Origin of the sequence: Brevibacillus sp. AY1 (assembly GCF_029870785.1) — a bacterium.
Lineage (GTDB): Bacteria > Bacillota > Bacilli > Brevibacillales > Brevibacillaceae > Brevibacillus > Brevibacillus invocatus.
The window spans coordinates 115,343-158,544 of record NZ_JAFLPN010000007.1; the positions used below are offsets into that span (position 1 = coordinate 115,343).

Genomic DNA, 43,202 nt, shown 5'->3' on the forward strand with positions numbered 1-43,202 from the left:
TTGACATTGCTTTTGCGGCAGTGTATCCCGAGGATTTCATCACGGATTGTCTGATGCCGTTATCCTGCCGCCAGGTGGTGGTCGGCTTTGATTATACGTTTGGACACCGCGGGATGGGTACCGCACAAACCCTGCAGGAAATGAGCCATGGTCGATACGGTGTAGATATTATCGGGCCAGTCAATCGTCTGGGGGAAAAGGTGAGTAGCACCATCATCCGCGAGTATTTGCATCATGGAGATGTGGAACAGACACGTCATCTGCTGGGGCGTCCGTATAAGGTCCGGGGTACTGTGGTTCATGGCGACAAGCGGGGGCGCACGATTGGCTTTCCGACTGCCAATGTCTCTGTGTCAGCACCGTATCTGATCGGGAAGAACGGCGTATACGGTGTCCGCTTTACCGTCGATCAGCAATCCTACTTTGGCGTGATGAATGTGGGTATCAAACCGACGTTTGAGCTGGAGAAGAAAGAAAAATCGCTAGAAGTTCACCTGTTTGATTTCTCAGGCGAAATCTACGGCAAAGATGTGGAAGTAGAGCTACTCTTCTATATTCGTGAAGAACAAAAATTCGCAGGAGTAGATGCGCTGATCGCACAGATTCAAAAGGATGTCGCTACAGCCAAACAACGATTTGCAGATTCATTCTAGTTATTGATTTCACTTTGCTTTTCGCAAATCGGTATGATATAATTCATAACGTTGTACAGATAACCGTGGCTTGGCTGACCGATTCTCACCGACGGCAGACTCGGCTAACGGTATAAATACAAGGAGGTGAGTCTAGATGGCATTGACTCAAGAGCGTAAAACTCAATTGATTCAAGAATTCCGTACTCATGAGAACGATACTGGTTCTCCAGAAGTGCAAATCGCTATCTTGACCGAAAACATTAACAACCTGAACGGACATCTGCGTACGCACAAGAAAGATCACCACAGCCGTCGCGGTCTGTTGAAAATGGTAGGTCAACGTCGTAACCTGTTGACATACTTGAGAGAATCAGATGTTCAACGTTACCGTTCCGTAGTAGACCGTTTGGGTCTGCGTCGCTAAGGTACGTCTTGAAAAAGCGGGTTTACCCGCTTTTTCTTACTGTATTGGATGGGGCTTGCTGCCTCTTGGATGGCAAGCTCGTCCGTACGTATGAAAAGGATTCGAAAATAGCTTCAATAGAAGCTTTTTTTATTATCCGGGAAGACTGCCAATGGTATCCATTTAATTTTTATCATGGCAGGAAATAATACATACAGGTAGAAAACAAAGTGTAGATATGCACATTGTCGTGAAGGAGGACTGCTAGCAACATGGAGCAACAATACCGTACATATGACTTCGAACTGGCAGGCCGCAAACTGACGCTCGAATTTGGCAAAATGGCCAAACAAGCGCAGGGATCGGTTCTGGTTCGGTACGGCGATACGGCAATCCTGTCTGCAGTGACGGTCTCGAAGGAACCAAAAGCGCTTGATTTCTTCCCGCTCACTGTAAACTACGAGGAACGTCTCTACGCGGTTGGGAAAATTCCTGGCGGCTTTATTAAGAGAGAAGGACGTCCGAGCGAAAAGGCAATTCTGGCCAGCCGCTTGATTGACCGTCCGGTTCGTCCTCTGTTTGCAGAAGGATTTCGTAACGATGTACAAATTGTAAATACCGTTCTTTCCGTGGATCAGGATTGTTCACCTGAAATCGCCGCGATGATCGGAACTTCTGCAGCATTAAGCGTGTCTGAAATTCCCTTTGAAGGCCCGATCGCTGGAGTGATTGTTGGCCGCGTAGACGGTCAATTTATCGTGAATCCTACCGTTGAACAAGCGGAAAAAAGTGATATTCACCTCGTAGTAGCTGGTACTGAAACAGCTATCAACATGGTAGAAGCTTCTGCCAATCAGGTTCCAGAAGCCATTATGCTGGAAGCGATCATGACAGGACATGAAGAGATCAAGAAGCTGATCGCGTTCCAAAAGCAGATCGTTTCTGAGATCGGGAAAGAAAAAATGCAGGTAATCCTGCATGAAGTCAATCCTGAGATTGATCAGGCTGTTCGTGACGTTGCGGAAGCACGCATGAAGGAAGCGGTCCGTATCGAGGAAAAACAAGCTCGCTACGATGCTATCGACCAAATCAAGGCAGAAACGCTGGAACATTTCGCAGCGCAAGATCCCGAAAGCTTTGCGCTGAACGAAAAAATGATTTCGGAGGTTCTCGGCAACATCGTCAAGGACGAGGTTCGTCGTTTGATCACCGATGAAAAAGTACGACCAGATGGACGAGCACTTGATGAAATCCGCCCACTTTCCAGTGAAACAAGTATCCTGTCTCGTACGCACGGGTCCGGTATGTTTACACGCGGACAAACACAAGCTCTGAGCATTTGTACGCTGGGTGCGCTGGGAGACGTCCAAATTCTGGATGGTTTGGGTTTGGAAGAGTCCAAACGCTTCATGCATCACTACAACTTCCCGCCTTACAGTGTGGGAGAGGCACGTCCATTGCGCCCGCCAGGTCGTCGCGAGATTGGACATGGTGCGTTGGGTGAGCGTGCGATTGAGCCGATCATTCCAAGTGAAACCGAATTCCCGTACACCATTCGATTGGTATCGGAAGTCATTGAATCCAACGGCTCTACCTCTCAGGCTTCGATTTGCGCAAGCGTACTCGCGCTGATGGATGCGGGTGTACCGATCAAGGCTCCGGTAGCAGGTATCGCGATGGGCTTGATTATGGGCAAGGATGGGCAAACATTCTCCATTCTGACCGATATTCAAGGTATGGAAGATCACCTGGGTGACATGGACTTTAAAGTAGCAGGTACCGAAGCAGGCGTAACAGCGATCCAGATGGATATCAAAATTTCGGGTATCAACCGTGAAATTTTGCAATTGGCGCTGGAGCAAGCTCGCATTGGACGTTTGCACATCCTGGAGCACATGATGAGCACGATTTCCAAGCCGCGTACAGAGCTCTCGCCTTACGCTCCAAAAATCATGACGATGTCCATCAATCCGGAGAAAATCCGCGATGTCATTGGTCCTCAGGGTCGTGTGATCAACAAGATCATCGAGGAAACAGGCGTCAAGATCGATATCGAGCAAGATGGACGTGTCTTCATCGCTTCCATCAACCATGAAGCAAACCTGCGCGCGAAACAGATCATTGAAGACTTGGTTCGCGAGGTTGCGGTTGGACAAATCTACATGGGTACAGTAAAACGTGTAGAGAAGTACGGCGCATTCGTAGAGCTGTTCGCAGGCAAAGAAGGATTGTGCCACATTTCCCAGCTGGCTGAAGAACGCGTGGCCAAGACTGAAGATGTCGTAGCAGTCGGCGATAAAATAGAAGTGAAGGTTACGGAAATTGACGACCAAGGTCGTGTCAATCTGTCCCGTAAAGCTGTTTTGAAAGAACAAGCTGCAGCCAAGCAGGCTGAATCTGCACCGGCTCAAGCTGAATAATTTACCCACAAAAGGCTTCGTCACCCGAAGAAAACTTCGTGTACGGAAGCTTTTTCTTTTTTCTTCTAACCTTTCGCTCCCGCACATAGATTGGACAAGAGAAACTTGTACGTTCTGGAGGGGGCAATGGTTCCATGAAGCGCGAAAAGAGGAGGCTTTGGCTTACCATCGTAGGGGCGACATTACTGACCGTCATCATCAATTTCCAACCAATAGACCATTACGTTCATACAATAAAAGAGAAAGAAGCGGTTTCTGTTTCCGTGAATGTTGACGAGAAGGAACGTTTGCGGGAAATGATTGAAAAATGGAAAGAGGGACGGGAGGAAGCGCCGATTGACGCGAAGGTCGATCAGACCTGGAAGGCCATACCTGGTTACAACGGTTTGATAGTGGATGTGGAAGCATCTCTCGAGAAGATGTTGACCGCTAAAAACCCTGGACCCGAATTACTCGTGTACAAAGAAGTAGAGCCAGCCGTTTCCTTGAAACAACTGGGAGCTCACCCTGTTTATCGCGGCAATCCTATGAAGCCGGCCATTTCGTTCATGGTTAACGTCGCCTGGGGGAATGAGTATCTGGATTCGATGCTCAACACATTGGATAAACATCAGGTAAAAACGACTTTTTTCCTGGACGGCTCTTGGGCTAAAAAGTACCCGGATGAAGTCAAAAAAATTGCTCAGCGCGGACACGAAATCGGAAATCATGCCTATTCTCATCCGGACATGAAAAACTTGGGTGTGGATCGGATCCATCAGGAAATCCATCGTACACAGGAAGTCGTTTTTCAAACGCTCGGAAGTAGACCCACGTTATTTGCTCCTCCATCTGGCTCTTTTAATCAACGAGTCGTCGACATCGCCCACTCCTCCTATCAGATGCAGACTATATTATGGACGGCGGACACCATAGATTGGCAAAAACCTTCACCGCAAACGGTCATTCAACGGATCACGAAAAAGATGGAAAATGGCGTCCTCGTCCTGATGCATCCGACTGCCGCCTCAGAAGCCAGCCTGGATCATTTGCTGACACTTGCCAAACAAAAAGGGCTGGTGCCGACGACCGTATCCGAACTGCTTTCCAGCAAACGCTTCCCAAAAAACAGCTGACTGTGCTCATTTGTTGTGGAGAGGCAGGAAGTTTGCTATAGTTAGACGTGTTTACAGGATTGCTCCTGATAAATCAGAGAGAGACGAAAAGATTCACCAAGGAGGATTTGTGTGATACAACGTCATACGTGTGAAAACGGTCTGAGGATCGTAACGGAAAAAATCCCGTCTGTGCGCTCTGTTGCTATCGGCATCTGGGTAGGTACGGGTTCGAAATATGAAAATGAACAAAACAATGGGATCTCGCATTTTTTAGAGCATATGTTCTTCAAGGGAACGACAACTCGCTCTGCGAAGGAAATTGCCGAAACCTTCGATGAGATTGGCGGTAATGTGAATGCGTTTACTTCTAAAGAATACACTTGCTACTATGCTCGCGTTCTCGATCAGCATGCTCCGATTGCACTGGATGTCTTGGCGGATATGTTTTTTCACTCCGTGTTTGATAGCGAAGAATTAGAAAAAGAAAAGAATGTTGTCATCGAAGAGATCAGTATGTACGAGGACACGCCGGATGACCTCGTTCACGATTTGATCAGCCGCGCCAGCTATAGTAATCACCCACTAGGCTACTCCATTCTGGGGACAGAGGATGTGCTGCGCAGTCTGAAAAGAGAGGACCTCCTGCGTTATACCGAGCAGCGATACCTGCCGATCAATACCATGATTACGGTTGCAGGAAACTACGATGATTCCCTGATTGAAGAAATCAAGAAGCGTTTTTCTGCTTTTCAACGTCAAGGTGCACCAGTCAGCCTGACCGTACCACCATTTGCGGGGGAGATCATCGCCCATCAAAAATCAACAGAGCAGGCGCACTTGTGCATCTCTCTTCCCGGCTTTCAGGTTGGACATGAAAATTCGTATTCCTTGGTGCTGTTGAACAATGTACTCGGTGGCAGCATGAGTTCCAGACTGTTTCAGGAAATACGGGAGGAGCGAGGACTGGCTTATTCGGTTTATTCGTACCATTCTTCTTACAAGGAAGCAGGTACATTTACGATCTATTCCGGCACTGCTGCTGAACACGTGGGTCAGGTTTTTGATATCGTCACCCATATTTTGAGAGATGTAGCGGAGAATGGCATCACGGAAAAAGAACTGAATAAAGGCAAGGAACAGCTCAAAGGCAGTCTCATGCTCAGCCTGGAGAGCACCAGCAGCCGTATGAGCCGTTTGGGCAAAAACGAGCTGCTGCTGGAACGTCATCTCACCCTCGATGAGATACTTGCAAAGATTGACCGTGTATCCCATGAATCTGTTCTGGCGGTGGCGCAGGAGTTGTTCCGCAATAAAATGGCGCTGGCCATGGTTAGCCCACTGGACAGCTATCCTTCCAATGTGAAAAATGATGTCCTCCTTCCATAAATAGCAGCTGACTGAACAAAACGGTCATGACCGTTTTCCCCTCTCTTCGGGGGACAAAAGTGTTTGACCGCAAGCGGTCACATCCCCTGTTATGAAAAACGTCGAGACGTTTTTCACAGAAAAAAATCCGGCATAGGCCGGGTTTTTTTGCGTATATCAACAGTAAATCACTTGGACAAAGGGAGATGCGATATGCGTTTGAGCGAGCTGGGGGGCAAGGAAATCATTGGACTCGATACCGGGGAAAGAATGGGTGTTATCAGCGACTCCGATCTGGTCATCAATCCCGAAAGCGGGAGTATCGAATCGATCATATTGCCAGGTGGCAGCTTTCTTGGACTTGGAAAGAAAAAAGAGGATATCGTCATACCGTGGAACTCGATTGTCAAAATTGGGCCGGATATGATCATTATCCAGCTAAAACAACAGGAGAATCAAGCTTTTCCAAAGTAGACACCAGTGTCACCGAACCAAGGGCATGCGAATAGGATGGGGGTAGACCGCAACGTTTTTTTCGTCTGTGCAATCCTGAGGAAAAACCTTTGCGTTTCAATCAAGATGCAGTAAAATGTGTGGAAAGGGGAACGCAGCATGCTAACGGGCATACATGTTGCCTTCATCGGCGGAGACGCGCGCCAGTTGGAAGTAATAAAACGCTGCATACAACTGGATGCGATTGTTAAGTTGATCGGCTTCGACAACCTGGAAAGCAATTTCACAGGGGCAACGAAGAGACCATTATCATGCGATGTGTTGAAAGACGCGGATGCCCTCATCCTACCTATTGTCGGAACCGATGACAATGGATATGTAGAAAGCATCTTTTGTTCCAAACAACTCAAGCTGCAAGAAGAGCACATTGCCTGCCTGCAGGATCACTGCGTGGTATACACAGGGATAGCAAAGCCTTATCTGCGAGCACTTTTAGATCCAAAGAATATACCTTTGGTGGAACTGCTGGATCGTGATGACGTAGCCATTTACAACTCCATTCCCACGGTGGAAGGAGCTTTAATGATGGCGATTCAAAATACTGATATTACGATTCACGGATCGGAGTGTATCGTATTAGGGTTAGGCCGTACTGGATTATCGATGGCTCGGGCATTACATGCACTTGGAGCTCATGTTCATGTAGGAGCAAGGCGTCAAGAACACTTGGCACGCATTTATGAGATGGGATTAACTCCCTTCCATATAAGCGAATTAAGGCAAAAGGTAACGAATGTTGATTTTATTTTTAATACCATCCCGCAATTAATTCTGACAGCAGAGGTTATTGCTCAGATGCCGCAGTCGGCGTTCATTCTTGATCTCGCATCCAAGCCGGGTGGCACAGATTTTCGCTACGCGGAAAGACGAGGGATCAAAGCACTTCTCGCACCCGGACTGCCCGGAATCGTTGCACCAAAAACCGCAGGACAAATCTTAGCTCAAACATTGTCTCGTCTCATTGCGGAGCAAACGATATCCAGGGGGAATCAACATGACTAAACTACAGGGGAAAACCATTGGATTTGGACTTTCCGGTTCGCATTGCACATTCGAGGAGACGATGCCGCAAATCCAACGATTTGTTGATGAAGGCGCACGGGTCATTCCGATTGTCTCCCATACGCTGATGACTACCGATACGCGCTTTGGTACATCGCAAAGCTGGCAACAGAAGATCAAGGATATTACGGGTGAGGAACTGATCTCTACGATTCCTCAGGCTGAGCCTTTGGGGCCGTCCAAACTCCTTGATGTCATGCTGATAGCTCCTTGTACAGGTAGCACCACCAGCCGTTTGGCAAATGCGATTACAGACAGTGCCGTGCTGATGGCTGCAAAAGCGACGATGCGTAATCTGAGGCCGCTGGTAGTGGCCATATCCACCAATGATGGGTTGGGATTAAATGCGGCCAATATTGCCAAGCTGTTGGCTGCCAAAAATATCTACTTCGTTCCGTTCGGGCAGGATGCCCCGGACAAAAAGCCTAATTCACTCGTAGCACGCATGGACCTGTTAGTGGAAACCTGTGTGGCTGCGATGGAAGGACGACAATTGCAACCCCTGCTTATCGAGAGATTCAACTACTAAAAAAACTAGAGAAAAACCAATTGATTTGTTTTTTCGCGATTAGGAGGAGAGTAAGAGATGGCGAACCAACTGACTTTTAACGTCGCGGTAGTAGGTGCGACCGGTGCAGTAGGAAAGCAAATGATTCGAATTCTGGAAGAGCGTAATTTTCCAATTAAACAGTTGAAGCTGCTCGCATCCGGACGTTCGGCCGGTAAGACAGTCACGTTTAAGGGGCAAGAAATTGTTCTGGAAGAAGCAACACCAGAAAGCTTCGCTGGTATCGATTTCGCCTTGTTCAGCGCTGGCGGTGGAGTCAGTAAGGAATTGGCTCATCACGCAGTAAATCATGGTGCGGTCGTTATTGATAATACCAGTGCATTCCGGATGGACCCGAATGTGCCTTTAGTCGTACCAGAGGTAAACATGGATGCTGCTCTGGCTCATAATGGAATTATTGCGAATCCCAACTGCTCCACGATTCAGATGGTTGCCGCTCTGAAACCCTTGTATGATCGCTATGGCATAGATCGTATTATTGTATCCACCTATCAGGCAGTTTCTGGTGCAGGTCAATCTGCCATCAATGAACTGCAGGCGCAAAGCCGCGAAGTATTGGACGGAAAAGAACCTACATGTGAAGTGTTGCCTGTCGGTAAGCTTCCCGTCCATCATCAGATTGCTTTTAATGCCATTCCGCAAATCGATGTATTTACGGATAATGGATTTACGTATGAAGAAATGAAGATGATCAACGAAACGAAAAAAATCTTTGGTGATGAGCAGGTCTTGGTTTCTGCAACCTGCGTACGTATCCCGGTCGTTTACGGGCACAGTGAATCTGTATACGTAGAATTAAAAGAGGACTACGATCTGGCTGAAGTGAAATCCCTCTTGGAGAATGCACCAGGGATCGTACTTGTAGACGTACCGGAAGAGCAAAAGTATCCACTTGCAACAGATGCTACTGGAAAACTGGATGTGTTTGTCGGTCGGGTAAGACGTGACCTGCATCATCCTCGTGGACTGCATATGTGGATTGTATCTGACAACCTGTTAAAGGGTGCTGCTTGGAATTCGGTGCAAATCGCTGAGGAACTCATCAAAGCAAGAGCATAGGGGAGAGGTTTGTGAAGATTCTCGTCCAGAAGTTCGGTGGTTCTTCCTTGACGACAGAGGATTGCCGAATGAGGGCAATCTACCATATAGAAAAGGCGATAGACGAGGGGTTCTCCCTCGTCGTAGTCGTCTCCGCCATGGGGCGCAAGGGAGATCCGTATGCAACAGATACACTCTTGCAACTCATTCGCAATAATGGGAATCAATTGCCGAGTCGAGAGATGGATATGCTGATGCATACAGGAGAAATCATCTCCGCAACCGTAATGTGCAGCATGTTGAATGCTCACGGGGTCCAGGCAAAGATACTGACGGGTGGGCAGGCGAATATCATTACTAGTGATGATTTCACCAATGCTCAGATCACAACGATTGACCCTGTCCGTATTTTACAAGAACTGGAAGAAAATCAAGTGGTGATTGTACCGGGCTTTCAAGGACGGACAGCTGACTGGGAGATTACGACACTTGGCCGAGGCGGCAGCGATACGACCGCTACTGCACTTGGCGTAGCCTTGCAGGCAGAAATGGTTGATATATTTACGGATGTTGAAGGAATTATGACTGCAGATCCACGGATTGTGGAAGAAGCTCAGCCCTTATCCACAGTTACTTATACAGAGATTTGCAATATGGCTCATCTGGGCGCAAAGGTCATTCATCCACGCGCAGTGGAGATTGCCATGCAAGCGAATGTACCGATTCGCGTCCGTTCCACGTTTTCGGACGACCCCGGAACGCTGGTTACCACCATGCTGGAAATAGGCAGACTTGGTTACACTGTACACGATCGGGTCGTGATGGGGATCGCTCATGTCCCCAACATTACGCAGATAAAAGTGGCGAACAAAGAAGGGCAGTACGACACGCAGCTGCAAGTATTCAAAACGATGGCAACCAATTCGATCAGCGTTGATTTCATCAACGTAAATCCGTTGGGAGTGGCGTACACCGTTCATGATGAGTTGGGGGAAAAAGCGGCGAGATTGTTGACACAGATGGGCTATGAGCCTCAGCTCTTGCCACATTGTGCCAAAGTATCGGTGATTGGTGCTGGTATGACCGGCGTTCCAGGCGTCATGGCACAAATCGTAGAAGCTTTGACCAATGAGGATATTCAAATTCTCCAGTCTGCTGACTCCCACACGACGATCTGGGTACTGGTTCATGAGTCTGATATGGTAAGAGCCGTCCGTGCCTTGCATCAACAATTCCATCTTCATCAACATCACGTGTAAATCTGGAACATCCATTTGATTATGAATAGAGGAGTTGGATAGGCAGTGGCACGTTTTGGCCGACTGGTTACCGCGATGGTAACGCCGTTTAATGATCAAAACCAGATTGATTACGATAAAACAGAGCGCCTGATTGATCATCTTGTGGCGTCAGGCAGTGAAGGTGTCGTCGTAAGCGGGACAACAGGGGAATCCCCTACCTTGTCTCATACGGAGAAATTAGAGCTGTTTAAGCATGTAGTGAGCTATGCAAAAGGCAAGTGCCAGGTACTTGCAGGTACTGGCAGCAATGATACTGCTGCAAGCATTGAATTCACCCAAGCTGTGAAAAGCATTGGCGTGGATGGAGTCATGCTGGTAGCCCCTTACTACAGCCGCCCTTCCCAAGAAGGACTGTATGCGCATTTCAAGGCAGTGGCATCGGCTACTGAATTACCCGTTATGCTGTACAACGTTCCTGCTCGTTCTGCCGTAAACATGACGGCTGAGACCACACTGCGATTGGCTCAGCTGCCCAATGTCGTTTGCATGAAAGAAGCGTCCGGCAATTTGAGTCAGATTGCTCAGATCATTGAGCATGCCCCGGATGGCTTTGAAGTATACAGCGGTGATGACAGCCTTACCTTGCCCATTCTCTCTATTGGCGGCGTAGGGATCGTCAGCGTTGCGAGCCACATCGTGGGACGCCAAATGACTGAGATGCTCGATGCCTTTTTTGCGGGCAACACCAAGGAAGCAGCCAGTCTGCACCGTAGGCTCATGCCTGTATTCGAAGGCTTGTTCGCATATCCGAGTCCTGGGCCTACCAAGGAAGCATTGAATAAGCTCGGAGTTGATGTAGGAGGCGTTCGACTTCCACTCGTGGAACTGACGGAGCAAGAAAAAGCATTTGTTCATTCCCTGCTTGTTTAATGTGATCAAAATATGTTACTTTTTGGAGCCATTCTTTGCGAATGGCTCTTTTTTCTTGTGTTCACGTTTTCACTTCGGGTATAATGAAAATAAGTGATTTGGGGCGGTTTTTTGAGTGTACAATGACAACTAAATATAGGAGGTTACATGTTTTGGTAAAGTCGAATCACTCTGTTCTCATTTTCGCCCTGGGCGGAGTCGGCGAAATTGGGAAGAATATGTACGTAGTACAGTGCGATGATGACATCGTAGTGATTGATGCCGGTTTGAAATTCCCGGAAGAGGAAATGCTGGGAATAGACATGGTCATTCCGGACATCACTTACTTGGAGGAAAATCGCGACAAGGTTCGGGGTATCATTATTACGCATGGTCATGAGGACCACATCGGTGGGCTGAGTTATGTCCTGAAACACCTGAATGTACCGGTCTATGCTACCAAGCTAACCCTCGGATTGATTGAAGCAAAATTGAAAGAAGCGGGCATTCTAAATGATACGAAGCGCGTATTGATCAATAGTGATTCGGAAATCGTCCTTGGTAAGATGAAAGCAACCTTTTTCCGTGTAAACCATAGTATTCCCGACTGTGTCGGTGTATGCTTGGATACACCTGAAGGGTATATTGTCCATACAGGCGATTTCAAATTTGATCAAACACCGATCAACAACCAGACGGCAGATTTGGCCAAGATGGCGATGATTGGTGATCGCGGCGTATTATGCTTGATGTCGGATAGTACCAATGCGGAACGACCTGGTTTTACAGGATCGGAGCGTTCGGTTGGAGTTGCGATTAAGGATGTATTCAGCAAATCCACAGGTCGTATTGTCGTTTCCACATTCGCATCAAACGTGCATCGGATTCAACAAGTTGTAGATGCAGCCGTACAATTTAATCGAAAGCTGACAGTTGTCGGCAGAAGTATGCAAAATGTGATCAACATCAGTCGTGATCTGGGCTATCTTTTCGTTCCGGATGGTCTGATCGTTGATACGGATGAAATCAACAAGCTGTCCGCTGAGCAAGTGGTCATCTTGTCTACTGGAAGTCAGGGAGAGCCGATGTCGGCACTCACTCGTATGGCCCGATCCGCCCATCGGAAAATCGATATCCTTCCAGGAGATACTGTTATCATCGCCGCTACACCTATTCCAGGGAACGAAAAGTACGTAGCGCGCACGATTGACCAATTATCTCGCATCGGCGCCGACGTGATTTATGGCGGCCACGGACCAAACGGAACCGTCCACGTCTCCGGCCACGGCAGTCAAGAAGACCTGCGCCTGATGCTCAACCTGATGAAACCGAAATTCTTCATCCCGATTCATGGCGAATACCGCATGCTGAAAAGCCACTCGATTCTTGGTGAACAAGTGGGGATTCCGGAGGAAAACATTTTCTTGCTGGACAACGGTGATACGGTAGAGATTTCCGGCGGCAACGCGCGCTATGGTGGAAAAGTTCACTCAGGCAATGTCCTGATCGATGGGCTGGGTGTGGGAGATGTAGGAAACATTGTACTAAGAGACCGCAAATTGCTATCTCAAGATGGAATTCTGGTAGTTGTCGTTACTCTCAGCAAACAAAATGGTACGATCCTTTCAGGTCCAGACATCATTTCTCGCGGTTTCGTCTATGTACGTGAATCTGAGGAATTGCTGGACGAGGCTAATCGCATTGTGACCCAAACACTTGTGAAATGCATGGAAGAAAATGTGAATGAATGGTCTTCACTAAAAAATAACGTCAAAGAATCGCTGGGACGCTATCTGTATGAGCAGACACGCCGTCGTCCAATGATCCTGCCGATTATTATGGAAGTGTAAGTCCTGCACAAAAGAGTCTGAAGCCTAATGAAATGGGTTTTAGGCTCTTTTTTGTTGTTCATTTCCAAAGGTGCATCTTTTTCCCTCGCCCTAACCATACTAACGAGGAAAGTGAGGGAGGGATTATGTCAAATCGCGGATTAACCGATTATTTGAATCGGCCACTTTTTGCTGGAACAAGCAACCAGCAAATCTCAAACTTCTTGGCCTCTTCTGCTGAAGATCAAGAGCCTGCACAAGAGCCGGCAGTTGAACCAGCACCACAGGCACCAGAGGAATCCAAGAAAAAGTTGATTGATTCCATCACCCAGCTTGGACAAACGAATATCCCTCAGCTGGAGAGCAATATTTACTGCATGAGCATTATCGGTCAGGTAGAAGGACATATCCAGCTCCCACCCCAAAACAAGACGACCAAGTACGAACACCTCATTCCTCAGCTGGTGGCTGCAGAGCAGAACAGTAAAATCGAAGGGGTTCTTGTTATCCTGAACACAGTTGGTGGAGATGTGGAGGCTGGATTGGCGATCGCCGAGATGGTCGCCTCCTTATCGAAACCGGTGGTCACGCTAGTTCTGGGTGGCGGTCACAGTATTGGAGTGCCGATTGCAGTAGCAGGAGATTATGCGTTTATCGCCGAAACAGCCACGATGACGATTCACCCCATTCGTCTGACTGGATTGGTCATCAGCGTGCCGCAAACCTTTGAATACCTGGACAAAATGCAAGAGCGTGTTGTCAGTTTTATCGCCCGGCATTCGAAAATCAGTGAACAGCAATTTCGTGATTTGATGCTACGTACAGGAGAGCTGACCCGAGATATTGGTACGAATGTGATCGGTGCGGACGCTGTAAAGTACGGGTTGATTGACGAGGTAGGAGGCTTGGGCAAGGCGCTGAAGAAATTAAATGAGCTGATCGAGAAAAATCGGACCGAGGAGAAGATGCTGCAATGATCATCCACTCCGTGATTCCGATGGAGACGATCTTCGCCAACATGGACCAGGTAGAAAAACAGGAGATCAAGGAAGTCGCGATCGGCCATGCAACAATGCTGATCGAGCAAACAGGTCCTTTCGAAGGACGGATCGTCAGAATGATTAGCCCTGACCCGCAGGATTACCTCAATCCCAGGTTTGCTCCAGGTCAAATGATCCCTATACAGCCGGAAGGGTTCTCCTAAGAAGTCCTGTATTTCTATGAATTTCCTGTGTTATACTAAATGTGTACGAACAGCAGCCGAACAGCACACGGCTGCCTTTTTACAATTTGATGCTGAATAAAGGAGGCGTGCCAGTGAGTAGGAGAGGAAAAAAACAGTCAGGCGCGGCATTGGCCTCGGTTGTTAAAATAGAGCTGCTGGGACTTGTCATTATCGTATTGGCGCTCATTGGCCTTCTGGAGAGCGGCTGGTTGGGGAAAAATATACTAGCATTCCTTTTCCGCTTTTTTGCAGGATCTTGGGATTTTACGATTCCGGTATTCTTAATTGGAATGGCCCTTTACATGATGTTTACTCGCCAACGGCCCAAGCTGACGTATCGTGTTTTGGGGATCATGCTGATCGGGCTTGCCATTTTCACCTGGGATCACATGATGCTATACAAGCAGATTACGGCTGATGGCAAATTTGCAGAGCAAAGCATCATCCGCGTCACATGGGACAGGCTGTGGCTGGATCACAGTCAGCGTGTCTCCACAACTGGCGTAGGAGGCGGAATGCTTGGCGCTCTCGTCTTTGCGTTCAGCAACAGCCTCGTCGGCACGATCGGTACAGGCATTATCATTGTCTTTTTGTTCCTGGTTGGTCTCATGTTCATGTTTAATCTCTCGTATGTGGATATCTTGATTTTTCTGCGAGACAAAGCTGCGCGAATTTATGGAAAAGCCAAAGACACCGTAAAAGAGTCCGTTCAACTGATGCAAGAAGAGAGTGAAAAGCGCAAAGAGGAAGCAAAAAAGGCGAAGGAATCACAAAAAGCGTCTAAGGAGGAAAGGATGGCAGGTACAACTGTTGATCCTCTCCAGGATGCGGGATGGCCACCGCAGGATACATACACGCAGGTCCAGCCAGAAGCTCCTGTCCAACCGGTAATCCACGATTTCACGGATAAAATCTCGTTGGATGAAGGACCACAAGGCAGTGCTGCACAATCCAAAAGACAAGAGCCGTCGTCACAAAGCGCTCAGGAAATCACCTTTACGCTGGAAGGTGACGAGGAGATCTTCGGTACGCTGGAAAATGCCGAGAATCAGGCCAATGCTTTACCTTATGAATTGCCAAGCTTACAAATGCTCTCTCGACCGCGTTCGGTTTCATCTGGAAAAGACGTGGACCACACGTCGAATGCAGCCAAGCTCGTGCAGACGCTCAAAAGCTTTGGAGTCAATGCGACGGTCTCCGAGGTTCATCGAGGGCCAGCCGTTACCCGTTATGAGGTTCAGCCCGCGACAGGTGTTAAAGTAAGCAGAATTGTCAGCCTGACCGACGACTTGGCGCTGGCCCTCGCAGCCAAGGACATCCGCATTGAAGCGCCTATTCCAGGAAAATCGGCCATCGGGATTGAGGTCCCCAATTCGGAGGTTGCTGTGGTGTCCCTTCGTGAGGTATTGGAAGCACCGCAATATCAGGATGCACCCGGCAAGCTGACAGTGGCTCTTGGACGTGACATTTCTGGTGAACCGATCGTGGCGGACTTGACTAAAATGCCCCACTTGCTCGTTGCAGGAGCTACGGGTAGCGGGAAGTCGGTTTGTATCAATGGCTTGATCATGAGCATCTTGTTCAAGGCAAAGCCAGATGAGGTCAAGCTGATGATGGTCGACCCGAAAATGGTAGAATTGAATGTCTACAACGGAATCCCGCATCTCCTCGCACCTGTTGTGACAGACCCGAAACGGGCATCTGTCGCACTGAAAAAAGTGGTGGCGGAGATGGAGCGCAGATACAACCTGTTCGCCAAAACAGGCAGTCGCAACATCGAAATGTACAACGCCAATGTGGAGGGCGCTCCGCTGCCCTATATCGTGGTAATCGTGGACGAGTTGGCGGATCTGATGATGGTTGCCCCTGGAGAGGTTGAGGACGCCATCTGCCGTCTGGCACAAATGGCGCGCGCATCGGGTATTCACCTGATTATCGCGACACAGCGTCCATCTGTAGATGTCATTACAGGTGTGATTAAAGCGAATATTCCTTCCCGTATTGCTTTTGGCGTCTCTTCGATGGCCGATTCGCGCACAATTCTGGACATGGGGGGAGCAGAGAAGCTATTGGGCAGGGGAGACATGCTTTCTCTTCCGATGGGGGCTTCCAAGCCGATCCGTGTACAGGGCGCGTTCGTCTCAGATAAGGAAGTCGAGGAAGTCGTTCAGTTCGTCAAGCAACAGCAGGAAGCACGATACAACGAAGAGATGATACCTGGCGAGGTGCAGGAAGAAGCGCAGCCAGTTGTGGACGACGAGCTGTACGATCAGGCAGTCCAGATCGTCTCAGAGGCTCAAACAGCTTCAGCATCCTTGTTGCAGCGTAGATTGCGTGTCGGGTATACGAGGGCAGCACGTCTGATTGATATGATGGAAGCGAACGGAGTCGTCGGCCCCTACGAAGGTAGTAAGCCCAGAGAAGTCCGTTTGCCCCGGCCATCCGTAGAAAGTAATATATCCTAAATTGCGGCGTAACCATGCAATAGGAAAGACGATGTAAAAATCAAGCCATATTTTCGTAAAACACCATGTTGTTTACGAAAATATGGCTTGCATGATATTCGCCCCTAAGGTAAAATTCTTACGAGATTAAAGGAAATTGTTGTTATGCCGTCTTCTACGAATCAGAGGTCTGACGTCCTACCTGTTGGGATGGCAACTGGACAGCAGGAGTGAATGACATTGAACATCAAGGGGAATGCTCGATCATTGTGTCTCTTGGTTATGGATAAAATCAAGAGCGATATCGAATCAGGGCAGAGGCGTCCTGGTGAACGCTTGCCATCAGAAGCAGAGCTGTCCAAACAATTGGGCGTTAGCAGAGCGACGCTTCGCGAGGCACTTCGTCTTCTGGAAGAAGAGAAAATTGTAATTCGCCGACATGGAGTAGGCACCTTTATTAACTCCAAGCCTGTTTTTTCTGGAGGAATTGGGGAACTATTTAGTGTGACTGATGCAATTGAGCGTCAAGGCTACACGGCGGGTACGATAATCTTGAAGACTTCCTTTGGAGAGTCTGCAGAAGAAGAGCGGAAACGTCTGTCCCTTAATCCGGGGGAAGGCGTACTCATGGTAGAGCGTATACGCACCGCGGATGGATTGCCCGTGGTTTATTGCATTGACCGTATTCCCGCACACCTGGTGCCCGAGGGTTACACCGCAGGGGGAGAATCTATCTTTACATGGCTGGAGAGCACGACGGGAATTCGCATCTCCTATGCAGTCGCTGAGATTGAACCAATGGGCTACAATGAAAAGGTTTCCAATCTGCTGCAGTGTGATAAGTCGACGCCGTTGTTGTTGCTCAAACAAATCCATTACGATGAGAGCGAACGTCCAATCTTGTTTTCCCACAATTACTTTCGGGCTGACAAGATTCACTTCCATGTCGTGCGCAGACGGTTGTAACGGTGGGGCAACCCACATGAAACAATTTCATTTACATCAAAAACAGGGGGTAATCTCGCATGAAAAAGGTTCTTTCCGTCCTCTCTGTTGCAACGCTTAGCCTGTCACTCGTACTGGCTGGTTGCGGCAGTAAAACTGAGGCACCTCAAGGACAAACTGGCACTGGTACTGAAGGAGCAGCTCCTGCTGCAACGGCAAAAGTCGGTATGGTTACTGACGTCGGTGGTGTAAACGACAACTCCTTCAACCAAAGCGCATGGGAAGGCCTGCAAAAGCTTCAGGCAGAACTGAACCTGCCAAAGGAAAACGTAAACTTCCTGCAATCTACCAGTGATGCTGATTATGTACCTAACTTGACCCAATTTGTAAAAGACAATTGGAATCTGACATGGGGTATTGGCTTCCTGATGGGTGACCACTTGAAAAAAGTTGCTGATGAAAACCCAGATGCAAAATTGGCGATCATCGATGCTGAAGTACAGGCTCCAAACGTAGAATCCGTATTGTTCAAAGAGCATGAAGGATCCTTCTTGGCAGGGGTAGTTGCTGCGAAAATGAGCCAATCTAAGAAAGTTGGTTTCGTTGGCGGTGTTGAAATCCCAGTAATCAAACGTTTTGAAGTAGGCTTCGAAGCGGGTGTGAAAGCGGTTGACCCGAACGTTGAAGTAATCAAGATCTACACTGGTTTCTTCGATAAGCCAGACGAAGGTAAATCTGCTGCTTCCCAAATCTATGGTCAAGGCGCTGACATCATCTTCCACGCAGCTGGTGGTACTGGCGATGGCGTATTCAACGAAGGTAAAGACCGCAAATCCAAAGGTGAAAACGTTTGGGTAATCGGTGTTGACAAAGACCAATCCCTGACTTTCGGTGACGATATTACCCTGACTTCCATGGTAAAACGTGTTGATGAAGCTGTTTATCGTGTTTCTAAAGACGTAATCGAAGGTAAATTCGAAGGCGGCAAAATCGTATGGTTGGGTCTGGCTGAAGACGGCGTAGGTTTGGCTGACACTTCTAGCAAGAACGTACCAGAAGACGTATTGAAGCTGGCTGACGAATACAAGCAAAAAATTGTTAGTGGTGAAATCAAAGTACCTGCTGAGTAAGAAATATGAGGCTGCAAGCGGACAAGGCTAGTTCGAGCAACTAGCCTTGTTCTTTACCTACTAGACCCATAAAAACGGGGTGAACGTGGTTGAATTCGGTAAAAACAGTGGTTGAAATGAGAGGTATTACCAAGCGTTTCCCGGGTATTATCGCCAACGACAATATTAACTTGTCCGTGAAAAAAGGGGAAATTCACGCGCTACTTGGAGAAAATGGCGCCGGCAAGTCTACACTTATGAACGTTTTGTTTGGTTTGTATCAGCCTGAGGAAGGCGAAATCCTTATTAATGAAAACACGGTCAAGATCACGAGTCCCAATGTAGCAAATGAACTCGGTATTGGCATGGTGCATCAACACTTTATGTTGGTAGAAAAATTTACAGTGACAGAGAATATTGTGCTAGGAAATGAACCGAAAAACGGGTTACAAATAGATATAAAGCAGGCTGTAAAGGCTGTCGAGCAGCTGTCGAACCAATACGGCTTACAAGTTGACCCAAATGCGAAGATTGAGCAGATCTCGGTAGGTATGCAGCAGCGGGTAGAGATTCTCAAAACCTTGTACCGCGGTGCAGATATCCTGATTTTTGATGAACCGACAGCTGTCCTGACTCCTCAGGAAATCAATGAACTCATCGAAATCATGCATAACCTGGTCAAGGAAGGCAAGACGATTATCCTTATTACGCACAAGCTCAAGGAAATTATGGCTGTATGTGATGCCGTTACAATCATTCGCAGAGGGAAAGTCATCGACTCTCTTATGGTCAAGGATACGAATCCTGATGAATTGGCAGCCAAGATGGTGGGTCGAGAAGTGAATTTTCGCGTGGACAAGACGGAAGCGCAACCAAAAGGACCAATCCTGTCGGTGGAGAATGTCGTGGCGATGGGGAATCGCGGTGTAAATGCCCTCAATGGCATTAGTCTTGAGGTGCGCGCCGGTGAGATCCTGGGAATTGCTGGCGTGGATGGCAACGGACAGAGTGAACTCATCGAAGTTCTGACGGGTCTTCGCAAAATCACAAGTGGTCGCGTCCTTCTTAATGGGAAAGAAATCACCAATCATACTCCGCGTGACATCTCGGAATCAGGCTTGTCTCATATTCCGGAAGACCGTCACAAACGCGGTTTGATTCTTGATTTCACTATGAGTGAGAATATGGTACTGGAAACTTATTTCCACCCAACGTTTAACAAAAACGGTTTTCTCGATTATGGCGCTATTGACAAGCATGCGGCAAGGCTGATTGAAGAATTTGACGTACGTACCCCAAGCATTCATACACCTGCTCGAGCACTCTCAGGTGGTAATCAGCAGAAGGCGATCATTGCCCGTGAAGTGGACAAGAATCCGGATCTGTTGATCGCAGCACAGCCTACTCGCGGATTGGACGTAGGGGCGATTGAGTTTATTCACCGCCGACTCGTCGATCAGCGTGACAAAGGCAAGGCTGTTCTGATGCTTTCACTTGAGCTCGATGAGATCATCAACGTGGCGGATCGCATCGCTGTGATTTACGAAGGGAAGATTGTTGGAATCGTGGATGCGAAGTCCACAAATGAGCAAGAGCTGGGCTTGATGATGTCTGGCGGAAAACGGATGCAAGGAGTAGGAAACGATGAATAAAGCGATTGCCGTTTTTACCAAAGAATCGTTCCTCGTCCCAGTCATTGCGATCATACTCGGTCTACTGGTCGGTGCAATCGCCATGCTTGCAGGTGGTTTCAATCCGATTTTGGCCTATACGGCATTGGTCGAGAAAGTATTTGGCAGCGCCTACAACTTTGGCGAAACCATTCGGCAGATTACACCGTTAATCTTCACGGGACTAGCCGTTGCCTTCGCGTTTCGGACTGGTTTGTTCAACATTGGTGCGGAAGGCCAATTTATTATCGGAATGGTCGCCGCAACGACAGTGGGGGTTACATTGGACCTTCCCGCTTTCATTCACGCACCATTGGCGATCTTGGCAGGTGCGGTAGCAGGCGGGCTGTGGGGCTCGGTAGCAGGCTATCTGAAGGCCAAGCGCGGCGTGAACGAAGTTATCACGAGCATTATGATGAACTGGATTGCGCTTTACCTTGCCAACTGGGTAATGAACTCTTTCTTCGTCCCAAAAGGTCAGCAACGCTCTGAAATGGTAAGTGATTCGGCAATTATCACGATTACCTGGTTATCTCAGATGTTTGACAACGCTCGCTTGCACTGGGGCACGCTTATTGCCGTAGTGGCCGCCATTTTCTTTTACGTTATCATGTGGAAGACAAAAACAGGTTACGAATTGAGAGCGGTTGGTTTGAACCCGCATGCCTCCGAATACGCAGGGATGAACGTCAATCGCAATGTTGTAAAAGCAATGTTTATCAGTGGTTTGTTCGCAGGTATTGGTGGAGCCAGTGAGATTCTTGGGGTATTCCACTACCAGGCCATTCTCACATCGCAGCCGGGATACGGATTTGACGGGATTGCCGTTGCATTGATCGGGGGGAATACACCGATCGGGGTTATATTAGGGGCGATACTGTTCGGAATCCTGAGCTTTGGTGCGGCTGGAATTAAGTTTACTGCAGGTGTGCCTGTTGAGTTGATTCGTGTCGTGATTGCTTCCGTCATCTTTTTCGTGGCAGCACATGGGATTGTGAAAATTTTTGTGAAGCCTATTTTGAAGAAGAAGGAGGGTGGAAACTGATGGATTGGGGAGTCATTGCAAGTAACCTCGTTCATGATACCATCGTGTTTTCCACTGCCTTGATATTTGCATCATTGGGTGGATTGTACTCTGAACGATCTGGCGTCATTAACATTGCATTGGAAGGTATGATGATCATCGGTGCCTTTACTGGTGCTGTCATCACATTTTTGTTCCAGGATTCGGCCACTTCAATGGCACCCTGGATCGGCTTTATGGCGGCTGCGATTGCCGGTGCACTATTTGCACTGCCTCATGCGGTAGCATCCATAACATTCAAAGCTGATCAGACCGTTAGCGGCGTCGCACTCAACTTCTTGGCGGCAGGCTTGGCCGTCTACCTGACCAAAATCATTTTTAATGGTGCTGGGCAGACCACAACACTGACCAGTGTGTTCAGTAAATGGGAAATTCCCCTGCTGAGTGACATTCCGTATCTCGGTCATGCCATTTTTGAAGCATATCCAACCAGTTTTCTCGCCTTTATTGTCGTTTTCTTTACTTGGTTCCTTCTATTTAAGACGGCATTCGGCCTGCGCCTGCGAGCTGTCGGTGAGCATCCGCGTGCAGCAGATACCGTCGGGATCAGCGTGAAAAAGATGAGATACACGGCTGTCATGATCAGTGGTGCATTGGCAGCCATGGGTGGTGCAACCATTTCATTAACTACAACCAGCAACTTTTCCCATAATACCGTATCCGGTCAAGGCTTTATCGCGATTGCTGCCCTGATTTTCGGTAAATGGCATCCTGCTGGTGCGATGGGAGCGGCACTGTTCTTCGGGATCGCGCAAGCCATCAAGTCATTGGTGCAAGTCTATGGCCTGACCAAATACGTACCGACGGAGTTCATCTTTATGCTTCCGTACGTTTTGACCATCCTGGTCATGGCGGGTCTGGTAGGTCGATCCAGCGCACCTGCTGCTCTGGGTAAACCATACGAAACAGGCTCTCGTTAGTTGACATAATTTACGCCTAGAACCCGGCTCTTTCCCTATGCGATAATTTTTCGTGAATCTCGCACGAGGGAGGGATAGGATGACACGCTGTTTACATAACAACAGCAGACATCTGTGGCCGAGGATTCTAGGCGTTTTTTCAGTTTGTATCATACTGATGCTGACGCTAGGGGATAAGGCAGATGCTGCTGAACCGGGTACCGTAATTTCGCTGGTGATTGACGGTAGAGGGGTATCAGCTGATGTACAGCCGATCCAACGAAACGGACGGATGCTGGTTCCCATTCGTGTCATTGCAGAACAAACGGGTGCTCAGGTGCAATACGATGGTGCTATCAGACAGGTAGTCGTTTCGAATCAAGGCAAACGAATCGTCATCCCGATCGATCAGTCTGCAGCCTATGTCGATGGCAAACGGGTAACACTTGATGTTCCTGCAACAATCGTAAAGAAAAGAACGCTGGTCCCTATTCGCTTTGTCAGTGAATCGCTGGGGTATCAGGTCGACTGGAATGCTGCCTCCAAGGTAGCGATGGTATGGACCAAAAAGCAAACTGCTTCTGCCTCGGCAAAAGACACTTCCAATCCGTACATCGTTCAAGAAGGGGACAGTTTGTTTTTGATTGCGAAAAGGCACAGCACTTCAATTGAGAATTTGAAAAAAAACAATCAATTGACTTCGGATGCATTGCTCGCTGGTCAATTGCTGTATTTGACGAATCAAGCAAAACCAGCGGCCTACAGTCCGAAGAAAACAGCTGGTAATCAGCAGCTGCTGCGCGATGACTTTGTTTTTCCGCTTGCTGCTGAAAATGAGTACGAGCCTTATGTTGACAGCTTCGGTTCGAATCGGGAATGGACCGAGAGCGGCAATGGCAGTGTGCGCTCGCATGAAGGCATCGATATCATGGCACCTACAGGGACACCAGTTTATTCGGTATCCTCAGGAACCATCAATCGGATCGGCTGGAACACGTATGGAGGCTGGAGAATAAACATTACCGATGCAGGTGGAGCCTATAAGATGTACTACGCGCATCTAAGTGCTTTTGTACCTGGAATGAAGGTCGGACACAAAGTATCAACGGGTCAAATGATCGGGTTTGTGGGAGATTCAGGTTATGGTGCGCCTGGAACCACCGGGATGTTTTCACCCCATTTGCATTTTGGCCTGTATCAAGCGAGTTCAGGTAAAGCTATAGACGCTTACAACTACCTTCGTTACTGGGAACAGAATAAAGTGAATCATTCCAACTGAAATTGGGGCAAACTAGCAGGAGGTAATCCTTTGGAAAGAAAGGAGGGCTCTGCTGTGTGGATTTGCCCCTATTGTGGAGGGAATCACGGTCTGCCCTTCCACGACGAGCAGCTGGACGGCATGTTGTGTCTGGGGTCCGATTGTGGACGGTTTGTAGAGGAAAGCCTGATTCCTGATGATGCGCGGGAATGGGATTTTTCAGATCTGTGATGAAGAATATCGATGTTCGGTATACATGCTTTGCAAGGCTGCCTGATAAGGGCAGCCTTTTTCTTTCCTTTTTTGAGCTTTGTAGAGGCGAAAATCAAGTTTTGTTTACTCGCTGGCCTGTCAATTGGTTACAATAGAGGAGAGTAAGCTGATGCAGAAGGGAGAATGGAGTATGAGCACCCACTTGACCGAAATCGCGTTTAACAGCTCCCAGGTAAACGGGATGAACGTACATATTTTGCCAACTGGCAAGTTTAAAACCACGACGATTGTGACCATGATTGAACAAGCGTTGTCTGAAGAGACTGTTACCAAAACAGCACTGCTGGCGATGGTGATGAAACGTGCGAGCGCCAGGTTCAAGGAAACCAAGCGTTTGCGTGAACATCTCGACTTTTTGTATGGCGCTATTTTTGATGTAGATGTAACAAAAAAGGGTGAACGTCAAATCCTGCAGATCTACATGGAAGTGCCGAATGAAAAGTACCTGACACAAGCGGACTCTCTTCTTGAAGAGGCGGTTCAATTTGTAGGCGATATGCTGGTGAGACCTTGCGTGGAGAACGGGGCATTTCTGGAAAAATACGTAAAGCAAGAGAAGGAAACGCTACGCAAACGGATCGAAAGCTTGATCGATGACAAGATGAAATATGCCAATCAGCGCGTAACGGAAGAAATGTGCAAGGGAGAACCATTTTCTTTGCTTGTGCAAGGACGACTGGAGGATTTGCCGTCTATCACTGGAGAAGATCTGTATCAGTACTTTCAGGAATTGATGGCTTCCAATCCAATCAATATGTTCGTAGTTGGAGATGTGGATGCGGGACGTGTGAGACAGGCAATTGAAACCCATATACCCCTGCAGCGCTCAACCATAAAAACGCTGGAGATTTCTACTCCTGAAAAAAATATACAGGAAGAACGAACCACGGTAGATCGGTTGGATGTCAGTCAGGCGAAGCTGAATATCGGCTGCCGTACGAACATCACGTACAAGGATGAGGAATATCCTGCACTCCTTCTATACAATGGCATTCTTGGCGGATTCCCACACTCCAAGCTTTTTGTCAACGTGAGGGAAAAAGCGAGTCTGGCGTATTATGCCGTGTCACGACTGGAGAGCCACAAGGGCATTTTGATGATCATGTCCGGTATTGAAGCCAAGATGTTCGATCAGGCTGTGGAGATTATCAAAGCGCAAATGGAAACCATGCGCCAAGGAAAGATCTCGGAGGAGGAATTGAGCCAAACCCGGGCTACCTTGACCAACCAGTTCCGAGAGCTGTTGGATAGCGCGAGAATGATGATTGATTTCACGTATAACGGTTTGTTGAGTGGACGCAAACGGCAGCTGGACGAATTACTTCAAGCCATCGAAACGGTGTCCATTGACGACATCAAGCAAGTAGCCGACAAGGTGAAGATCGATATGATTTATCTGCTGCGGGATAAGAAAGGGGAGGCGTAAGCGTGCAAACGACCGTTTTTGAGCAAGTAAAAGAAACCGTCTATCACGAAACCCTGGAGAATGGCTTGAAGGTGTTTCTTGTACCCAAGCAAGGCTTTAGTAAAACGTACGCTGTATTCACGACACGCTACGGCTCCATCGACAGCCATTTTCAGACTAAAAGCGGAGAGGAAATCAACGTGCCTGACGGAATCGCCCATTTTCTTGAGCACAAGATGTTTGAGAAAAAGGATCGGGATGTCATGCATGAGTTTAGCAAAAATGGAGCTTCGTGCAATGCCTTTACCAGCTTCAATCGGACGGCATACCTCTTTTCGTGCACGGATAAGCTGGATAGTAATCTGAATCTGCTGCTGGATTATGTTCAGGAGCCGTATTTTACGGATGCGAGCGTAGAGAAGGAAAAAGGAATTATCGGGCAGGAAATAACCATGTATGACGACAATCCGGACTGGAAAGTCTACATGAATCTGCTCAAGGCCCTCTATCAGGATTATCCGATCAACATTGAGATCGCAGGAACGATTGAAACGATTTCTCACATTACCAAAGAGTACTTGTACCAGTGTTACGATACCTTTTATCATCCAGCCAATATGCTTCTCTTGGTTGTGGGCTCTTTTGAACCGGAAGCTGTGATGAAGCTGATCCGGGAGAATCAGTCAGGCAAAGATTTTCCGCCAGCTCCGCAGATCTCCAGAATTTTTCCGGAGGAGCAGTCTAGTCCAGCAAAGCCGCTGATCGAGGCAAATTTGGCGGTAGGTTTGCCTAAATGCATGATCGGTATCAAAGAGCGGGAGAATGGTTTGACGGGTGAAGCGTTATTAAAGCGTGACCAGACGACCAAATTGTTGTTGGACATCGTGTTTGGCACTAGCTCATCGGTCTATGAAAAGCTGTATGACAGTGGATTAATTACGGAGAGTTTTGATTTTGATTACAGTTGTGAAAAGGACTATGCCTATTCCATTCTTGGCGGAGATACACCTGATCCGGAAAAACTCGTCGAAACCATCAAGAGTGTGATGGAAGAATGCAAGCAAGCTGGAATTGACGAGGATGCATTCGAACGTGCGAAGCGGAAAAAGATCGGCAATTTCATGCGTGGTTTGAATTCCGTCGAGTTTATCGCGAATCAGTTCACCAACTACAAATTTAACGGCAATGATCTGTTTTCTGTCCTGCCGCTACTGGAGTCCATTACACGCGAAGATGTGGAAACACGCATGAAGGAGCATTTTCTGATTGATCAGATGGCTGTATCCATCGTCCGTTCCGCTTCGGCACAGGAGTAGTGAATACTGATGGAACAACAAACGCCTTGGGCGTTGGTGACGGGAGCTTCCGGTTCTATCGGCCAAGCGATAAGCCGTGCATTGGCCAGTGCGGGAGTTCCTCTTTACCTGCATTACAATCAATCAGCCGATAAGCTCGCCCCAATCCTTCAGCTATGTCAGGATTTGGGAGTGCCTGTACAGACGTTGCAGGCAGATTTGCGCGATCCCGATCAAATCAACCGGATGTTTCAGCACATACAGGTTCCGCCGCTTCTTCTGGTCAACAACGCCTCAGCAGATCATGTAGGGCTGTTCACAGATGTTTCCGTGCCGTTGTTCGATGAAATGGTGGCCTTGAATATACGATCCAGCTTTTTGATCACGCAGCAAGCGCTGCCAGCGATGCTCAGAGAAAGATACGGTCGCATTGTGAACATCACGTCTGTCTGGGGAATGACAGGTGGCTCCTGCGAGGTGCTTTATTCCCTTACCAAGGGCGCGCTTAATACGTTTACAAAGGCGCTGGCAAAAGAGATGGCACCAAACGGAATAACAGTGAATGCTGTTGCTCCGGGTGCCATACAAGGCGGAATGATGGAGAGGTTTTCACCGGATGAAGTGGAAGCAATCGCGGATGAGATCCCTGCTAACCGCTTGGGAAGACCAGAGGAAGTGGCCGCTGTTGTTCGTTTTTTGCTGTCTAGGGATGCCAGCTATCTAACCGGACAAATCGTCAGTCCAAACGGCGGTTGGTACACGTGATGTAGTGCTTGTGGATGCATAGTTCCGCTCTAAAGAAGGAATTCTACTTCTGTGTGGGTAAACATCTGCCCGCAACATACAGAGGGAGGGAATTTCCACATGTCGATTCTTGACAATTTTCGTGACTGGAAAGAGTTTCTCGGCGATCGAGTAGAGCAGGCGAAACAAGCAGGCATGGAGAGCGAAACCCTGCAAAATGTGGCTTATCAAATTGGTGGCTACTTATCAGAGCAAGTGGATCCGAAAAATGATCAAGAGCGCCTGTTGAAACAGCTGTGGGACGCGGGAGACAAAGAACAGCAACAAGCATTGGCTTCACTTATGGTGAAACTGGTGCAAAGTCCGGAAAATATCAGCCGTGGTAACTAACAGATAAAATCCCCGACATAGGGGATTTTTCTTTTCTTCGATTGTCGAAAGTTGGGAAAATGTTATACTACATAAGAAGGCAATTTTGGTGTCGGAGAGGATATGCAGATGGAAGCAAAAAAAGAGTGGTATTTGGAATATGAGATTTCGCGCAACCGTCCCGGATTGTTAGGGGACGTGTCTTCTATTTTAGGTATGCTGAACATTAATATTTTGACGATTAATGGTGTAGATACCATGCGCCGTGGAATGTTGCTTTTGACCGATGATGATGAAAAAATTGAGGTTCTGCGCAATGTTGTGCAGAAAATGGACAACATAACCATAACACGCTTGCGGCCGCCAACCATGCTGGATCGACTAGCTGTTCGGCATGGTCGCTACATCGAGCGTGATAGCGAAGACAAGAAAACCTTTCGCTTTGTGCGTGATGAATTGGGGCTATTGGTTGACTTTATGGCTGAAATCCTGAAAAAGGAAGGTCATCAACTAATTGGAATACGCGGCATGCCTCGCGTTGGCAAGACGGAATCCATGATTGCTGCCAGCGTCTCGGCCAATAAGCGCTGGACATTTATTTCGTCTACTCTCTTGCGCCAGACCGTTCGAAGCTCGTTAGCCATTGATGAGTTGTCTACGGATCATGTATATTTAATAGATGGGATTGTTTCCACACTGCGTTCGACCGAAAAACACTATTCCTTGCTTCGTGAGATCATGAATTTCCCTGCCGCGAAGATTATCGAACATCCGGATATTTTTGCAAGAGAGTCAGAATATGAAATGTCAGATTTTCATTACATCATTGAGTTGCGACATCATCCGGATGAGGAAATCACTTACGAGTTGATTAACAATCGCGGCTTCGATAATTTCGATATGAATTAAGGAGGGTAAGCTGTGTCTGAGCTAGGTCAAGTACTCCAAAGGGCCCGCGAAGAAAAAGGGATTTCACTCGACGACATCCAACGAATCACCAAGATACAACGACGCTATTTGGAAGCGATCGAAAGAGGCCACTTTCACGTACTACCTGGCCACTTTTATGCGCGTGCATTTATCAAAAGCTATGCGGAAGCCGTTGGACTCGACGCCAATCACCTTATGAATCATTTTCAATCGGATTTGCCTGCCCAGCCACCCGTTGAGCAGGCAGAACGCTTGAGAAGGCGCCGAGTATCGACGACCAACAGTCCCATCCAGGCCGGACGCTGGATTACCAAGGCACTTTTAGTGTTGTTCGTAGCTTTGATCATTGGGGTTTCGTATGTGGCTCTCGTCAACAACGACGGGAGTGTAACACTTCCCATTCCTGGGGAAAAGGTAACACCAGGTGCAGAAATCGTATCTCCCGGACAGGGTGGAGCCGCAACACCACCGATTGCTCAAACACCAGTGCCTCCAAACAACCAGACGCAGACTCCGGATCCTTCCACGACTGCACCTCCTGTCGTTGAAACACCGCCAGTGACCGTAACATTTGAGTCACAGCAAGGCTCCATGTATAACTACGCTTTGCAAGGCGGCGAAAAAATTACAGTGAAATTGAAAGTGAAGGAAGACAGAAGCTGGTATGGCGTTTCGGAAGGAAAAGGGAAAACCTATGTTGGAACTGGAGAATTGAAGAAAGACGAAGAAAAGACGATCGAGCTTGGAAAAACGGCTTATGTCCGTCTCGGTAAGCCTATGATGGTAGAGTTGACCGTGAATGGCGTAGTTGTAGACACCTCCCAAATGAAGTCTATGCCGTCAAATATTGTGATTGCAGTAAAAGAGGCGGCTGCACAGTAGGCAAGCGAATGCTTGCCTTTCATACTTTTGTCTCTTTTGACACTTCCTTTGGGCTTATATTATACTGGATAGGTGTAATCTGGGCTGGTGTGACCAATTGGAGGAAATGGAATGGCAGAGAAGGTAGGCTCGCGAGAAAAAGTTGCGATTGTAACATTGGGCTGTGAGAAAAATCTTGTCGATTCCGACATGATGGCCCATCTGATAGATGAAAAAGGCTATGAACTGGTCGCCAATCCCGAGGATGCGACTGTAGTCATCGTCAATACCTGTGGCTTCATCGACGCTGCAAAGGAAGAATCGGTCAACAAGATTCTCGACATGGCTGAGATGAAAGAAGCTGGAAAACTAAAATCACTTGTGGTGGCAGGCTGTCTCACACAACGTTACAAAGAGGATATCTTGAACGAGATTCCTGAGGTGGATGGCATTGTCGGAACAGGTGATTTTATGTCCATTACGGGGATCATCGAAGAGTCGCTGGACGGAAAGCGTCCGATCTACGTTGGTAATCCGATCTTTACCTATGAAGATGTGGTGAAGCGCAAGGTTAAGCAGGGGACGTATTCGGCTTACATCAAAATTGCCGAGGGATGCGATAATGCATGTACGTTCTGTAGTATCCCGCTCATGCGTGGAAACTTCCGTAGTCGTACGATTGAGTCCATTTTGGAAGAAGCACGTCATTTGGCAGCGCAAGGAATCGTGGAGGTCAGCCTGATCGCGCAAGACTCCACCAACTACGGGACGGACATCTATGAAGGCAAGCATATGCTGCCTGAGCTTTTGGACCGTTTGGCAGAAGTGGAAGGAATAGAGTGGATTCGTCTGCACTATGCGTATCCCGGATTCTTTACAGATGAGCTGATTCAAACATTCGCCAACAATCCAAAAGTGTGCAAATACGTAGATATGCCTTTGCAGCATTCTGAGGACCAAATCCTTAAAAGAATGCGCCGGCCTGGACGTCAGACGGATATTCGCGCACTGGTCGCGAGAATTCGTGCACAGGTCCCAGATGTGGCGTTGCGCACTTCTTTGATCGTTGGCTTTCCTGGAGAGACAGACGAGGACTTTGAGCGTCTGTGTGAGTTCGTAAAGGATATTGAGTTTGATCGTTTGGGTGTGTTCACCTATTCCAACGAAGATGATACACCGGCATCCAGGCTCCCCGATCATGTTGACGAGGAATTGAAGGAAAAGCGGGCGAATATTTTAATGGAGATCCAACGCGAGATCGCCAGCAAGCGAAATGGTCGGTTCGTCGGGCAGGTTCTGGACGTACTCATTGAACGCTATGAAGGACGCAATGACATTTATGTAGGTCGCACACAGTACGATGCTCCTGAAATTGATGGCGAAGTCTTTGTCTCTGGTTTCAAAGGAGAACTTGGCACCATCGCCAAGGTGAAAATCACGCACTCCTATGAATACGATCTTGCCGGGGAGGTAGTCTAGGTGAATCTTGCCAACCGCATCACCCTCACCAGGATCTTCCTGGTTCCGGTAGTTATGTTTTTTCTGCTGGTGCGTTACAACATTGGGACTTTTACTATCGGTACCCTAACGATGACGTATAACGAGCTGATTGCGGCTTTGGTGTTCATCCTGGCAGCCAGTACGGACGGACTCGACGGTTATATCGCCCGGAAAAATAAAATGGTCACCAACCTGGGGAAGTTTTTAGACCCGCTTGCGGATAAACTGCTTATCTCTGCGGCCTTAATATCCTTGGTTGAAATGCAGCGTCTCGAGGCATGGATCGCCATCATCATTATCAGCAGGGAGTTTGCCGTGACCGGATTGCGGTTGATTGCGGCGGCAGATGGAAAGGTAATTGCTGCCAGCGCATTGGGCAAACTAAAGACGTGGGTTCAGATCGTCGCGGTTACTGTCGTGATGATCCGCAACTTCCCATTTGAGTTTTTGGGCATTCCGTTTGATCAGGTAGCGATTTGGGCGATGGTCATCATCACCCTTTATTCCGGGTACGACTACTTTGCGAAGAATCGCAACGTTATCCAATACTCGTAAAGCGGGTATTGGACTCTTTTTTCACCGTGAAGAATTCATCGGGGAGGTGCTGGGGCTCATGGTTGCCCCAGCGCGTGCCTCTCGCATGACATCAGAAAAGCCTTTCCCATAAAGCGCGGTCACACCTCTATAGAACAAAACCTCTTTTAGGCTTTTTAATAAGAGACTCTTCTCCCAGAAGGTTGTCGGTGATAGACTGTCTTTTTAGAGGCTTTTCTACTCACAAAGAGAATGGATGAGGGACATGAGAGCGGAGATAATTGCTGTGGGAACCGAGCTCTTGCTTGGTCAGATTGCCAATACGAATGCACAGTACCTGTCGCAAAAGTTGGCGGAAGTCGGCATCGGCGTGTATTTTCACACAGTTGTGGGGGATAACACACAGAGATTGCTTCAGACTATCAGGCTGGCTGCAAGCAGATCCGATCTGGTCGTCTTTACGGGTGGATTAGGTCCAACTCAGGATGATTTGACCAAGGAAACGGTGGCAGAACACATTGGCGTTGGACTGGAAATCAACTCGCCAGCTATGGCGCATATCGAAGCATTTTTCGAACAGCGCAAGATGGTAATGACGGAAAATAACCGCAAGCAAGCCCTAGTCATAGAAGGTAGTCATGTGTTCACCAACGACTACGGGATGGCACCAGGGATGGGGATTGCGCACGAGGGCACGACATTTATCCTCTTGCCAGGGCCGCCAAGCGAGCTGTATCCAATGGTGGAAAGCTATGTCATGCCATATCTGATTCAGCTGTTGCCGGACAAACAGGTCTTTCATTCGCATGTGCTACGCTTTTATGGAATTGGTGAATCCGCTTTGGAAGCCCAGTTGCTGGATTTGATCGACAGCCAGGATAACCCGACGATCGCGCCATACGCCAAGGAGTTTGAAGTGACTTTACGCATCACGGCCAGAGCTGCTACTGTGGATGAAGCAGAAGCGTTGATTGCGCCGGTGGAGCAAGAAATTCACGATCGGCTAGGGCAGTATATATACGCGATCGGTGAATCGTCTTTGCATGAGGTTTTTGTCTCCGAGTTGAAGCGCAGGGGGGAAACGGTTGCTTGTGCAGAAAGCTGTACAGGTGGTTCTGTCGCCTCGTTGATCACCATGGTGCCCGGCAGTTCTGCCGTATACAATGGTGGTATTGTTTGCTACACCAACGAGGTCAAGCATCGTTTTCTGGATGTGCCGGAATCGGTGTTGCAAACAGATGGTGCGGTCAGTGAGACAACCGCTCGAATTCTAGCTGAAAGCATCAGAGAAAAATTAGGCTCAACCTACGGCATATCGGTTACTGGCGTAGCGGGCCCCGATCCATCTGAGGGGAAGCCTGTGGGTCTGGTTTATATCGGGATTGCCACAGAAGGCATGCCGACAGTAGTGAACGAATTGCGGCTGGCTGGAAAGAGACATGCCATTGTCAAGCGTGCCGCTAAATATGCGCTGTTTTATGCGCTGCAAATGCAAAAAGAAAGGTGACGTATTCATGACGATTTTTTCAGATTTTCCTTTACATAAATCTATCCTTCAAGCCATTCACGATATGGGCTTTGAGGAACCATCGCCGATTCAGGCAGCTTGTATTCCGAAAGTACTGGAGGGCGGCGACCTGATCGGTCAAGCTCAAACAGGTACAGGGAAGACGGCAGCTTTTGGTATTCCGCTTTTGGAAAAAGTAACACCTGCAAATCGCGTACAGGCGATCATTCTCACGCCTACCCGTGAACTGGCGATCCAGGTAGCTGGCGAGCTCTTGCGAATTGGAAAGTACAACAAAGTGCGGATCTTGCCTATCTATGGAGGTCAATCCATCGGCCATCAGATCCGTGCACTTCGTCAAGGTGTTCAGGTTGTGGTCGGTACGCCAGGTCGTGTACTGGATCATCTTCGCCGCAAAACGCTGAAGCTGGAAGGTGTACATACGCTTGTTTTGGACGAGGCAGACGAAATGCTCGACATGGGCTTCGTGGACGATATCGAAACGATCATTAACCACCTGCCTGAAGACCGCCAAACCTTGCTCTTCTCGGCAACCATGCCGCCAGAAATCAAGCGCTTGGCTACCCGTTACATGAAGTCTCCGCAAACGATTGCTGTCAGCCGCGAGGAAGTGACAGCTCCACTGATCGAGCAAGTGTATTACAAAGTGTTTGACCGCAATAAGCTGGAAAGCCTGTGCCGCATTCTGGACAGTGAAGATGTGGAATTGGGGATCATTTTCTGCCGTACCAAACGCGGTGTAGATGAACTGACTGAGATGCTGCAATCACGGGGTTACTTGGCTGATGGCTTGCATGGCGACCTGTCTCAAGCTCAGCGTGATAAGGTGATGAATTCCTTCCGTGAGGGTTCGATTGAGTTTTTGATTGCGACAGATGTGGCAGCCCGCGGTATTGACGTCGGCAATGTATCCCATGTCATCAACTACGATATCCCGCAGGATTCCGAGAGCTATGTACACCGGATTGGCCGTACGGGTCGTGCTGGACGCAAAGGGATTGCCATGACATTGGTGACTCCGCGCGAAGTCAGACAGATGATGTTCATTCAGAAGCAAACCAAAGCACAGGTGCTCTCCCGCAATGTACCATCGCTTGAGGAAGTAGCGGAGCGCAAGCAGGAACAGCTGCGTGAACAGCTGATCAGCCTGCTGGAGAGCGACGCCATTGCTGAGATGTATCAAAAGGTTACAGATTCTCTGGTGGAACAGTATCCGGCAGAAAAAATTGCTGCTGCAGCTCTGCACCTTGCTTTCCATAGTGAAGTGGCGGAAGCAAAAGAGCCTGAAGCATACAACTTCGGAGAGACTGGTGCTGCCAAAGGCATGGTCCGCTTCTTCCTGAACGTGGGACGCAATGCCAATATAAAGCCGCAGGACCTGGTTCGCGAGATTTCCGAGTCGGTGGGGATCCCTGGGAAATCGGTAGGTCGGATCGACATTTTCGAGAACTTTACTTTTGTTGAAGTTCCGGAGGATGTAGCAGCTTTTGTTTACGAATCGCTGCGTCAAACGCGAATCAACGGCAAGCGCATCAACCTCGAGCCTGCGAAGCCTCGCGGAGCAAAGCGTTCTTAATACACAAGACCGGAACAGCCATTCGCTCATGGACGATGCGGATGGCTGTTTTCTGTATGCGAATATTTGTTCGTAAAAAATACTTGGCAAACCGTTCTATCTCGATGTATGATGAGTACAAGAACAAATGAACCGAAAAGTTGAAAGGGTGTGTACCATTTGTCAGATCGTCGCGCAGCTTTGGAAAGTGCATTGCGTCAAATAGAAAAGCAGTTCGGAAAAGGTTCCATTATGAAGTTGGGGGAAGTAGCCAACATCCAGGTTTCCACCGTGTCCAGCGGTGCCTTGGCCCTTGATATTGCCCTTGGAGTGGGTGGATTCCCACGCGGACGAATTGTAGAAGTATACGGGCCAGAATCCTCTGGTAAAACGACCGTTGCTTTGCATGCGATCGCAGAAGTGCAAAGACAGGGTGGTCAAGCGGCCTTTATCGATGCGGAGCATGCGTTGGACCCTGTATATGCGGCCAAGCTTGGCGTCAATATCGAAGAGCTGCTGCTTTCCCAGCCGGACACAGGGGAACAAGCGTTGGAGATCGCGGAAGCGCTGGTTCGCTCCGGTGCCGTAGACATTATCGTAGTCGACTCCGTAGCAGCTTTGGTTCCGAAAGCGGAGATCGAGGGCGAGATGGGAGATTCCCACGTAGGTTTACAGGCGCGTCTGATGTCGCAAGCACTGCGTAAACTCTCTGGTGCGATCAACAAATCGAAAACGATTGCGATCTTCATTAACCAGTTGCGTGAAAAAGTTGGTGTCATGTTTGGGAACCCTGAAACGACACCAGGTGGGCGAGCACTTAAATTCTACGCCAGCGTGCGTCTTGATGTTCGCAAGGCTGAGTCGATCAAAGTGGGCAACGACATCTTGGGTAGCAAAACCAAGATCAAGGTTGTGAAAAATAAAGTAGCTCCTCCATTTAAAGTAGCAGAAGTCGACATCATGTATGGGGAAGGTATCTCCCGCGAAGGTAGCATTCTGGATATCGGTGCTGAGATCGACGTGGTGCAAAAGAGCGGTGCATGGTATTCCTTCAATGAAGAGCGCTTGGGTCAAGGACGTGAAAACTCCAAGATCTATCTGAAAGAGAATCCGCACATCGCAACCCAGATTGAGGTAAAAGTTCGCGAGTACTACAGTCTCAATCCGAGTTCGATTCCGGCTACTGAGCCTGTGCATGATCCAGAACAAGACGAAGAACCAGCCTTTGATCTGGACTAATGGAGCGCATATGAGGAAGCAGCCTGTCGGTGAGACAGGCTGTTTTACTTCTACTATCGGAGTTTAAGTGCGCAAAAGCGCAAAAGGATTAGCGGATGATAGTATACGTGCAACATAGTGAGACTTCGAACGGAGTGAGTTAGCCCCTTGGGTACAAAGGCTCCGCCAAAGGCTTGCCGCAGCCAAGTTTTCTAAAAAACGAGCTGCCAGAGGAGTGGAAAAGGATGACGAACGGAGTTATTACGGGGGTTCATCAGGATCAAAAACAGAAGCAACGTTATCATATCTATGTCGAGGACACTTTTGCTTTTTCGGTGCATGAAGACATCCTCGTCAAATACAACCTGTTCAAAGGAACCGAAGTGGACGAATCCTTTTATCAGGAAATCGTATTGGCAGAGGAAAAGCAGAAGGCGTATTTGGCTGCTCTTCGTTATCTCGGAATCCGCCCGCGGACGGGCAATCAGCTTCAATCCTATTTGCTAGAAAAGGGCTTTTCCTCGGAGATCGCAGAAGAAGTATGCCGACGCTGCAAGGAACAAAAATACTTGGACGATCAAGCATTTGCTAGACAGTGGGTTGATGAGCGATTGCGTTTGAAGCCAAGGAGCTCATACATGCTGCGTATGGAATTGCAGCAGCGCGGCGTGGAGAAAGCGATCGTGGAAGAGGCTGTGAGTGCAGTATCACGGGAAAATGAGCTTTCTGCAGCCCGTGCTCTCATCGAGAAAAAGGTGCGTCGCCTGCAAGGACCGCCAAATCCCGATGAAGAGAGAAGGCTCCTTTCCATGCTCATGCGGAAGGGTTTTTCTCATACGATCGTTCAGCAGATCAGGGGCGAATTGCGTCAGCGTACAGATGGATAAGCGTGACTCTATTTGCATCTTCTTGACAATTCTTGTTCACAAATAATAAAATAGGTTTGTATTTACTTGGTGTATCATAACTTTTTTGCTGATTTGCTCACTCGTTGCCTGTGGAACAACTGAAAACCCGTGCAATGATTGTGCGGCTTCAGCGGACCGAGTAACATCGGTCTTGTTTTTTAGTCGAACGTTCTATGAGAGCAAAGTCGACAAGCGGCACTCCATGAAAAACGAATGCTTGGAAAGCGGGGAGATGTCAAACAATAAGGAGGTGAAACGAAAGAGCCTATGGAAACCATTATTACTGTAGTCATTGCGCTTGTTACCTTGCTGATCGGCTTAGGTATTGGCTACTTCGTCCGCAAGTCGATTGCGGAAGCTAAAATCGGCAGTGCAGAAGTAGCTGCGCTCCAGATTGTAGAAGAAGCGAAACGGGACGCCGAAGCCGTGAAAAAGGAAAAGGTGCTGGAAGCCAAGGATGAAGTGTTCAAGCTTCGTTCCGAAGCAGAAACCGAGCTGCGCGAGCGTCGCAACGAGATCCAGCGTCAAGAACGCCGCATTCTTCAAAAAGAAGAGGCGTTGGACCGCAAGATGGAACAGCTGGAACGCAAGGAAGAAGAGTTGTCCGAGCGCGACCGCTCCATCGCGGAATTGCAAAGCAAGGTCGAGCAATTATATAAAGAGCAAGTATCTGAGTTGGAACGTATCTCCGGCATGACACAGGAAGAAGCAAAAACGATCATCCTGACAGATGTGGAGAATACAGTCCGCCATGAAATGGCCGTCATGATCAAAGAGATCGAGACACAGGCGAAGGAAGAAGCAGATAAGCGTGCACGTGAAATTATCACGACTTCCATCCAGCGTTGTGCAGCGGATCACGTAGCAGAGACAACTGTATCCGTTGTCACGTTGCCTAACGATGAGATGAAAGGACGAATTATCGGTCGCGAGGGTAGAAATATCCGCGCATTGGAGACCTTAACCGGAATTGATCTCATTATTGACGATACTCCAGAGGCAGTGATTCTTTCAGGGTTTGATCCGATTCGTCGAGAAATTGCCAAGACGGCTTTGGACAAGCTGGTTGCAGATGGACGTATCCACCCTGCTCGTATTGAGGAAATGGTGGAAAAAGCACGTCGCGAAGTCGATGAACGAATTCGTGAATACGGGGAGCAAGCAACCTTTGAAACCGGTGTTCATGGATTGCATCCTGATCTGATCAAGATTCTCGGACGTCTGCGCTATCGCACAAGCTATGGTCAAAACGTACTGAAGCACTCGATGGAAGTAGCTCACCTCACAGGTTTGATGGCTGCTGAATTGAAAGAAGATGTGAAACTGGCAAAACGCGCTGGTCTTCTTCACGATATTGGAAAAGCGATTGACCATGAAGTGGAAGGCTCCCACGTCGAGATCGGTGTGGAACTGGCCAAGAAGTACAATGAGCATCCTGTGGTGGTGAACAGTATTGCTTCCCATCACGGCGATACGGAACCAACTTCCGTTATTGCCATGCTTGTGGCTGCTGCCGACGCTTTGTCTGCTGCTCGTCCAGGTGCGCGTCGTGAGACATTGGAAACCTACATACGCCGTTTGGAGAAACTCGAAGAGATCTCCGAATCGTTCGATGGGGTTGAGAAGTCCTACGCAATTCAAGCTGGGCGCGAAATTCGCGTCATTGTACAACCTGACAAAATCGACGATGCAGAAGCAACCCGCTTAGCACGCGAGATTACCAAGCGAATAGAAAATGAACTCGACTACCCGGGACACATCAAGGTAACTGTGATCCGTGAAACGCGGTCCGTTGAGTATGCAAAGTAAAGTGGCTAATCAGCCACTTTACTTTTTTTCGTCGAAGGCACAGACCAGAGACATTTTTCTTCTGGAGTTGATGTAGTGTATACTAGCAACGAGGTGATGTTGGAATGAAGCTGTTGTTTATCGGTGACATAATGGGTTCTCCAGGCAGGGAAATGGTGAAAGCGTACCTGCCTATGCTAAAAAGAAAGTACCAACCTACATTCATTGTCGCGAATGGTGAGAATTCGGCACATGGAAGAGGCATTACAGAGAAAATCGCGAAAGAATTGTTTGAGAGCGGTGTGCATGCTATTACACTCGGGAATCACACCTGGGATCATAAAGATATCTATGACTTCATTGATGGAGAACCGCGGTTGATTCGTCCGGCGAACTTTCCAGAAGGGGCTCCGGGAAGCGGCATTACCTATGTCAAACAATCAGAAGGAGAGCTTGCGGTTATCAATTTGCAGGGGCGAACCTTTCTGCCTCCATTGGACTGCCCGTTCAAGCTTGCAGACAAACTGGTGGAACAGGCACGCAAGCGCACCAAATTGATCTTTGTTGACTTTCATGCGGAAGCGACTTCAGAGAAACAAGCTTTGGCGTGGTATCTGGATGGAAGAGTCAGTGCAGTCGTAGGAACACATACACATGTGCAGACGGCGGATGAACGAGTGCTGCCAAAAGGGACGGGTTTTTTATGTGATGTTGGGATGTGCGGCCCAAGCAATGGCATCTTGGGAATGGAGAAAGAGGCGGTCATTCGCAGATTCTTGACGCAGCTGCCGGAGCGATTCGAGGTAGCGCCAGATCCTGCGCAGTTGAATGCGGTCGTCATCACGTTGGACAAATCGACAGGAAGCGCAAAAAAACTGGAACGGATACGAATTGACGAGCACCATCCGTTTATGGAATAATAAAGAAAAGAATTGAATTTTTTGAATCTTTCTTTTGGAATAGCAGGAATTTTTAGGGGTTATGCGAATATCATTCTAATGATGACAGGATTCCTATCAGACGGGAGGTTCAAAAGGATGGAAGTATTAAAAGTTTCAGCAAAGTCTAACCCCAATTCCGTTGCTGGTGCCCTTGCTGGAGTGCTTCGCGAACGCGGGGCTGCTGAGATCCAAGCCATTGGTGCTGGGGCACTTAATCAAGCTGTGAAGGCCGTAGCGATCGCACGAGGGTTCGTAGCGCCGAGTGGAGTTGACCTCATATGTATTCCAGCCTTTACCGACATCGTGATTGATGGAGAAGAGCGTACTGCAATAAAACTCATCGTAGAGCCCAGATAATGAAATATGTCTGTTGTCCTGCCTGTTTGTTCGATGAATGAACAGGTTTTTTCGTTTGTCCGATAATGTAGCTGAGCCAAAGAATAGGCCAAGCATATCGGACAACAGGCTATGGACATAGGTCAGTGCATCAGACAAACGGTACGTCATTCACATATCCTGTATTGGAAGCGGGAACGTTTGATTTCAAGCTGTACAGGCGTATTAAAGTAAGTCATTGAGGCTATTCTGATTGTAGGTAGGACAACGTTTTTTCCTGTTTCCAAGCGTTTTTCAAAGGAAAAGGAAAAAGAAAAGAATGGATTCAAAATTGTACACGGAAATTGGTTGCGTGTTTTCGGAAACGTGCTACAATGATACATGAGGATATTAATGAACCAAAGTTCAACATTTAATTCAGGTCAAAAGTAAGTTGAGTAAAAGCACTTGCAATTTTACATGGACAGGACTACAATTGTTACTGTCTATGCACAATTTTGTCACATCTTATCGAATCAATCGATAGAAAAGCTGCTTTTTCTCACAGTCACTGAAAGGGTGGAATCTGAATGATTAGTCAACTTTCATGGAAAGTTGGAGGACAACAAGGGGAGGGTATCGAGAGTACTGGTGAGATCTTCTCGATGGCAATGAACCGGATGGGTTACCATCTGTACAGCTACCGCCACTTCTCTTCCCGAATCAAAGGTGGACACACAAACAACAAAATCCGTGTTAGCACAACACCTATGCGCGCGATTTCTGACGACCTCGACATTCTCGTCGCGTTCGACCAAGAAACCATCGATTTTAATGCGCATGAGCTTCGTGAAGGCGGTATCATTATCGCTGATGCGAAATTTAACCCTAAATTGCCAGACGGTTTGAAAGCGGTTCGATTCTTTACTGTGCCCCTGTCTGAAATCGCAGATGAGCTGGGTACTTCTCTGATGAAGAACATGGTTTCCATCGGTGCGTCCAGTGCTATTCTGGGTATTCCGGTTGAGAGCTTCCGTGTAATTGTAGAAGATATGTTCCTCCGCAAAGGTGAAAAAGTCGTTGAGAAGAACATGGACGCGATTCGCCGCGGATTTGAATTTGTTACAGAACTGACAGGTGGTCAACTGCCTGAATTCCAGTTGGAAAAAGCAAACCCTCAAAAACAGCTGTTCCTCATCGGAAACGATGCGATCGCGCTTGGTGCTGTAGCAGCAGGTTGCCGTTTCATGCCTGCTTACCCGATTACACCTGCTTCTGAGGTTATGGAATACCTGATCAAAAAGCTGCCTAAGTTGGGCGGTACTGTTATCCAAACAGAAGATGAGATCGCAGCGATCACGATGGCAATCGGTGCAAACTTTGCCGGTGCTCGTTCTTTGACAGCATCTGCTGGTCCTGGTCTGTCCTTGATGATGGAAGCAATCGGTCTGGCAGGTATTACTGAAACGCCAGTCGTTATCGTAGATACACAACGTGGTGGTCCTTCTACAGGAATGCCAACCAAAATTGAACAATCCGACGTGAATGCAATGATCTACGGTACTCACGGCGATGTTCCTAAAGTTGTTATCGCTCCAAGTACAGTAGAAGAGTGCTTCTATGATACTGTTGAAGCGTTCAACATTGCAGAAGAATACCAACTCCCTGTTATCCTGATGACTGACCTTACTCTGTCTTTGGGTAAACAAACTGTAACCCCATTTGAATATGACAAAGTAGAAATCCGTCGTGGAAAATTGCTTGCTGGACAAGAACTGCCAGAGAAAGAGCAAAACGACCTCTTCAAGCGTTATGAAGTAACCGAAGACGGCATTTCTCCACGTGTTATTCCTGGACAAAAATACGGTCTGCACCACGTAACAGGTGTTGAGCATGACCAAACTGGTCGTCCATCCGAGAACGCTGCTAACCGTGTTCAACAAATGGATAAACGTATGCGCAAGCTCGATGGCGTACTGAAAAATTTCAAAAACCCAGTAGTTGCAGATGCACCTCATGCTGATGCTGACGTTCTGATCGTGGGTATCAACTCCACAATCGGTACGATTCAAGAAGCGAAAGTGCGTTTGGAGCAAGAAGGCGTGAAAGTAAACCACGCTCAAATTCGCTTGCTGCATCCATTCCCTGCTGAAGAAGTGAAAGCATTGATGGATAAAGCAAAACAAGTGGTTGTGGTAGAGCACAACATCCAAGGTCAAGTAACAAACCTGATCAAACAAAACGCTGGTGGCGCAGACAAGATCAAGTCCGTTCTGAAATATGACGGTAACCCGTTCTTGCCTAAGGAAATCTATGCTGAAGTGAAGGGGTTGGTAAATCATGGCAACTATGAAAGAGTTTCGAAATAACGTTAAGCCAAACTGGTGCCCAGGTTGTGGTGACTTCTCCATTCAAGCTGCGATTCAACGTGCTGCTGCGAACGTAGGTTTGGAACCTGAAAATCTGGCACTTATCTCCGGTATCGGCTGTTCCGGTCGTATCTCCGGTTACATCAACTGCTACGGACTCCACGGCATCCACGGTCGTTCCTTGCCAATCGCACAAGGTGTGAAAATGGCAAACCGTGAACTGACAGTTATCGCTGCTGGTGGAGACGGGGATGGATTTGCGATCGGTATGGGTCACACTGTACACGCAATCCGCCGCAACATGAACATTACGTATATCGTTATGGATAACCAAATCTACGGTCTGACAAAAGGTCAAACCTCCCCGCGCTCCGCGACAGGTTTTGTGACCAAGTCTACACCGGCCGGTTCCATCGAGTCTTCCATCTCTCCTGTAGAGTTGGCGCTGTCTGTAGGAGCAACCTTCGTGGCACAATCCTTCTCCAGCGACCTGAAAGGCTTGACCGAGTTGATCGAAAAAGGTATCCAACACGAAGGTTTCTCCCTGATCAACGTATTCAGCCCTTGTGTAACCTATAACAAAGTAAATACCTACGACTGGTTCAAAGAAAACATCGTTCCAGTTGACACAATCGAAGGCTACGATCCACACGACCGTGTGAAAGCAATGTCTGCTTCGATGCAACACAAAGGCTTGATTACAGGTCTGATCTATCAAGACACCGAGAAAAAACCTTACGAAGCACTTGTTACAGGCTTCAAAGAAGAAGGTTTGGCAAATCAAGATATTCGCTTGTCTGAAGAAGATTTTGCGAAATTGGTTGCTGAATTCGCATAAGGTTTTGAGCAAGAAGGGGCGGTTCCATTACGGAATCTGCCCCTTTTTTGGTGCGCCACGCATGGCGATTAACTAGGTGGTGAAAGTCCACTGTGGGGGTTTGTAGTTACCAACCAC

39 protein-coding genes (1 of these 39 cut by a window edge) are annotated in these 43,202 nt (G+C 48.1%); all 39 read left to right on the forward strand.

All coding sequences use genetic code 11. The annotated features are described in order from the left end of the window. A protein-coding gene (locus tag JZI27_RS09110) for a bifunctional riboflavin kinase/FAD synthetase (protein ID WP_122907504.1) crosses the window boundary here: on the forward strand, positions 1-653 show its 3' portion. It extends 289 nt beyond the left edge of the window; the window shows 653 of its 942 coding nt (coding positions 290-942); the start codon falls outside the window, past its left edge; the stop codon is at positions 651-653. 136 nt (positions 654-789) lie between these two features. After that, positions 790-1,059 carry a 30S ribosomal protein S15 gene (gene rpsO / locus JZI27_RS09115; protein ID WP_049738821.1) on the forward strand — a complete coding sequence of 90 codons (270 nt, stop codon included), beginning with the start codon at positions 790-792 and terminating at the stop codon, positions 1,057-1,059. 251 nt (positions 1,060-1,310) lie between these two features. Next, positions 1,311-3,458 carry a polyribonucleotide nucleotidyltransferase gene (gene pnp / locus JZI27_RS09120; protein ID WP_251243458.1) on the forward strand — a complete coding sequence of 716 codons (2,148 nt, stop codon included), beginning with the start codon at positions 1,311-1,313 and terminating at the stop codon, positions 3,456-3,458. Between the two features lie 134 nt (positions 3,459-3,592). Continuing rightward, positions 3,593-4,573 (forward strand): polysaccharide deacetylase family protein, encoded by a 981-nt coding sequence (locus JZI27_RS09125; RefSeq protein WP_122907502.1) that lies wholly within the window; start codon positions 3,593-3,595, stop codon positions 4,571-4,573. A gap of 111 nt (positions 4,574-4,684) precedes the next feature. Beyond that, complete coding sequence (locus JZI27_RS09130) at positions 4,685-5,941, forward strand: M16 family metallopeptidase (protein WP_280207343.1); 1,257 nt, start codon at positions 4,685-4,687, stop codon at positions 5,939-5,941. Between the two features lie 192 nt (positions 5,942-6,133). Then, on the forward strand, positions 6,134-6,394 hold the full coding sequence (locus tag JZI27_RS09135) for a YlmC/YmxH family sporulation protein (RefSeq protein WP_057134172.1): 261 nt from the start codon (positions 6,134-6,136) through the stop codon (positions 6,392-6,394). 138 nt (positions 6,395-6,532) lie between these two features. Then, positions 6,533-7,435 (forward strand): dipicolinate synthase subunit DpsA, encoded by a 903-nt coding sequence (dpsA, locus tag JZI27_RS09140; protein WP_280207344.1) that lies wholly within the window; start codon positions 6,533-6,535, stop codon positions 7,433-7,435. Further along, a complete protein-coding gene (locus JZI27_RS09145) occupies positions 7,428-8,024 on the forward strand; it encodes a dipicolinate synthase subunit B (protein ID WP_122907499.1) in 597 nt (198 codons plus the stop codon). The genes dpsA and JZI27_RS09145 overlap by 8 nt, the downstream gene beginning before the upstream one ends. Positions 8,025-8,081: 57 nt before the next feature. Further along, complete coding sequence (locus tag JZI27_RS09150) at positions 8,082-9,122, forward strand: aspartate-semialdehyde dehydrogenase (RefSeq protein ID WP_280207345.1); 1,041 nt, start codon at positions 8,082-8,084, stop codon at positions 9,120-9,122. Between the two features lie 11 nt (positions 9,123-9,133). Continuing rightward, complete coding sequence (dapG, locus tag JZI27_RS09155; protein ID WP_122907497.1) at positions 9,134-10,360, forward strand: aspartate kinase; 1,227 nt, start codon at positions 9,134-9,136, stop codon at positions 10,358-10,360. Positions 10,361-10,405: 45 nt separating this feature from the next. Further along, the gene (gene dapA, locus JZI27_RS09160; RefSeq protein ID WP_280207346.1) at positions 10,406-11,272 is read left to right on the forward strand and encodes a 4-hydroxy-tetrahydrodipicolinate synthase; all 867 of its coding nucleotides are present in this window, start codon (positions 10,406-10,408) and stop codon (positions 11,270-11,272) included. A gap of 122 nt (positions 11,273-11,394) precedes the next feature. Further along, on the forward strand, positions 11,395-13,101 hold the full coding sequence (locus JZI27_RS09165; RefSeq protein ID WP_280207347.1) for a ribonuclease J: 1,707 nt from the start codon (positions 11,395-11,397) through the stop codon (positions 13,099-13,101). Positions 13,102-13,226: 125 nt separating this feature from the next. Beyond that, positions 13,227-14,057 (forward strand): ClpP family protease, encoded by an 831-nt coding sequence (locus tag JZI27_RS09170; RefSeq protein WP_122907494.1) that lies wholly within the window; start codon positions 13,227-13,229, stop codon positions 14,055-14,057. Next, a complete protein-coding gene (locus JZI27_RS09175; RefSeq protein ID WP_251243464.1) occupies positions 14,054-14,284 on the forward strand; it encodes a YlzJ-like family protein in 231 nt (76 codons plus the stop codon). Before JZI27_RS09170 ends, JZI27_RS09175 begins: the two co-directional genes overlap by 4 nt. Positions 14,285-14,391: 107 nt before the next feature. Further along, positions 14,392-16,770 (forward strand): FtsK/SpoIIIE family DNA translocase, encoded by a 2,379-nt coding sequence (locus JZI27_RS09180; protein ID WP_122907644.1) that lies wholly within the window; start codon positions 14,392-14,394, stop codon positions 16,768-16,770. A 219-nt stretch (positions 16,771-16,989) separates the two neighbouring features. Beyond that, the gene (locus JZI27_RS09185; RefSeq protein ID WP_122907492.1) at positions 16,990-17,715 is read left to right on the forward strand and encodes a GntR family transcriptional regulator; all 726 of its coding nucleotides are present in this window, start codon (positions 16,990-16,992) and stop codon (positions 17,713-17,715) included. A gap of 59 nt (positions 17,716-17,774) precedes the next feature. Next, on the forward strand, positions 17,775-18,824 hold the full coding sequence (locus JZI27_RS09190) for a BMP family lipoprotein (RefSeq protein WP_122907491.1): 1,050 nt from the start codon (positions 17,775-17,777) through the stop codon (positions 18,822-18,824). Positions 18,825-18,940: 116 nt separating this feature from the next. Then, entirely contained in the window at positions 18,941-20,455 is a 1,515-nt protein-coding gene (locus JZI27_RS09195) for an ABC transporter ATP-binding protein (protein WP_251243475.1), read from the forward strand. Further along, positions 20,448-21,518: an ABC transporter permease gene (locus JZI27_RS09200; RefSeq protein WP_122907489.1), complete on the forward strand. Its 1,071-nt coding sequence runs from the start codon at positions 20,448-20,450 to the stop codon at positions 21,516-21,518. The genes JZI27_RS09195 and JZI27_RS09200 overlap by 8 nt, the downstream gene beginning before the upstream one ends. Beyond that, positions 21,518-22,477, forward strand: coding sequence for an ABC transporter permease (locus tag JZI27_RS09205; RefSeq protein ID WP_122907488.1), 960 nt, complete (start codon positions 21,518-21,520; stop codon positions 22,475-22,477). The genes JZI27_RS09200 and JZI27_RS09205 overlap by 1 nt, the downstream gene beginning before the upstream one ends. Positions 22,478-22,556: 79 nt before the next feature. Beyond that, positions 22,557-23,735, forward strand: a complete 1,179-nt coding sequence (locus JZI27_RS09210) for a stalk domain-containing protein (RefSeq protein ID WP_280207348.1) — start codon at positions 22,557-22,559, stop codon at positions 23,733-23,735. Positions 23,736-23,765: 30 nt separating this feature from the next. Further along, complete coding sequence (locus JZI27_RS09215; RefSeq protein WP_122907486.1) at positions 23,766-23,945, forward strand: hypothetical protein; 180 nt, start codon at positions 23,766-23,768, stop codon at positions 23,943-23,945. A gap of 172 nt (positions 23,946-24,117) precedes the next feature. After that, the gene (gene yfmF / locus JZI27_RS09220) at positions 24,118-25,413 is read left to right on the forward strand and encodes an EF-P 5-aminopentanol modification-associated protein YfmF (protein WP_280207354.1); all 1,296 of its coding nucleotides are present in this window, start codon (positions 24,118-24,120) and stop codon (positions 25,411-25,413) included. Between the two features lie 2 nt (positions 25,414-25,415). Continuing rightward, positions 25,416-26,708: an EF-P 5-aminopentanol modification-associated protein YfmH gene (yfmH, locus tag JZI27_RS09225; RefSeq protein ID WP_122907485.1), complete on the forward strand. Its 1,293-nt coding sequence runs from the start codon at positions 25,416-25,418 to the stop codon at positions 26,706-26,708. 9 nt (positions 26,709-26,717) lie between these two features. Next, positions 26,718-27,452, forward strand: a complete 735-nt coding sequence (ymfI, locus tag JZI27_RS09230) for an elongation factor P 5-aminopentanone reductase (RefSeq protein WP_183184799.1) — start codon at positions 26,718-26,720, stop codon at positions 27,450-27,452. A 99-nt stretch (positions 27,453-27,551) separates the two neighbouring features. Then, positions 27,552-27,821: a DUF3243 domain-containing protein gene (locus tag JZI27_RS09235; RefSeq protein WP_122907483.1), complete on the forward strand. Its 270-nt coding sequence runs from the start codon at positions 27,552-27,554 to the stop codon at positions 27,819-27,821. Between the two features lie 108 nt (positions 27,822-27,929). Then, positions 27,930-28,709 (forward strand): YmfK family protein, encoded by a 780-nt coding sequence (locus JZI27_RS09240; RefSeq protein WP_122907482.1) that lies wholly within the window; start codon positions 27,930-27,932, stop codon positions 28,707-28,709. Positions 28,710-28,721: 12 nt separating this feature from the next. Next, the gene (locus tag JZI27_RS09245; protein WP_122907481.1) at positions 28,722-29,612 is read left to right on the forward strand and encodes a helix-turn-helix domain-containing protein; all 891 of its coding nucleotides are present in this window, start codon (positions 28,722-28,724) and stop codon (positions 29,610-29,612) included. 111 nt (positions 29,613-29,723) lie between these two features. Next, positions 29,724-31,070, forward strand: coding sequence for a 30S ribosomal protein S12 methylthiotransferase RimO (rimO, locus tag JZI27_RS09250; RefSeq protein WP_251243468.1), 1,347 nt, complete (start codon positions 29,724-29,726; stop codon positions 31,068-31,070). After that, positions 31,071-31,646, forward strand: a complete 576-nt coding sequence (gene pgsA, locus JZI27_RS09255) for a CDP-diacylglycerol--glycerol-3-phosphate 3-phosphatidyltransferase (RefSeq protein ID WP_122907479.1) — start codon at positions 31,071-31,073, stop codon at positions 31,644-31,646. 244 nt (positions 31,647-31,890) lie between these two features. Beyond that, complete coding sequence (locus tag JZI27_RS09260) at positions 31,891-33,132, forward strand: competence/damage-inducible protein A (RefSeq protein ID WP_280207349.1); 1,242 nt, start codon at positions 31,891-31,893, stop codon at positions 33,130-33,132. A 7-nt stretch (positions 33,133-33,139) separates the two neighbouring features. After that, a complete protein-coding gene (locus JZI27_RS09265; protein ID WP_280207350.1) occupies positions 33,140-34,729 on the forward strand; it encodes a DEAD/DEAH box helicase in 1,590 nt (529 codons plus the stop codon). Between the two features lie 159 nt (positions 34,730-34,888). Continuing rightward, a complete protein-coding gene (recA, locus tag JZI27_RS09270) occupies positions 34,889-35,947 on the forward strand; it encodes a recombinase RecA (protein ID WP_122907476.1) in 1,059 nt (352 codons plus the stop codon). Between the two features lie 224 nt (positions 35,948-36,171). Continuing rightward, positions 36,172-36,813, forward strand: a complete 642-nt coding sequence (locus JZI27_RS09275) for a RecX family transcriptional regulator (RefSeq protein ID WP_280207351.1) — start codon at positions 36,172-36,174, stop codon at positions 36,811-36,813. Between the two features lie 288 nt (positions 36,814-37,101). Further along, on the forward strand, positions 37,102-38,643 hold the full coding sequence (gene rny / locus JZI27_RS09280; protein ID WP_122907474.1) for a ribonuclease Y: 1,542 nt from the start codon (positions 37,102-37,104) through the stop codon (positions 38,641-38,643). A gap of 104 nt (positions 38,644-38,747) precedes the next feature. Beyond that, positions 38,748-39,542, forward strand: coding sequence for a TIGR00282 family metallophosphoesterase (locus JZI27_RS09285; RefSeq protein WP_122907473.1), 795 nt, complete (start codon positions 38,748-38,750; stop codon positions 39,540-39,542). 117 nt (positions 39,543-39,659) lie between these two features. Continuing rightward, entirely contained in the window at positions 39,660-39,920 is a 261-nt protein-coding gene (spoVS, locus tag JZI27_RS09290; RefSeq protein WP_003385776.1) for a stage V sporulation protein SpoVS, read from the forward strand. Positions 39,921-40,468: 548 nt separating this feature from the next. Next, positions 40,469-42,247 carry a 2-oxoacid:acceptor oxidoreductase subunit alpha gene (locus tag JZI27_RS09295; protein WP_280207352.1) on the forward strand — a complete coding sequence of 593 codons (1,779 nt, stop codon included), beginning with the start codon at positions 40,469-40,471 and terminating at the stop codon, positions 42,245-42,247. Continuing rightward, complete coding sequence (locus JZI27_RS09300; protein WP_122907471.1) at positions 42,219-43,085, forward strand: 2-oxoacid:ferredoxin oxidoreductase subunit beta; 867 nt, start codon at positions 42,219-42,221, stop codon at positions 43,083-43,085. Before JZI27_RS09295 ends, JZI27_RS09300 begins: the two co-directional genes overlap by 29 nt. Positions 43,086-43,202 lie beyond the last annotated feature (117 nt).

Excerpts from the sequence above, each read along its gene's own strand:
- rpsO (WP_049738821.1), top strand. The coding sequence starts at position 790 with ATGGCATTGACTCAAGAGCGTAAAACTCAATTGATTCAAGAATTCCGT.
- pnp (WP_251243458.1), top strand. The coding sequence starts at position 1,311 with ATGGAGCAACAATACCGTACATATGACTTCGAACTGGCAGGCCGCAAA.
- JZI27_RS09125 (WP_122907502.1), top strand. The coding sequence starts at position 3,593 with ATGAAGCGCGAAAAGAGGAGGCTTTGGCTTACCATCGTAGGGGCGACA.
- JZI27_RS09135 (WP_057134172.1), top strand. The coding sequence starts at position 6,134 with ATGCGTTTGAGCGAGCTGGGGGGCAAGGAAATCATTGGACTCGATACC.
- dpsA (WP_280207344.1), top strand. The coding sequence starts at position 6,533 with ATGCTAACGGGCATACATGTTGCCTTCATCGGCGGAGACGCGCGCCAG.
- JZI27_RS09145 (WP_122907499.1), top strand. The coding sequence starts at position 7,428 with ATGACTAAACTACAGGGGAAAACCATTGGATTTGGACTTTCCGGTTCG.
- JZI27_RS09150 (WP_280207345.1), top strand. The coding sequence starts at position 8,082 with ATGGCGAACCAACTGACTTTTAACGTCGCGGTAGTAGGTGCGACCGGT.
- JZI27_RS09165 (WP_280207347.1), top strand. The coding sequence starts at position 11,395 with ATGACAACTAAATATAGGAGGTTACATGTTTTGGTAAAGTCGAATCAC.
- JZI27_RS09170 (WP_122907494.1), top strand. The coding sequence starts at position 13,227 with ATGTCAAATCGCGGATTAACCGATTATTTGAATCGGCCACTTTTTGCT.
- JZI27_RS09175 (WP_251243464.1), top strand. The coding sequence starts at position 14,054 with ATGATCATCCACTCCGTGATTCCGATGGAGACGATCTTCGCCAACATG.
- JZI27_RS09190 (WP_122907491.1), top strand. The coding sequence starts at position 17,775 with ATGAAAAAGGTTCTTTCCGTCCTCTCTGTTGCAACGCTTAGCCTGTCA.
- JZI27_RS09195 (WP_251243475.1), top strand. The coding sequence starts at position 18,941 with ATGAGAGGTATTACCAAGCGTTTCCCGGGTATTATCGCCAACGACAAT.
- JZI27_RS09200 (WP_122907489.1), top strand. The coding sequence starts at position 20,448 with ATGAATAAAGCGATTGCCGTTTTTACCAAAGAATCGTTCCTCGTCCCA.
- JZI27_RS09205 (WP_122907488.1), top strand. The coding sequence starts at position 21,518 with ATGGATTGGGGAGTCATTGCAAGTAACCTCGTTCATGATACCATCGTG.
- JZI27_RS09210 (WP_280207348.1), top strand. The coding sequence starts at position 22,557 with ATGACACGCTGTTTACATAACAACAGCAGACATCTGTGGCCGAGGATT.
- yfmF (WP_280207354.1), top strand. The coding sequence starts at position 24,118 with ATGAGCACCCACTTGACCGAAATCGCGTTTAACAGCTCCCAGGTAAAC.
- ymfI (WP_183184799.1), top strand. The coding sequence starts at position 26,718 with ATGGAACAACAAACGCCTTGGGCGTTGGTGACGGGAGCTTCCGGTTCT.
- JZI27_RS09235 (WP_122907483.1), top strand. The coding sequence starts at position 27,552 with ATGTCGATTCTTGACAATTTTCGTGACTGGAAAGAGTTTCTCGGCGAT.
- JZI27_RS09240 (WP_122907482.1), top strand. The coding sequence starts at position 27,930 with ATGGAAGCAAAAAAAGAGTGGTATTTGGAATATGAGATTTCGCGCAAC.
- rimO (WP_251243468.1), top strand. The coding sequence starts at position 29,724 with ATGGCAGAGAAGGTAGGCTCGCGAGAAAAAGTTGCGATTGTAACATTG.
- JZI27_RS09260 (WP_280207349.1), top strand. The coding sequence starts at position 31,891 with ATGAGAGCGGAGATAATTGCTGTGGGAACCGAGCTCTTGCTTGGTCAG.
- JZI27_RS09265 (WP_280207350.1), top strand. The coding sequence starts at position 33,140 with ATGACGATTTTTTCAGATTTTCCTTTACATAAATCTATCCTTCAAGCC.
- JZI27_RS09275 (WP_280207351.1), top strand. The coding sequence starts at position 36,172 with ATGACGAACGGAGTTATTACGGGGGTTCATCAGGATCAAAAACAGAAG.
- rny (WP_122907474.1), top strand. The coding sequence starts at position 37,102 with ATGGAAACCATTATTACTGTAGTCATTGCGCTTGTTACCTTGCTGATC.
- JZI27_RS09285 (WP_122907473.1), top strand. The coding sequence starts at position 38,748 with ATGAAGCTGTTGTTTATCGGTGACATAATGGGTTCTCCAGGCAGGGAA.
- spoVS (WP_003385776.1), top strand. The coding sequence starts at position 39,660 with ATGGAAGTATTAAAAGTTTCAGCAAAGTCTAACCCCAATTCCGTTGCT.
- JZI27_RS09295 (WP_280207352.1), top strand. The coding sequence starts at position 40,469 with ATGATTAGTCAACTTTCATGGAAAGTTGGAGGACAACAAGGGGAGGGT.
- JZI27_RS09300 (WP_122907471.1), top strand. The coding sequence starts at position 42,219 with ATGGCAACTATGAAAGAGTTTCGAAATAACGTTAAGCCAAACTGGTGC.